The following is a 55140-nucleotide window of genomic DNA, read 5'->3' as shown; positions in this document are numbered from 1 at the left end:
GGGCGACGATCGCGATGCCGCCGAGCACGAGCGGCAGGGCGAACAGCATGTACAGCGACGGGGCGGTCCAGCCGCGGTCGATCAGGACGCCCGCGAGGATGGGCGAGATGATCGCACCGATGCGGCCGAGGCTCACGGCCCACCCGACTCCGGTCGTGCGGGCCTCCGCGGGGTAGCACTCCGGCGCGAGTGTGAACAGACCGGTGGCGCAGGCCTGGATCAGCGCGCCGACCGCGAGCGCCAGCGTCAGCGTGAGTGCGAAGCTGCCGAATGCGAGTCCCATGGTGAGGAACGCCGCTGCGGCGCCGGCGAACGAGATGATCGTCAGCAGGCGGTTCTTGATGAAGATGGCGAAGACCCCGAACAGGAGTGCCGCCGCCGCTCCGCCGAGATTCAGCAGGATGCCGGCGCTGATGCCCTGCGCCGCGGAGCCGCCGGCCTGCTCGAGCAGGCGCGGGGTCCAGCCGTTCGCGAAGTAGAAGGCCGCCATCATCACGAAGAAGGCGAAGCCGAGCAGGGCGGAGCGTACGCCGTTCCGCCCTGTGAAGATCGCCGTCCTGATCGCGTTCTTCGGGCGTTCCCTGACGGCCGGCAGCTCGGTGATCGGGGCGAGGTTCATCCGCTTCAGAGTGCGGTTGATCGTCTCGACGGCGTTCTTCGGACGCTTCGACACGAGGAAGTCGATCGACTCGGGCAGGGCGAACAGCACCAGCACGAACGCCACGATCGTGAGGGCGGCTCCCACCAGGAAGCTCGCGCGCCAGCCGAGGGTCGACAGCACGATCGCGGCGACGAAGCCTCCGACCACGCCGCCGATCGGGAGGCCGGCGGTGCCGATCGCGATCATGGTGGCGCGCCGTCGCCGGGAGGAGAACTCCGAGATGACCACGGGAAGACCGGCCACGAGCCCGCCGACGCCGATGCCGGTGACGAACCGGGCGACCGCCAGCTGCGGCATGCTGATCGTCGCCGCCGAGATGGCCATCGACGCGATGATGATCCCGAGTCCGATCAGCGTCATCGGCCGACGGCCGATCCGATCGGCGAGAGGCGCGAGGAACGCCGACCCGAGAACCAGGCCGACGCCGACGCTGCTGAGCAGGATGCCGATCTGGGCTCCGTTGAGCGACCACTCCGCCGCGACGGACGAGGCGGAGAACGCCATCAGCAGGAGGTCGTAGCCCTCGATGAGGACGATGAGGAGGCAGATGGAGATGACGAGCATCTGATATCTGCTCAGAGGTGCGCTGTCTATCGACTCGCGTATCGACATGCGGGGCCTTTCCGTCGAGGCCGGCCTCATTGCCGGCGCACTGCGGCCACCCTCCACCGAGCCCACGCGCCGGCATAGTGCGCTTTCATTCAATGGCGCGCAGAGGCCGACGGTTTCAATGAGTGGGATTCAGCCCACCATCGCTGACCGCAGGTCCTGCAGGATCCGATCATCACGTTGGCCTTCGGCCGCGATCGGTCGTGAACGGATCAGTGGCGCTGACCACCGCATCCATGAGCCCCAGGACGCGCATCACGCGGAGGGCGATCTCCAGCCGGGATCGGTGTGGACGTGCCCTCATTTCAGATTAAGGACACTTGATCTAAATGGCTTTTAGATCAACGAAGCTTGTCGTTATGTGAATCACAACTGCGGATCGAGCATCTCCAGCGCGGCATCCATCTCCTCGGCCATGTGCGCGTACCCATCATCATTCGGATGCTGGCCGTCAGACGCCATCCAGCTGTCGTCGGACCCCGCGTAGTGGCCGTCGAGCCAGTGGCTCGCCCCGGGGATCCAGTCGGCGTCGATCTCGGCGGCGGCCGCCTCCACCCAGCCGATGATCGTCTCCAGCGATTCCGGACGCGTGTCGGTGTACCAGAACGGCTCGACCACGATGATCCGCGCCTCGGGCAGCGCGTCGCGGATACGGGTGAGGTCTGCGGTGATCGTCTCGCGGATGAGGTCGGCGCTTCGGTCGTAGCTGAAGTTGTCGTTCAGGCCCATGGTGACGAAGACGATGTCGGGCTGCGAATCGATGACCAGCTCGGGGAGATCGTCTTCACCGAAGTCCGAGCGGTGGTTGACGAACCCCAGTCCGTTCACGCTCGGGTTGAACTCGCTCCACCCGCGCTCGGCGCTGATGACCGTCGACCAGCGCAGTGACGGGTCGCTCGCCCCGGTGCCGAGCGTGTAGGAGTCGCCGTAGAACGCGACGACCGGCCCGCTGGCAGGCGTCGGAGACACGTCGGGCACGGGCGCGGCGCTGCACGCGGTGAGGCCCAGGGCGAGGGCGACGACGGACGCGAGCGATCGGAGACGGCGCATGCGTCTTGTTCGTCGCCGATCGCCCGGCGGATGGGATCGGCGTCAGTACAGCCAGCGACGCCCGCGCACCCAGGACAGCGACTGCCACCACGCACCGAGGCCCAGCGCGGATCCGGCGCCGATCGCAGCCAGCATCCAGCCCATCAGGACGTACAGGAGGTGCTCGTCGACGATCGGGTTGTTCGAGAGCGGCAGCATGCTGAGGTAGATGCCGCCCATCACGAAGGTGCCGCCGAGGGCCGCGAGACGCAGGCCGATCCCCGAGATGAACGCCGCCCCCACGGCGCCGAGGCCGAGCATGAACAGCACGTCGACGACCGGATTGCCCGCGAGGGCCTGGAACATGCCCGACAGTGCGCCCTCGGTGTGGCTGAGGTAGCCGGCGCTCGGCGACTGGCCCGCCAGCACCGAACCCTCGGGCGGTGTCGCGACGCCGAAGCCGAAGAGCTTGTCGACGAACGCCCACAGGTAGACGAAGCCGAGGGCGATGCGGGTGAGGGCGATGAACACGCGGGCAGCGGGAGCGTCGAGGGCGGAACGTGCGGGTGCGGTGCGGGTGATCTCCGTGCGTGTGGACATGATTTCCTCCGGTGTGGGTGTGTTCTCGGTGTGTGGCGGTCAGTGGTCGGTGGCGGCGAGGAGCCGACCGGAGGCCGCGGCGGACAGCTCGATCCGGGTGATTTCGTCGGCCGGCGTGGCTGTGGTGGCGGAGAGGCCCGCGGTGCGCGACGTGCCGTCGCCGGCCCACGTCGCCACGACCGTGCGGATGCCGTCGGCGTCGACGACGGCGAGCTCATAGTCGTGCCCGAGCGGGATCCCCGGCGGGTACGAGCAGGACCAGTCGAGGCGCGTGCTCCCGCGCAGGGTCGTGATCGACAGGTCGGCCTGCACGCCGCTGTCCGCCACCGGCTTCAGGCGCAGCGACTCGGTCGCGGTGACCGTGCTGCCCACGTGCATCGTGACGGCGTAGCCGGCGGCCCCGCCGAGGAGCATCAGGCCCAGCGCGACTGCGGCGACCCGCGTCCTGCGCGTCCGCTTCCGGCGGTGCACGCGTTCGGCGCGTGCCGTGCGTGCACGGGAAGCGGATGCCGCGGCATCCGCTTCACTCGCCACCGGAGGCGTCGCCCGCACGGCGGGCGACGGGACAGCGGCGAGCATGCCGGGAAGAGGCGCCAGCTGGTTCACCGACTGCCGGCACGACCGGCATCCGGACAGGTGACGGTCGAACTCGTGGCGATCGCTCACGCTGAGAGCTCCGAGCACGTAGGCCGCGTCCCATTCGGTGTACTCGTCGGGGATCATGAGACGACGCCTCTCTCCTGCAGGGCGACGCGCAGGGCGCGCATGCCGTAGTGCAGGCGCGACTTGACGGTGCCGGTGGGGATGCCGAATTCGGTGGCGAGCTGCGCGACGCTCCTGCCGCCGTGGTACGCGCCGCTGATGACGGCCTTCTGGTCGGCGGGCAGCGTGGAGAGCGCTTCGGCGATGATCCAGCGCTCGAACAGCCGGTCGGTGTCGTCGTCGTGCGCGGACTCCGGCAGCGTCTCCACCACGATCTCGCGGCGTCTCCTGGCGCTGCGCAGATCGTCGATGACCATGTTGCGCGCCACCTTGCACAGCCACGCCCGCACCACCGGCTCGGGTCTGGTCAGGATCTCGGCGTGCTGCCAAGCCCGCAGCAGCGTCTCCTGCACCACGTCATCCGCCAGGGCGGCGTCGTAGGGGAGCGAGATCACGAAGCCTCGCAGCATGCCGGAATAACGGTCGTGAGCGTTCCGCAGCAACCGATCGGTATCCGTCGGTGCTCCGAAATCCGTCATCGGCGCGCGCGCACCCCCACCGGCTCTGCCACGTCTCCCCCGTTCCGAAGGCGCCGAGACGCACCCTCCGAGGAAGAGACGATACGGGCGGGCGAATGGTTCAGACGGATTGTGACTCAGCGAGGGAGACGAGCGGCCGCGCGTGCCGCAGCGGCTCAGTCAGACGTCGACGTCGGTTCGACGGCGATGACCTTCGCCAGCCACGGGCAGTACGTGTCGCTCGTGAGGGTGCGGTCTTCCACATACTCCGGAAGCCCGTCGCACACCTCCGTGGTGAAGTCGGCGAACTCGAGCGTGGCGGGGTCGATGTGCCAGGACCAGGGCTCATTGACCGACGGGTCGCCGCGGACGATGCGCCCGACCGGGATGTTCGCCACCTCCTCGCCGGCGAGAAGACGCTCGGCATGCTCGACGAGTTCCGGGGTGATGAGCTCGATCTTGAAGCGCTGGCCTTCGATCTCGAACGTCGCGACACTCGGCACGTTCGCCGGCGCGCTCGCACAGCCCGAGACGACCACCAGGAGACTCGCGGCGAGACCGGCGCTGAGAGCGATGCGCCGCGAGGACATCGATGTCATGGGATGACACTACCCACGAACGAGACGGATGAAAGGGGCCGGAGAGAAAAGTTCAGACCTTTTCGTGACGAATCGGCGGGTGCACGCGTCTTACCTGTGAGCGAGTCGATCGCTCCCGGCAGGAGCCCACGGGGGCTCATCGTCGGCCCACAGATCGAGATAGGACCCGTCATGGCAAACCAGGACCAGAAGACCCCCGCCACCCCCGCCGACAAGGAGCTCGCTCAGACCGCGACCGCTCCGAAGCCGGCAGCCTCCGCCTCTCGCGTGGACCGCTCCTCGAGCTTCTCGACGTCGCGGATCCCTGCGGACGCGGATGCCGCGGGCAAGACGGTCATCGCCGACGGCGTGGTCGCCAAGGTCGCCGGTATCGCCGCTCGTGAGGTCGCCGGCGTCTACGCCCTCGGAGGCGGCGGAGCACGTGCCTTCGGCGCGATCCGCGACGTGATCAACGCGACCGACCTCTCGCAGGGCGTCAAGGTCGAGGTCGGCGAGACCCAGGCCGCCGCAGAGCTGACCATCGTCGTCGAGTATCCCGCTCCGATCCAGGAGGTCGCGAACAATGTGCGCGCCGCCGTCGCCGGTGCGATCACCCGTCTCGTCGGCCTCGAGGTCGTCGAGGTCAACGTCGAGGTCAACGACGTGCACGTGCCCGGCACCGACAACCAGGAGAACGAGGAGTCGCGAGTCTCATGACCCCCACCACCACCGGCGCCCTGATCGGCGCCCTCCTCGCTCTCGCGGCGCTGCTGTTCGGGTTCTGGGGGTTCCTCCTCATGGCCCTGTTCGCCGGCATCGGCGCGATCGTCGGCCGGATCGTCTCCGGCAAGATCGACGTTCGCGGTCTCGCCGACGCCTTCACAGGGCGGCGCACCTCCTGATGCGCGTCGACCAGCACCTCGCCGCCGGTGGCGGCCCCACGGGGGTCGCCACCGGAGGGGACGCCGTCCCGGGCCGCATCGACGTGAGAGAGCGCGTGTACCGCACGGTCACCGAGCAGGCGTCCGCAACCCTGATCGGTGTGCCCCGCGGTGACGTGAAGGTCGATGTCGCGGAACACCCCGGAGGCATCGCCGTCCGCATCGCGACGCCGCTTCCCGTCCCCGATCTCGACGACACCGCCGCGATCGCCCAGAGCATGCCGGTCCTCGACCGGGCGCGCCAGCTGCAGGAGCAGTTGCAGCAGAGTCTCTCCCGCATCCTCGGCCGAGACGTGACGCGTATCAACCTCACCATCACCGGCGCCACCATCCCTGAAAGGAGACGAGTGCGATGAGCACCCCGGTTCTGCGTCGCGTCGTCCGACGCGAGACGCACTCGCCGCGCACCGTCGCGACCTTCGTCGCGGTCATCCTGCTGATCCTGGCGCTCGCCTACATCGGGCTGGAGATCGTGCTGAACCTCGCGGCTCAGCCGGCGCTCCTCCTCGGTCCCGCCGCGGCAGGCGGATGGCTGGTCGGCCTCCCCACCGCGCAGCCGGCAGGGCTCGTCATCGCGGGCAGCGTCGTCCTCGCCATCATCGGCGTGGTCTTCGTGGTTCTCGCGATCACTCCCGGCCGCTTGTCGAAGCACACCCTCGAGGCCGGAGACCGTGCGGTCGTCGTCGACAACGGCGTGATCGCGAGCGCTCTCGCCCAGCATGTGTCCGATCAGACGGGTCTCGCCCGCGAGAACATCACTGTCGGCGTGGGCCACCGCACTGTCGACGTGACCGTGCGTCCCGGCGCCGGCATCCCGCTCGACAAGAGCATGGTGCAGTCGGCCGCCGAACTCGAGCTGCAGACGTACCGGTTGACCCGGAGCGTGCGCACGCGGGTTCGGATCGACCGCCCCGACGAGAAGGAAGACGAGCTGTGAACAACACGAATCGTGCGTTGAACCGCACCCTGCTGCTCATCATCGGGCTGCTGTTCCTCGGTCTCGGCGCCATCGGCATCGCCATCATGAGCTGGCCCACCGCGACCGACGTCTGGACGTCGGGCGGAGAGGGTGCCCGCACCTGGCTCGACCAGACGATCGCGGCCACCGCGATCGCGGGCGGCAACCTGTCGTGGATCGGCGTCGGCGCCGTCGCCGCGATCGTCATCGTCATCGTGCTGCTCATCCTGGCGCTCACGAGCGTCGCGGGTCGTCGCTCGAAGACGGTGCTCCGTTCGTCGGGTGCGCAGAACCCGCTCGGCCGTGTCACCGTCACCGAGTCGTTCGTCTCGGATGCCGTGAAGAACTCGCTGGCGACGCGAGACGAGATCCTGTCGTCGAGCGTCACGGCCAACGACATCAAGAGCCGGCCGGTGCTGCACGTCGCCGTCACACCGCGGCAGAACACCGACCCTCGGGAGCTGGTCGAACATGTCGATCGTCTCCTCACGAACCTCGCCGCCCTGACCGGGAGCGAGACCGAGACCTACGTCTCGATCCACACCGGTCTGCGTGCGCGTCTCGCGCACGACCAGCGCCGGCTCGTCTGAGCCGCGTCCGCCGCACCCACTCGGAAAGCAGCCATCATGCAGAACAAGATCCTCCTCATCGGCGCCATCGCCTTCGTCGCCTACATCCTGGGCAGCCGGGCGGCGACCGTGCAGATCGACAAAGGCGAGTCGGTGCGGCACCAGCTCGTGCGGATGTGGAACGACCCCAAGGCCAAGAAGGAGCGGCAGAAGAAGGCCGAGAAGGCTGCCAAGGCCGCGCGGAAGGCGCTCGAGAAAGCGCGTCGCTGACCGGCATCCGCCCATCCCAGACTTATCGCCGGTCGCTGCGCGGCACGTCGATAAGGCGTCGGGGGTCATCCCGACGTCATGATCACCACCAAGGAAAGGAGCTCCCCATGGGACTCGATGACAAGATCAAGAACGCCGCTCAGGACATCGCCGGCAAGGCGAAGGAAGCGATCGGCAACGTGACCGACAACGACAAGCTCGTCGCCGAGGGCAAGGCCGACCAGGCCAAGTCCGACGTGAAGCAGGCCGGCGAGAACGTCAAGGACGCCTTCAAGAAGTAATCACAGGCGACCCGGAATGCGGGTGGACGGGGGAGACCCCGCCCACCCCGCATTCTCCTGTCGCGGCCCTCGTTCTCTCAGCGGGTCACGTACGACAGCCCGTCGATCCGCAGCACGTCTCCCGACGTCTTGACGATGCGGATCGTGTGCTCGCCCTTGCGCAGGTCGCCGCTCGTGAACAGCTCCTGACGGGTGAGTCGCGCGTCGCCGTGTAGATCGATCGTGTCGACCAGCTCATCGTCGATGTAGATCTCGGCCGTGCCCTGATCGGGTGCGATCGCACCCGTGAGCGTGACCTTCGACCCGGTGAAGTCGAGCGAGACCGACGCGCCGTCCGCGGCCGTCCAGTGCACGTCGTCGCGCAGGTCGCCGCGGAACCGGAACTCCAGCGCCGTGTCGCCGTCGGCGAATGAACCGATCAGGGCGGCACCTATGGCCACCTCGCGCCCATCCACCGTGTAGTCGGTTCCCGCCACCAGCGCGGTGCCGTCCCGGAAGACGCCGACGAGCTCGCCCGGGTCGCGTCCGAGCGTGACCACGGCATCTGCCGGGTCCGATCGGTCGAACGCCACGTGGTCGACATCGAGCACGCCCTCCTGGATGACGTCGAGCTTGTCGAGGAGCATGAACTGGCCCGACTTCTTCACCACCCTCAGGTTGTGACTGCCGTTCGGCAGATCGCGCACGCTGTACACGACCTGCTGTACCCCGCGACCGTCGGCCAGGAACGTGTCGACCGTGTCGACGAGCTGTCCGTCGAGATAGACATCCGCCTCGCCCTGCGAGGAGTGGGTCTCGGTCACCCAGTCGATGCCGGTGCCGACGAACGAGTACTCGAACGACGATCCGTCCGCCTCGCTGTACTGCACGTCGTCCTGGTAGTCGCCCATGCCGCGGCCGGCGCTCCGACTCCAGGTGCCGCCGTACACGATGCCCGGGCCGTCGTTGTTGACGCTGACCACGTTCGAGGCGCCGGTCTCTGGCGCCTCGCCGCCCTGCGCCGAGTCGAAGACCGACACCGTCAGCGCCTGCGACCGTGCCGGAACCTCGTAGCCGCCGTTGCGGCTCCAGTCGCCGTCGTAGCGCAGGCGCGCGTCGTCGTCGTTCAGCGTGATCGTGCTCTTCTTCGCGGGCGTGAAGGTGAACAGGCGCGTGCCGTGGACCGGCACGTCCTCGGCGACGAACTCGCCGGTCGTGCTGCCGAGGTTCTTCTTGCGCCACAGGTCGCGGATCTTCGCGGAGCCGTCGATGCCGATGTCGGCGAACGGCACGGTGATGTCGGCATCCGTGCGTCCGAGGTTGAACACGGCCACCGTCACGGACCCGTCGGAGTTCACCGCGTACCAGGTCTGCCGCGGCGTCGCCGTCGAGACCGGATGCGCGGGCCGCCCCGCCTGGTTCACCGCGATGACCTCTTTGTTGGTCAGCAGCTCGAGGCCGTATTCGTCGAGGTTCGTCATGTCGTTGCCGATGTACATCGGCGCCGCTCCCACGGCCCAGAACGTCGCCGCGGTGCGCCGCTCGTCCTTGGTCAAGCCGTCCATCGTGCCGTTGCCGACGTTGAGCGAGTCGAAGTCGTTCCACCCCGTGCCGGGGCCGGCGTGACGCCACCAGTCGGCGGCTTTCGGGAACAGCCGTGAGATGTTGTCCCAGGTCGTGAGCGCCTCGTTCTCGCAGTAGCACTCCACATCCCAGTCGACGCGCCAGCCGTTCGCGTACTCCTTCCAGAAGTCGGCGTAGCGGATGTCGAGAGCCCAGGAGAGCTCGAACCAGATGTTGTTGCGCTCGAGCGCCTGCGACCATGCCGCGACATCGTCACGGGCGTCGATCGACAGGTCGCCGATACCGGATCCCGGCGTGACGCTGTCGAACTTCACGAAGTCGATGCCCCATTCGCCGAGCATGTCGGCGATCGAGTCGATGTACGCCTGGCCGCAGGGGGTCGAGAAGTCGATGCGGTGACCGATGCCCCAGTAGTCGGCCTGCTGGAGGGGACGTTTGACGACGTCGCCGGTGGTGCATTCGGGTGCTCCGGCGATCGGCAGCTCCGCCTCGTACACCTCGGCCGAGATGCCCGGGATGAAGTACAGCCCGATCTTCTGGCCGTTGGCGTGCACGTGGTCGATGACGGACTGCAGCCCATCGGGATAGAGCGTCGTGCTCGGCACCGGGCGACCGTTCCCGTCGACGCCTCCGTTCCAGCCCGCGTCGATGTTGATGTACTCGTAGCCGAACTTCTGCAGCTTCTCGTGCATGGCGTCGGACTGCGCGAGGATCTGGTCGGCGCTGATCCAGGCCTGGCCGTTGCCGGCGTAGACCTGCATGCTGTAGCTGCTCCAGCCCATGTACGGGCGGGAGCCCAGTGGCTCGTCCGGCTTCGCGGTGGCGGCGACCGTCGTCGCCGCGGATGCCGCGGGCGGGACGGATGCCGATGTCTCGGCAGCCGAGGTCTCGGCGGCCTGAGCCGTGGCGGTTCCCATGCCGAGCGCCAGTGCGGCGGCGGCCAGCACGGCCGGCCATCGCAGCCTCGCGGTCGGTCGATCGTTGTGGATCATGTCTTCCTCTCATGGCGGTTCGACGGTGAACCCCGCGCGTCTTCACGCGGTCCCCAGAAGGTTCGGCAGGCGACTGCTCCGTCCAGCATCGGATCGGCCGCCAATTACTTGACACCGGTAAATAATCACGATTAGTCTCGTATTGCAAGCAGCCATCTCGTCAAGGAAGACCATGCCGCGTCCCCATCCTGAGACCCGTCCTCGCCCCGCAGGAACGCTGCGTCTGGCGTGGAATCCGCCCGCATCGAACTGGAACGAGGCCACCCCGTTGGGCAACGGCCGCATCGGCGCGATGCTGTTCGGCGGAGCGTCAGGACGCTATGCGCTCAACGACGCGACCGTCTGGTCGGGCACCCCCGACGGGCCCGCTGACGCCCTGCGCGACGTGCTCGCCGCGGGGGCAGGGCCCGAGCGCCTCGCCCGCGTCCGCGCCGCTCTGGACGAAGGGCGCACCCGCGAGGCCGAGGACCTGCTGATGGCCTTCGAAGGCCCGTACTCGCAGGAGTTCCTGCCGCTCGCCGACCTCGACGTGCGCATCGAGGATGCCGTGGCGGTCGCCCCCGCCCGGGTGCTCGACCTCGACGAGGCGGCGGTCACCGAGAACCTCACGATCCCCGGCGGCACGGTCGTCCGGCGATCCTGGGTCTCGGCGCCCGCCCGGGCCCTGATCATCGAGATCACGGCGGATGCGGAGTTCACGGCATCCGTCTCCCTTCGCACGCCCCTGCATGACGCGGGGTCGACCGTGCTGCCCGACCTCACCGGGATGACCCTCGACGTCGTGGCACCGATCGACGGCGCCCCGCTGCACGAGGAGGCGGTCGAATCGCCCCTGACCTACGCCGGCGACGACTCCGAGGCGTTCGACGCCTTCGCGGCCGTCGCCGTCGGCTGGAACACCGATGGACTCGCGGAGCGGACGCCCGACGGCGTGACGTTCCGCGGAGCCCGCCGGCTGCTGATCGCCCTCTCCACATCGTCCCGCGCCGCGTCGTGGTGGGCCGGCGAAGACGAGGAGGGGCGGATCGCCTCGCGTGAGACGATCCGGAACCACGCCAGGGAACAGGCGGATGCCGCGGTCCACCGCGACGCATCGACCTTGTTCGAGGAGCATGCGGCCGATCGTCGGCGCGCGACTCCGGCGAGGTTCGCGATCGGCGGCCGGCGGGAAGGCACGTGGGATGTCGACCGCGACATCCTGCACGGATCCGACCTGGCGCTGAAGGCGACGGTGATCGCCGAGTTCGGCGCCTACCTGCTCGCGTCGTGCTCGCGGAGCGGAGGGCCGGCGGCGAACCTGCAGGGCATCTGGAACGACGAGCTGCAGCCCGCCTGGTCGTCGAACTACACGATCAACATCAACACCGAGATGAACTACTGGGCCGCTCCCGTGCTCGGCATGGACGATGCGTTCGAGCCGCTGCTCGGCATGGTCGAGAAGCTCGCGCGCAATGGCACCGACGTCGCCCGTGACCTGTACGGCGCGCGCGGCTGGGTCGGCCACCACAACTCCGACCTGTGGGGCTGGGCGCTCCCGGTCGGCGGCGGCCACGGCGCTCCGAGCTGGGCGATCTGGATGATGGGTGGCGTGTGGCTCACGCACAGCCTGTGGGATGCGTACGAGTTCGGCGGCGACCGCGATCTGCTGCGCACCCGCATCTGGCCGCTCCTGCGCGGGGCCGCCGAGTTCGGTCTCGACTGGCTCGTGCCGGATGCCGAGGGTCGGCTGCGCACCTCGCCCTCGACCTCTCCGGAGAACTCCTTCTTCGCCGCCGACGGCGAAGGGACGGCGATCGGCCTGACGTCGGCATCCGATCTCCTGCTCCTGCAGAGCCTCTTCGAGCGCGCGCGGACGGCGATCGACGTGTTGCAGGTCGACGACGACGCGCTGCGTGCCGAGCTCGACGAGGCACTCGCGCACCTCGCCCCGCTGATCATCCGCGCCGACGGACGCATCGGCGAATGGTCGGCCGATGTCGTCGAGGTCGAGCCTCTCCATCGGCACATGACGCCGCTGATCGGCATCCATCCGCTCGACGTGACCACGCGCGAGCGCACTCCCGAGCTCTTCGACGCCGGCATCCGTCTGCTCGACGCCCGCGGGCCCGGGGCCATGGGCTGGTCGTGGGCGTGGAAGGTCGCGCTGCGTGCACGGATGGGCGACGGCGAGACCGCCGCCTCGCTGCTGGACGAGGCCTTCACGGCCTTCGACGGCGATGCCATGCGGCATGGCCCGGTCGACGGCTCGGAGTGGGGTGGGCTGCTGCCGAACCTGTTCAGCACGCATCCGCCGTTCCAGATCGACGCGAACCTCGGGTTCCCGGCCTCGATAGCCGAGCTGCTGGTGCAGAGTCACGGCGGAGTCGTGCGGCTGCTGCCCGCGCTCCCGTCGGACTGGCGCGAGGGCGATGTGCAGGGACTCCGCGCACGCACCGGTCTCGAGGTCGACCTCGCCTGGAGCGACGGACGGCTGCGCGAGGCGCAGGTGCGCAACCGGCTCGACGAGGACCGCGACGTGGTGATCGAGCACGACGGCGTCCGGCTGTCGGTGACAATCTCCGCGGGAGCGGTGTTCGACGTGCCCGTGCGCGACCTCGCCGACACCGTGGTGGGAGGATCAGCGGATGCGCGGTGAGACAGCCACGGTCGACATGCCGACCACCCAGACCGAGCCGAGCGACTTCGATGCGTTCTGGGCCGAGACGCTCGCCGAGACCCGGCGCTTTCCCCTCGACGTCACGATCGAGCCCCGCGAGACCCGACTCACGGTCATCGACGTCTACGAGGTGACGTTCCGCGGCTTCGGCGGCACGCGCATCCGCGCGTGGCTCCGGATGCCGCGCGACGCGACCGAACCGCTGCCGGGACTCGTGCAGTTCTTCGGCTACGGCAACGGACGCGGGCACGCGCTGCGCGACCTCCGCTGGGCCGCCGCCGGCTACGCCCACCTCGTGGTGGATGCGCGAGGCCAGGGGCACGGCGACACCGACGACGACCACCCCGAGGGCGGCCCCTCGGCCGGCGGCTTCCTCACCCGAGGACTGCGCTCGCCGCGGGAGTACTACTACCGGCGGGTCTACGCCGACGCCGTGCGTGCGGTCGAGGCGCTGCGATCGCTGGATGCCGTCGACGCCGCCCGTGTCGGCGTCGTCGGAGCGAGCCAGGGCGGCGGCATCGCCCTCGCGATCGCGGGCCTGGTACCCGATCTCGCGGTGGCGATCATCCAGGCGCCCTTCCTCTGCGAACTGAACCGGGCGGCCGACCTCAGCGCCGAGGAGCCGTACGCGCTCCTCACGCAGTACTTCGCCGACCGCCGACTCGACACCGCGGCAGCGCTCGACACGCTGCGGTACTTCGACGGCGTCAACCACGCGAAGCGCGCGACGGCCCCCGCGATCCTCAGCACCGGTCTGCGCGACGGCATCACGCCCCCGGCATCCGTCCTTCCGGCGTTCACCGCGTACGGCGGCGAGAAGCAGATCGTGCTCTGGCCGTACAACGGCCACGAGGCCGGCGGCGACCTCGACGAGGAGAACGCGCTGGAGTTCGCAGCGACGCACCTGGCACCGGCCGCCTCGCCTTCCGCGCGGCGGGCCTGAGGATTCGCTACCGTAGCCGATAACGACTGAGGACTTCGATGGACCACGACACCGCCGCACGCACCTCCCTGATCCGTTCCGCTTCGGATGCCGGGTCGAAGGTGTTCGCGACGATCCTCACGCGCAGTCCCATCAGTCGCATCGACATCGCGCGGCACACCGGACTCTCGCAGGCCGCCGTGACCAAGGCCGTCTCGCCGCTCGTCGCCGCGGGCCTCGTCGACGCGCCCCCGGCCGCGCACCGGGACGGCAACCCCGGGCGACCGGTCGCTCCCGTCTCGATCGTGTCCGAGGCGATGATCATGCTCGGCGTGAAGGTCAACGTCGACGAGATCATCGCGGTCGCCACCGACCTCGGCACCGCCGTGCTCGCGGTCGAGCGCCGGCTGCTTCCGCAGCACGATCCGGATGCCGTCCTCGAGGCCATCGTCGATGTCGTCGGCGTGCTCGAGGCCGCCCTCGGCGACCGCTCCACCGCGATCGCCGGTCTCGGCGTCTCGGTCTCCGGCGACGTCGACACGCAGGCGGGGGTCGTGCGGGAATCGGCGATCATGGGCTGGCGCGACGAGCCGTTCGGCGCGCGCCTGCAGGAGCGGCTCGGCAGGCCCGTGACCCTCGAGAACGACGTGCACGCGCTGACCGTCGGCGAGCACTGGTTCGGGGTGGGGCTCGGCACCGCATCGTTCGCGATCGTCACGATCGGCCGCGGCATCGGCAGCGGACTGCATCTGAACGGCCAGGTCGTCACGGGTGCTTACGGCGTCGCCGGCGAGATCGGCCACCTGCCGCTCGCCGACCCGCAGCGGATCTGCCCGTGCGGACGCCAGGGCTGTGTCGAAGCCGTCGCCTCGACCGCCGCGATCGAGGCGACCGTGTCGGCCGCGCACGGGCGGGAGATCGCGATCGACGAGGCCGTGCGTCTCGCGCACAGTGGCGATCGGGCCGCCGAGGACGCGTTCCAGGAGGCCTCGGCCATCATCGGCACGGCCATCGCGACCCTCGTCAACCTCACGGGGCCTGAGCTCGTCATCATCGGCGGCGAGGGCGTCTCGAACTTCGACCTCTACGACGCCACGCTGCGCAGCGCCTTCGAGGCGCATGCCTTCGGGGCTGCCGCGCGCTGCCGCATCGTCGTGCGCCCGCACACCTTCGAGGACTGGGCCCGCGGCGCCGCGGCGGCCGCGATCCAGTCCCTCGTGCGCTGAGTCTTCGCGCGCGGCATCCGACCCCGCTCCCGCATCCGCCCCCGGCACGCAGAACTGCCCGGCGGGATCATCCCGCCGGGCAGTCACCGCTCTCGTGATCAGAGCGCGTCGTACAGGGCCTGCTCCAGCTCCAGGTAGCGCTCGACGCCGAGACCGTTCAGGTCGTCGATGTACGCCTGCCAGGCTCCGTCGTCGTTGATGTCGCGCTGCCCGGTGGCGAACTCCGCCTGCGCCTGCGTGATGTAGGTCGCGATGTTCGTCTGGAGCTCGGCGATCTCCGCCGAGGTGTCCGGGTCGGGCCACAGCCTGCCGTCGGGGAACAGGAGGTCCTCGTCGGGCGCGAAGGGCTCGTACAGCTGCGACGCCTCGAGCAGACGGCGCTCGTAGCCGTCGGGCGAGTAGACGTCCTCGGGTACGACCTGCGAGTTGCGGTACTCGAGCGAGTCCCAGTACTGACCCATCGAGCGCCACGAGGCGTTGGACGTCTCGTCGTAGGTGAGCGGCTTGAAGGTCGGTTCCAGCTCGGGGTCGAGGGCGATGTCGCCGTCCTCGGCCGGGACCCAGGCGTCGCCTTCCGGCCCCATCGCGCCGAGTCGGTCGCCCTCGTCGGTCACCAGGTAGTCGATGAGCTTGATCGCCTTGATGCGCTCGTCCTCGGTCGACTTGTTCGTGAGGGCGAACATGCCGAGCGGGCTGACCTGATCCCGGTAGGTGGCGAACTGCGTGCCGTCGGGGCCCTTGACCGGCGCGACCGCGTCGTAGTGCTTGTCGCGTCCGTCGGGCGAGTCCGCCGTGACGATCTCGTACGGGTGCAGCACGGCGGCGGCGCCGAGGATCTCGGCATCCGCGTTGTCGCCGAGCGCGCGCAGCGCGTCGCCGTTCTGCGTGAAGGATGCCGTGTCGATCAGCCCCTCCTCGGCGAGCGACGCGATGTACTGCAGTCCCGCGCGCCAGCCGTCGGACGTCGCCGACAGCTCGACCTTGCCGTCGTCCATCACCATGGGCGGCGGGCTCGACGGGCTGCCGTACGGCGCGTAGGTGAACGCGTTCATGAGGTAGTTGATCACCGGTTCGGATGCCGAGGCGCTGAGCGCGACCTCGTCGGCCTGGCCGTTGCCGTTCGGGTCGTCGTTCTTGAACGCTCGCAGCACCTCACGGAGCTCTTCCGTGGTCGTCGGCGCCTCGAGGCCGAGGTTGTCGAGCCAGGTGGTGTTCATCCACAGCTTCGACGGGTAGGTGCAGTGGAAGCACTCGGTGAACTGCGTGATCGCGTAGATGTGCCCGTCGGGGGCGGTGACCGACTGCTCCCAATCGGGCTTCTCCTCGAAGCGCTTCTTGAGGTTCGGCGCGTACTCGTCGATGAGGTCCTCGAGCGGCACGAGCACGCCCTGCTGCCCGTACTTGAGCACCTCGCTGCGCGAGAAGGCGTCGACCCACGGCACGAGGAAGTACGCGTCCGGGTAGTCGCCGCTCGCGAGCGAGACCTGTCGCTTCTCGCCTGCGACGCTGCCGTCGTAGGTCGTGGTCTGCCAGTCGAAGTCGATGTCGAACTTCTTCTCGACCAGCTGGGTGAACGCGTTGTCCTTGAGCGAACCGTTGTCGCCCTGCGGACCGAACGCGACCAGCTGGCCGTTGTCGTCACTCGGCGACGTGCACGCGGCCAGTGCCGCCGTCGCCAGGGCCAGCACGCCTGCGGCGGCCACCCCTCTGATGATGCTGTGTCTCATTGCCGGAATCTCCTTTGCCCGGTTAATGGGTGATGTGGTGGGTCTGTGGGGGTCAGCCCTTGACGGCGCCGACCATGATGCCCTTGTTGAAGTACTTCGCGACGAACGGGTACGCGACGAGCATCGGGATGGTCGCGATCACGACCGTGGAGTAACGGAGCAGGTCGGCCAGCTCGCGCCGGCGGAGCTGCTCGGCGACATCACCGCCGCCGCCTGCATCGTTCAGGATGAGCAGGCCGCGCAGCACGAGCTGCAGCGGCTGCAGGTCGGCATCGCGCAGGTAGAGCAGGGCGTCGAAGTAGGAGTTCCACTGCATGATCGCGTACATGAGCGCGATCACGGCGATGAGCGGCTTCGCGAGCGGCAGCACCACGGTCCAGAGGATGCGCAGTTCGCTCGCGCCGTCGAGCTGGGCGGCCTCGTAGACCTCGTCGGGCACCGCCGAGCGGAAGTACACGATCGCGATGATGACCTGCCAGACGCCGATCGCGTTGGGCAGCAGCATCGACCAGCGGGTGTCGAGCAGTCCGAGGGACTGCACGACCAGGTACATGGGGATGACGCCGCCGCTGAACAGCATCGTGAAGACGACGCCGCCGGTGATGACCTTGCGTCCGACGAGCTGCATGCGCGACAGCGGATAGGCGATCGCGACGGTGCCGAGCACGCTGATCGCGGTGCCGACCACGGTGTAGAAGATCGAGTTGCCGAAGCCGCGGAGGATCGCGGGGTTGCGGAGCGCTTCCTCGTAGCCGCGGAAGGTGAAGTCGACCGGCCAGAACAGCACACGGCCGGACGACACGGCCTGCGGGCTCGACAGGGAGCTGGCCACGATGTTCAGCAGGGGCAGCAGCACGACCAACAGGAAGACCGAGAGCAGGATGTAGGCCGCGACGATGAAGACGCGATCGGCTCTGGTCTCCTTGACCTTCACGCCGCGCGTGAGCGGGTCGCGCCGACGACGTGGCTTCTTGTTCTTCGCGACGACGATCTCCTCGGTGAGGAGCGCCTCGGTGTTGATCGTGGTCACCACAGTCCGTTTCCCGTCACTCGCTTGGAGACGCCGTTGACGACCAGCAGCAGCACGAGGCTGATCAGGGCGTTGAAGAGCCCGATCGTCGCTCCCAGACTGAAGTTCGCGTTCAGGATGCCGGTCTTGTAGACGTACGTCGGGATGATCTCGGATGTCGAGAGGTTGAGGGCGTTCTGCAGCAGGAAGGCCTTCTCGAACCCGATCGCCATGATGTTGCCGACACCCAGGATGAGGATGATGGTCGCGGTCGGGAGGAGGGCGGGGATGTCGACGTTCCAGATCTTCTGCAGGCGGGTCGCCCCGTCGATCTTGGCGGCCTCGTACAGGGAGGTGTCGACCGAGGCGAGGGCGGCGAGGTAGATGACCGCCGAGTAGCCGGTGGTGGTCCAGATATCGGTCGCGACGTAGATGTGGCGGAAGAAGTCGGCGTCGGCGAGCAGGTCGACCTGGCCCGCCCCGAAGAAGCTGAGGGTGCGGCCGAGGAGCCCGACTCTGGGCGAGAGCAGCAGGATCGTCATCGACACGACCACGACGGTCGAGATGAAGTAGGGCGCGTAGGTGACGAGCTGCACCGTGCGGGTGAAGAAGCGCAGCCGCACCTCGTTGAGGGCCAGCGCGAGGATGATCGGCAGCGGGAAGCTCGCGATCAGCGTGTAGCCCGCCAGCAGGAAGGTGTTGCCGACGAGCCGCGGGAAGACCGGGTTGCGGAACAGGTTGGCGAAGTTGTCGAAGCCGACCCAAGGGCTGCCCCAGACGCCGTCGATCGGGTTGTAGTTCTTGAACGCGATCACCGCGTTGGCCATCGGCACGTAGCGGAAGATGATGAACCAGATGATCGGGATCAGCAGCAGCAGATACAGCTGCCAGTAGCGGCGCAGGCTCCGGACGAAGCGGGAGCGCCGTCGGGGAGCCGGGGCCGGCGTCTCCGCCGTCTCGGCGGAGAGGTCATGCTCGACACTGAGCGTCATGGCTACCTCTCGGGTGGATTACTTTACATCGTAATATAACTCTGCCTGGGGCCGAGCGCAACCCATTCCGGCGAGGCTCAGGCCCCGACGGCCTGGAGGTGCAGCAGCATCCCCTGGCTGGGGTTGAGCACGGGCAGCGGGAGCCCCTGCTCCAGGACGGCGCCGGTGCAGATGAGGTCGTCATCGGCCTGCAGCCATGCCGGATCGTCGACCTCGTGCCGACTCGCGGCGCCCACCTCCTCTCGCACCCGCACGCGGTAGAGCGTGCGCGGATCGAGTCCGGGGATCGGCACGCGCGCCGTGTGGGCCATGCCGTTCGTCGCGGTGCGCACCCAGGCGAAGATCGCCTCGCGGCGATCGTGCGCAACCACGCCGTGCAGGATCGTGCCGTCGTCGACCGCGTCGGCGCGCACCGTGACGCCGGTGTGGATCAGGCCGCGCACCTCCTTGTAGAGAGCGGCCCAGGCGGCGATCGCGCGGCGCTCCTCGGGGTCGGCCTCGTCGATGTCCCACTCGATGCCGGCGTGGCCGAAGAGCGCCGTGACCGCGCGGAACGAGAACGACGCGTGCCGGTGCGTGGTGTGCGACTCGGTGGGGCCGACGTGCGAGCCGATGAGCTCGGGCGGCAGCAGGGTCTGCGTCCAGCGCTGGATGCTCTGCCGCTCGATGGGGTCGTTGCAGTCCGAGGCCCAGACGCGATCGGTGCGCGCCAGGATGCCGAGGTCCACACGGCCGCCGCCGCTCGCGCAGGACTCGATCTCGAGCTGCGGATGGCGACGACGGATCTCGTCGAGCACGCGGTACACGCCGAGCGTGTGCTCCCGCACGCGACGGTCGCCGTGCGCGCCCAGCGCCGCGTGCAGGTCGCGGTTGTGGTCCCACTTCACGAAGTCGACCGCGGAGTCGGCGATGACCTCGTCGAGGCGTTCGATCACATAGGACGCGACGTCGTCGCGGGAGAAGTCGAGCACGAACTGATGGCGCGACTCCAGCAGTCGCGATTCGCCCAGGAGCCAGTCCGGATGCGCACGCGCGAGGTCGGAGTCGGGGTTCACCATCTCGGGCTCGAACCAGAGGCCGAACTGCATGCCCAGCTCGTGGACCCGGTCGGACAGCGGCCGCAGACCGCTCGGCCAGACGTCGCCGTCGACGAACCAGTCGCCGAGTCCGGCGTGATCGTCGCGGCGGGCGCGGAACCAGCCGTCGTCGAGCACGAACCGCTCCACGCCGAGCTCGGCGGCGGAGGCGGCGAGGGCCGAGAGCTTCTCGAGGTCGTGGTCGAAGTACACGGCCTCCCAGGTGTTCAGCAGCAGCGGACGGGGCGACCGGGGATGGTCCGCACGCGAGCGGATGAAGGTGTGCAGTCGCGCGGTCACGCCGTCGATCCCCTCGTCGCTCCAGACGAACAGCACCTCGGGCGCCCGGTAGGTGTCACCGGGCTGAAGGCGCACCTCGCCGGCATCGACGAGCTCGCCGGAGCCGAGCACCGAGCGGTGCACGCCCGCACCCTCGGGGAGCCGCTCCACCAGAGTCTCCTGGTTGCCGCTCCACGCCAGGTGCGCCGCCCAGATCTCGCCCGAGCGGAACCGGAAACCCGAGGTGCCGGCCATGGTGAGCATCGATGCGTCATGACCGGGACGGCCGCGGCGCGACGAGCGCAGCCAGGTGCCGTCGTGAATGGTCGATCGCTGGGGAAGCCGCTCGTTCGTCCAGCGGCCCGAGAAGTCGAGCACCTCTTCGGCGCGGGCGGGCAGGGGGAGGAGTGCGCGGGCGGCGCGGATGTCGATCGCCCGGTCGGCCGTGGCGTTGCGGATCTCGATCGCGGCGTGGAGGATGCCGGCCGCGTCCAGTTCGTAGGCGAAGACGGCGTCGGCGAGTGAGGCCGCATCGCGGAGGGTGAAGCGCACGCGTGCCACCTCGGCATCCGTGTCGATCAGCGTGAAGCCGTCGACGACGGCATCCGCGGCATCCGCCTCGATCGCGGGAGTTCCCGACCACCCGTGCGCGCGACCGGCGGCGATCGAGAACGAGCGCGGGATGTCGATCGAGGCGTTCATCACGGCGGGGGCCGCGGTGGCGAGCAGGCCGGCGACGTCGGCGTCGTCGAGCGCCCGACCCCAGTGCACGAGTGCCGGCGCGCCGAAGGCGTCGGCCGCGAACACCACGCTGACGCCTCCGCGGCGGAGGTGTGCGAGCGGAGGCTTCCCGAGCGACGCGACGCGGGGGAGGCTGATACTTGACGTCATGAATTAATCATCCGGGTTCGCCGGACGCACCGCAACCCGCAGCGGGTCAGCGGTCGGACTGATCCTCGCCCCGACGCGCGAGGATGGGGCCGAGGCGGTGATACGAGTTCTCGATGTGACGGCGCATCGCCGATGCGGCGGCATCCGGATCGCGACGGCGGAGCGCGTCGAGGATCTGCTCGTGCTCGTTGACGGTGTCGTCTTCGAAATCGTGACGGAAGTTCAGCCGGTACAGGTGCATGTGCGACCGCAGCCGGACGATCGCCTCCGAGAGCAGCGGGCTGAGAGCCCGGTCGGCGATGAGGTGATGGAAGCGCAGATCTTCCTCGATGAAGCGCCGGTAGTTCTGGAAGTTCTCGTCGTCATCGGGGGCGGATGCCGTGCGCATCTGCCCGACCGAGTCGGACAGTTCCGCGGCGGTGGCGTCGTCGAGGTTCGCCGATGCCCGCCTCGCGGCCTCCGGCTCGAGGAGCTCGCGCATGTCGTAGAGGTCGCGCAGGCCGGCGGCATCGAGCAGAGGAGCGGCCACGTAGCCCTTCAGTGCGCGCTTCGCGACCAGTCCTTCCGACTCCAGCCGGGTGAGAGCCTCGCGCACGGGCGTCGGCGACACGTCGAGATCGCGGGCCACCGCGTCGATGTTCACGCGTGCGCCCGGCTCGATCACCCGGTCCATGAGGAGTCCGAGGACGGCGTCGTACACGTCGTCGACGAGGGCGCGTCGCGCGGGGAGCGCCCGGGGGCTGCGATCCACGTCGTCGCTGAACATGAGTCTCATCGTACGGGTAGCTCTTCGCTCGCCCGGGCGCGGACAGGGCGAAATCCGACGAGTCCCCGCTCCGCCAGCTCATCCCAGACGGCATCGGGAACCGACCGGGCCGCGAGCATGCTGTTGCGTGTCACCTGCTCCGCGCTCGCCCCGCCCGTCACCACGGCGGCCACGGCGGGGTGGGTGAGGGGGAACTGCACCGCGAGCTCGGGGAGGGTGCGCCCGTGACGGCGGGCGACCGCGGAGATCGACCGCGCCCGCTCGACGACCGCACTGCCGGCCGGGCCGTAGTCGAACGTCGCGTCCGCACCGGGGTCGTCCGTCGCGAGGATGCCGGAGTTGAAGACCGCCGCGGCGAGGACCGACACGTCGCGCTCGATCGCGAGCGGCAGCAGATCGTCGGCGGCGGACTGGTCGAGGAGCGTCCACCGCCCGGCGACCATCATGACGTCGGAATCGGTCTCGGCGATGAAGCGCGCGAGCATCGCGCTCTGATTCATGCCGGCACCGAAGGAGGTGATCACGCCCTGGTCGCTCAGCTCGCTCAGCGCGGGAAACGCGCCGTCGAGCGCCTCGCGCTCGTATTCGTCAGGATCGTGCACGAGCACGAGGTCGATGCGGTCCAGGCCGAGACGCTCGAGAGAGGCCTCGATCGATCGCAGCACCCCGTCGCGCGAGTAGTCGCGCACACGCCGGTGGTCGGCCGGCACGGCGAAGAGGTTCTCGGCGTCGGTGCGACCCGCGGCATCCTGTGGCACGAGCAGTCGGCCGACCTTCGTCGACACGACGTACTCGTCGCGCGGCAGCGCGCGCAGGCTCTCGCCGAGTCGGCGTTCCGCCAGGCCCAGTCCGTAGTGCGGGGCGACGTCGAAATAGCGGATGCCGCCGCTCCAGGCTGCGGGGACGATCTCCGGCCAGGCGTCGTCGGCCAGCGCCTCATACAGATTCCCCAGCGATGCGGCGCCGTAGCCGACGGGAGGAGCGGTCAGGCCGCCGCGTCCGATGCGCACCGGAGCGGATGCCGTCATCCGACGCTCAGCCGCTCGAGGGCGTCGTCGTCCCAGGCGATGCCGAGGCCCGGCGCCGAGGGAGCCCAGCCGCGCCCGTCCTCGATGCGCAGTTCGTCGGTCGTCACGGCGCGCAGCTGCGGGATGTGCTCGAGGTAGAGCGCGTTCGGGATCGCGCAGACGAGTGAGACATGCAGCTCCATGAGGAAGTGCGGGGCGACCGGCACGTTGAAGGATTCGGCGAGGTGCGCGATCTTGAGCCAGGGCGTGATCCCGCCGACGCGGGCCACATCGGGCTGCACGATCGACGCCGCCCCGCGCTGCAGGTGCTCGCGGAAGTGGCCGAGCGAGTACATGCTCTCGCCGACCGCGATCGGCACCGAGGTCGAGCGCGCCAGCAGGCGGTGCCCCTCGACGTCCTCCGCGGGGAGGGGCTCCTCGAACCAGAACACGTCGACCTGCTCGAAGAGCCGAGCACGACGCACCGCCTCCGAGACGGTGAACGACTGGTTCGCGTCGACCATGATGTCCATGCCGGGGCCGACCGCCTCCCGCACGGCGCGGAGCCGGTCGAGATCCTCATGGCCGCGCGGCATCCCGACCTTGATCTTCACCCCGCCCATGCCGCGGTCCTTCGCCTCGACGGCCTGCGCGACGAGCTGATCGGTCGTGAAGTGCAGCCAGCCGCCCTCGGTGTCGTACATCGGCACGGAGGGCGAGGCGCCGCCGGCGGCGACCCACAGCGGCAGACCTGCGCGACGGGTTCGCGCATCCCACACGGCTGTGTCGACCGCGGCGAGGGCGAGCGCCGTGATCGGCCCGACCGTCGTGGCGCGTGTGACGCCGAAGAGCGCACGCCACACCGCCTCGGGCCGCTCGACGTCGAGGCCGATCAGGGTCGGCAGCAGGGTCTCGCGCAGCAGGCTCAGCACCGCCCCGCCGCCCGTCCCGATCGTGTAGCTGTATCCGACGCCGTCCGACCCGTCGGCGGTGCGCAGGCGCACGAAGATCGTCTCCTGCTTGACGAAGGACTGCAGCGCGTCCGTCCGCGGCATCTCGACCGGGAGGTCGCACAGCCGGGCGGTCGCGTCGACGATCCGGCTCCCGAGGGTGAGCGCCTCCGCGCCGTCGAGAGTGAGCTGTCGTGTGTTCATCATCGTCCTCCGAGTCCGCCCAGGGTGACCCCTTTGATCAGTTGCCTCTGCAGCAGCAGCACGAGGATCAGTGAGGGGATGACGGCGAGAGTGGACGCCGCCATCAACAGCGACCACTGCGTGCCGAACTGTCCTGTGAACATCCCGAGTCCGAGGGGCACGGTCGCCATCTCCTGCGTGTTGATGATGATCAGGGGCCAGAGATACGAGTTCCAGTAGCCGATGAACGAGAACACGGCGAGCACGCTGAGCGGCGCGATCAGCTGGGGCATGAGCACCGACCACAGGGTGCGCAGACGCGAGGCGCCGTCGATCAGGGCGGCCTCCTCGTACTCGATCGGGATCGTCAGGAAGAACTGCCGCATGAGGAACGTGCCGAACGCGGTGAACGCGAACGGGATGATCAGGGCGCCGTAGCTGTCGTTCCAGCCCCAGCTGTTGATCATGATGAACAGCGGCACCACCAGCACCTCCTGCGGCAGCACGAGCGTCAGCACGAACAGCAGGAACAGCTTGTCGCGGAACCGGAAGCGCAGCCGCGAGAAGGCGTAGGCCGACAGCACCGCGACCACGACCGAGAGCGCGGCTCCGGCGATCGCGACGAAGAGCCCGTTGAGGATGAAGCGCCCGAAGGGCACGACCGTCCAGGCCTCGACGAAGTTCGCCCAGCGGATCTCGGAGCCGAAGATCTGCGGTGTGGCCGTGAAGACCTCGTCCTCGGGTTTCAGCGCGGTGAGGAACATCCAGATGAACGGGAACGCGAAGATCAGCGCGACGATCGCGATCCCGGCGGTGTTCAGCCAGACCTTCACGGATGCCCGGCGCTGATGCGCTCGCCGGGGCAGACTCACTCGGACGTCACTCATAGTTCACCCACTTGCGCTGGCCGACGAACTGCAGGGCCGTGATGAGCATCACGACGAGGAACAGGATCCACGCGAGCGCGGAGGCGTAGCCGAGCCGGTCGAAGACGAACCCGTTGCGGTAGAGGTAGAGCACGAACGTGTTGGTGCTCTCGCCCGGTCCGCCCTGCGTGAGGAACAGGGGCTGCACGAACACCTGGAAGGCGCCGATCATCGTCATCGTCGAGCAGAAGAAGAGCGACGGCGACAGCAGCGGCAGGATGATGAACCGCAGACGCTGCCATGCCGAGGTGCCGTCGATGCGGGAGGCCTCGAGGAGCTCCTTCGGGATGGCGCTGAGGCCGGCCGACAGCACGATGACGTTGTAGCCGAACGACTGCCAGACCGACATCGCGATCACGGACGGGAGTGCCCACGCCGAATCCGAGAGCCAGTTGGGCCCGTCGATGCCGACGGTCGCGAGCATCGAGTTGACGAGCCCGTCCTGCGAGAGCAGCAGCCGCCAGACGAGAGCGTTGGCGACCATCGGCGTGATGACCGGGAGGAAGAAGATCACCCGCCACGCCCCGGCCGCCTTCATCCGCGTGTTGAGCCACAGGGAGATGACGAGCGCGACGAAGAGGTTCAGCGCCGTGTAGACGACCGCGAAGATCACCGTGTTCCCGAGCACCGTGTAGAACGTCGGGTCGCGGAACAGCTTGAGGTAGTTCTCGATGCCGATGAAGTCCGGGCTGCCGAACAGCTTCCAGTCGAAGAGGCTGATGAAGGCCGATCCGAACAGCGGCGTCAGGATGAAGAGGACGAAGCCGATCATCCCGGGGGCGAGGAACGCCACCGCGATCCAGCCCTGACCTCGGCGGCGGGGCAGTCGCGGAACCCGCGGGGCGGGGGCGCCGGTCGGCACCCCCACCCCGCCGGGCAGCGCAGAGGAGGCCGCGGCCTCTCTCCGTTCGCTCATGATCGCCATCCGCTCAGCCCTGCACCGAGTTCTGGATCGTCTCCATGATCTCCTCGGCGGTCAGCTCACCCCGGTAGCCCTGCACGCCGTACTGCGTCATCAGGGTCTCGACCTGGTTCCAGGTCGGGGTGGTGCGCTGCGGGGTCGCGTTCGAGAGCAGTGCCTCGACGACCTCGGAGGCGCCTTCCGTCTTGCCCTCGGCCCAGGCGGGCAGGGCTTCGATGCGCGCGGGCACGATGCCACGGGCCTCGGCCTGCTTCTCCTGCACGGAGAGCGAGGTGAGTGCGGTGATCGCGGCGAAGGCCTCGTCGGGGCGCTCGCAGTTCGCGGCGATGCCGAAACCGGAGCCCGCGGTCATGGCCGCCGCCTCGCCGCTGGTCGACGGCACGATCGTGACGCCGAGCGTGAAGTCGGCCGTCTCGGCGAAGCTGCCGTACATCCACGGTCCTTCGATGAGCATCGGCACCGCGCCGCTCGTGAAGGCCTGCTGCGAGACCTCGGAGCCGTCGGCGGCCTCGGGTGCCTTCGCGACGCCTTCGACCGAGACCAGGTCGAAGAAGCTCTGCATCTGCTCGACGAAGTCGGGGTTGGTCAGATCGAGTTCGCCGTCTTCGGTGACCGCGGGAACGCCGTCGGCCAGCGACCAGGCGTTGGGGATGAAGATGCCGGGTGCGAGGGCGAGCCCCTTGTTCTCGCCGTCGGTGAGGGCCTTCGCGTCGGCGATGAACTGGTCGCGGGTGTACTCGGCGCCCGGCAGCTCGAGACCGGCGGCCTGGAAAGCCTCCACGTTGTAGAACAGCACGATCGGCTCGGCGTCGTAGGGGATCGCCCGGATCGTGCCCTCGACGGTCATGCCGCTGAGCATCGAGGCGTCGATGTTGTCGACGTCGAAGCCGCTCTTCTCGATCAGCTCGTCGAGCGGCATGAGCAGATCGCCGAGCTCCTGTGCACGGGCGGCCTGCGTGGTGAGCAGGCACGGCGGGTTGGAGCCGGAGAGCCGGGTCTTGACCTTGGTCCAGTAGTCGTTGAAGCTCGGTCCTTCGACGCTGATGTCGAGGTCGGCGTCTTCGGCCTGTGCGCCGGAGATGAAGTCGGCCCATTGGGCCTGATCGCCTTCGCTCGCGGCCCAGGTGTAGAGCACGAGGGGTCCGCCGGCTTCGCCGCCGCCGCCCGAGGCGCCGGCGCAGCCGGCAAGCGTGAGGGCGGTGAGACCGGCGGCGCCGGTGAGGATGAGGCGCTTCGCGCGCCGCTTCGAGACTGCATTCATACTGACTGCCTCCTTCGTTGGATGCTGCTTTCGATGCGTGGGTGTGGGGGTACTGCTCGGGTGAGTGCTGCTCGGGTCAGTCGTCGGAGAAGTCGATGGCGATCACGTCGACCAGGGCGCCGCTGGGCGCGGGGGCGACGATGCGCAGCTCGCCGGACTCGTCTCCGGCCGTGGACGCTTCATGCACTTCGAAGCTCGCGTCGTGCTGCAGCTCGAGATCGTCGGCGAGGCGGTGCACGCGGGTGATCCGACGCACGGGAAGTCCGCGCACGATGATCTCATCGACGGGAAGCGCGGTGAGATGCAGGTAGAGGCGCCCTTCGCGAGCGGTGCTGGGGCCGTGGAAGTCGATGCCCTGCGTGGGCTCGACGCCGAGCACGGACTCGCCGTGGTCCTGCATCCATTCGGCGAACTCCTGCAGGCGCTCGTTCTCGATGTCCGGCAGCGTGCCGTCGGGACCGGGGCCGACGTTGAGCAGGAGGTTGCCGCCGCGCGCCACCACGTCGATGAGCGTCACGAGCAGCGAGCGCGCCGACTTCTCGTTGTCCGGTCCCTTGCGCCAGGCCCAGTGGTCGCCGATGGTCAGGCACAGCTCCCAGGGGCCGGTGGGCACGGTGAGCGGGAAGCCCTGCTCGGGAGTGCGGTAGTCGCCCTGGCCGGGCAGGCGATCGTTGATCACGACGTCCGGCTGCAGCTCCTTGATGAGGCGGCGCAGCCCCGGTGCGGTCCACTCGGCGGCCGAGCGCTCCCAGTCGCCGTCGAACCAGAGCAGGTCGATCGTGCCGTAGTTCGTCAGCAGCTCGGTGAGCTGTGCGCGCACGTACTCGAGGTACCGGTTCCATTCCTCGGCGCTCGAGCGGCGGTGGCGGTCGGTGGCGTCGGGGGTGTCGGCGAACTCGGGGAGGCCGGCGGCCGGCCAGTGCTCGAGCTTGTAGGGCAGATCCTCGTCGCGGAACGCAGGGTAGTCGGGGTGGTTCCAGTCGGGAAGGCTGTAGTAGATGCCGACCTTCATCCCCTCGGCGCGCACCGCGTCGACGAACTCACGCGTGATGTCGCGGCCGAACGGTCCGTGCTCGACGCCGAAGTCGGACTCCGCCGTGAAGAACATGTTGTACCCGGCGTGGTGGCGGGCGGTGAAGACGACGTAGGTCGCGCCGGCTGCCTTGACGCGGCGGGCCAGGTCGACCGCATCCCACGCCGTGGGATCGAACGTCGGAGCCGTCGCCTGGTAGCCGGCGACCGTGACCGCGTCGTCCACGGCATCCACTCCGGGAATGATCGAGCGGCCGACCAGCGGCCAGGAGATCTCGATACCCTGCTGCGATGCCTGGTCCCAGTGCACGAAGATGCCGAAGCCCGCGCCGCTGAACCACTCACCGCCGGGGATGCGCTCGGTCGTGCGGAGGAAACCTGCGTCCGTCATGGAACTCTCTCCTTCGAGGTTCGGATTTCCTATAGGATACGTGATAGATGATCCGATCCACAAGGGTGTGAAGGAAGGGGCTGATGATGGCCATGTTCAAGCCGGATGCCGTGCGGCCCGAGGCGTATCGAGAGTTCGAGCGGCCGCTCCCCGAGTGGTTCCGAGGGGCGGCGCTCGGGATCTTCGTGCACTGGGGCCCGTACTCGGTGCCCGCATGGGCGGAGCCCACGGGTGAGCTCGGAGCCGTGCCGCGCGAGCAGTGGTACGCGCACAATCCCTATGCCGAGTGGTACGCGAACACCATCCGCATCGAGGGTTCGCCCGCGCGTGAGCATCAGCAGAAGGCGCACGGCGGCGCGCCCTACGACGACTTCCTGGATCAGTGGAAGGCCGAGGACTTCGACCCCGACGAGGTGCTCGCCGTGGTCGCCGCGACGGGGGCCGGGTACTTCATCCCGACCACGAAACATCATGACGGCGTGACCCTCTGGGATGCACCCGCCACCGACGGTCGCAACACCGTCGCGCGCGGTCCGCAGCGCGACCTGATCGGCGCCTTCGCCGACGCGACCAGGGCGGCCGGGCTCCGCTTCGGCGTCTACTACTCCGGCGGGCTCGACTGGCACTTCTCCGACCTGCCGCCCATCGAGCACGACGACGACCCCGCTCCCGATGATCCGGCCTACGCGGAGTACGCGCACGACCACGTGATCGATCTCATCGACCGCTATCGACCCGACATCCTGTGGGGCGACATCCGCTGGCCGGCCGCGGGGATCGAGCCCGGGCCGAAGAGCCTCGCCCACGCCTTCCGCACCTTCTACGACGCGGCGCCCGACGGTGTCGTCAACGACCGGTGGGGCGAATCCCACTGGGATTTCCGCACCAGCGAATACGTGCACGGCACGGCCGTCGAGGTCGGCGAGGCCTGGGAGAACTGTCGGGGCATCGGGCTGTCGTTCGGACACAACCGCAACGAGACGAGCGCGCAGCTGCTCTCCGCCGACGATGCCGTGCGTCTGCTCGTCGACGTCGTCTCGCGCGGCGGCAACCTGCTGCTGAACATCGGCCTCGAAGCATCCGGCCGCATCCCCGATCTGCAACGGCAGACGCTGGAGGGGATCGGCGACTGGAACAGCCGATACGGACACGCCGTGTTCGGCGCGCACCCCGAAGAGCGGCTGCGGCCGTCGGACGAGCCCTGGCTGCGGTGGACCCGCTCCGGCGACGAGATCCATGCGGTGATCGATCAGCGCGGAAGCGTTCGGCTGCCCGATCCGGAGGGCGTGCTCGACGAGGCGACCGCGCGGATCGGCGACGCACGAGTCACTGCGTCGCGCGCGGACGGTGCCATCCTGGTGGAGACGGCGGATGCCGCGACGCCGGTCGCGATCTCCTTCCGCCCCCGCAACTGACGAAAGGCTCTGCATGCGCATCGCTCTGCACTCCGAGATCCGCGACGGCGCGATCGACGACTATCGCTCGCACCACGCCCGCATCCCCGACGCCCTGGCTGCGACGTTCGCCCGCATCGGCATCCGCGACTGGACGATCTGGCGCTCGGGGCACCGCCTCTTCCACCTGGTCGAGTGCGAGGACTGGGATGCTGCGCTCGCGGCTCTGGCCGATGATCCCGCCGACCACGCGTGGCAGGCCGAGATCGGGCCGTTCGTCGAGCTCTTCCGCGACGCCGACGGCGCCGAGGGGTTCGTGCCCCTCGAGGAGGTGTGGGACCTTCGGGGACAGGTCGACGGCTGACGGTGATCTGAAGGTCTGGCATCGCATCGCCGTCCTCCACTATCTTGTGGCCATGACCGACGCTCGCACAGGGGTCGAACCCCGCTGGCACGTTCTCGGCTCGCTTCCGTTCGCGGCCGCCGCACTCGTTCTCGTGAACGGGCTCTACATCTTCCTCGTCGCCCTGGGCAACATCACGGACTACGGCACGAACTTCGATTTCGTGCAGCACGTCCTCGCCATGGACACCACCAACTTCGGTCAGGACGCCGGCAAGGGCCTCGATCCCGACGTGATGTGGCGTGCGATCACAGATCCCGTGATCTGGAACATCGCCTACATCGGCGTCATCGTCTGGGAGTCGGCCAGCGCCATCGTCCTGATCGTCGCGGTCGTGTTCTTCGTCCGCGGATTCTTCGGCCACGGATTCCATGCCGCCCGGGTGTGGTCGTCGGTCGGACTGGTCATGATCATCCTGCTGTTCGTCGGCGGCTTCATCTCCATCGGAGGGGAGTGGTTCCAGATGTGGCGCTCCACTGCCTGGAACGGTCTCGATCCCGCGTTCCGGAACTCCGTCATCGCCGCCATCGGACTGGTGCTGATCCATCTCCCGTCACCGCGGTGGGAGAGAAGGGCTCAGATCGAGGTCTGACGTCAGTCGAGGTCCTCGGCGGTGAGCGAGCCCATCGGGTCTTCCGTCGCGGGGTCGGCGAGAGGATCGAGCTGGGGGCCGCCGATCGGATTCGACGACCACTCCAACAGCTTCCAGGAGCCGTCGTCCTCGCGTTCCACCAGTGCACTGCCGGTGTTGTGCAGCTCGATGTCGGAGCTGAACAGGTCGCCCATGTTGTGGCACCGCCCGCCCACCCAGACGCGGATCGCGGCGCCGTGGCTGACGATGACGGGATGCGGGCCGCCCGACGTCAGAGCCCGCTCGACCGCGCCGTCGAACCGCTCGAAGAACTCGTGGCCGTTCTCGGCTCCCGGCATCCGCACGTCGAGGTCGCCGCTCGCCCATGCCCACGCGACCTCGATGTAGCGCGTGAAGGAGGCGAAGCCCGCTGCCATCTCGTCATCGCCGGCGTCGATCTCCCGCACGCCGGGATCGATCACGGGCGTCAGGCCGCGTTCCTCCGCGAGCGGTGCAGCGGTCAAAGAGGTGCGCACGAGGTTCGAGACCGTGATGCTGCTGATCTCGCGATCCTTCAGCGCTCCGGGGATCGCGTGCGCCTGCCGGCGCCCGAGCTCGGTGAGTCCGGGGCCCGGAGCCCCGGTGTCGAGTAGTCCGAGGACGTTCGACGGTGTCTGAGCGTGACGGATCAGGAGCAGACGCATGCCTCCATCCTAGAAACCTGCGGTGACATCCAGCGGTATGCGGACTCCGGCGAGCTCCTCGAGCTGCTCCCACACGCTCGCCGCGGTCTCGGTGGGCGGGGTGAAGGTGCGGGCGAGGGGTTCGATCTTCACGGGCAACCCGCGCAGTCGCCCGGCGGGCGAGTAGTAGTCGCCGCTCTGCGCGTCGGGATCGGTGAGTGCGCGGACGGCTGACCATGCCGCCGTGTCCTTGCCCTGCGCCCACGGCGTGTACGGATTGCGCTGGTAAGGCGTCGACCGATCACGGATGCCGGCCCGCTGCGGCGTCTTGGCGTCGACCCCCACACCCGGGCGCACGACGAGGGAGGCGACGGGAAGTTCGCGTTCGAGCAACCGTCGGTGAAGCTCGAAGGCGAAGACCTCGGTCACGGTCTTCGCCTTCGTGTAGGCGGCGATCGAGACACGGGGGGTCGCACGGACATCATCGACGCCGACGCGGAACTGCTGGACGAAGCCGGTCGACGTGTGCACGATCCGGCTCGCCGATCCGTTCGCCTGGCCGTTCGCCACGAGAGACGGCAGGATGTCGGCGATCAGGCGCACGTTCGCGACCACGTGCGTGCCGAGGATCAGCGGGATGCCGTCGACCGTCGCGGCGTTGCCTCCGGTCATCGCTCCGCCGTTGAGCAGGATGCCGTCGACACGGGGAAGGGTGCGGAGTTCCTCGGCCGCGCGCGTCACGGAGTCGAGTGAGGCGAGGTCGATCGCGACCGTCTGCACGACGGCTCCGGGAATCCGCTCGAGGATCGATGCTCTCGCGAGCTGCATCTTCGGCTCCGAGCGCGACGCGAGCACGACCTCGGCGCCGGCCGCGGCGACCTGTTCCGCGGCGAAGTACCCGATGCCCGCGGTGGATCCGGTGATGACGATCGTGCGGCCCGTCTGGTCGGGCAGGTGTGCGGGGTCCCAGTTCATTTCATGCCTCTGCTCTCAAGCGGATGATCTATCCGTTTCGAACGATAGCACAAGTGGATGAACTATCCACTTCGCTGCTACGATGGACGGATGGCACAGATTCGAGCGGATGCGGCCCGCAGCCGTGCACGGATCCTCGAGATCGCGCGGGCGCACGATGCCGGCACGCTGCGGCTGAACGACGTCGCTCGGGACGCGGGCGTCGGAGTCGGTACGGTCTATCGGCACTTCCCGACCGTCCATGCCCTGGTGGAGGCGCTGTCTTCCGAAACCCTCGAGCGCATGTCCGTGATCGCTCGCACCGCCGCGCAGCATTCCGATCCGGGTCAGGCTCTCTCCGAGTTCCTCGGCGCCGCACTGGCGCTGCAACTCCAGGACGGCGGACTGCAGGCGGTGCTGCTCTCTCCCGATGACGAGGACGAGGCGGTGCGCGCGATGAAGATCGAGATCTTCGCCGCCTTCGACGGTGTGCTGCAGCGCGCCCGCGACGCGGGCCTGGTGCGCGCCGACCTGACGATCTCGCAGATCGAGCACCTGATCTGCGGCGTCGAGCACGCGGTGCGCATCGGTGCCCCCGAAGACCGGGAACTCTTCCTCGAGATCCTGCTGGCCGGCATCCGTCCGCGCTGACGCGAACGATCCTGTGGAGGGACTGACGGGAATCGAACCCGCGCTATCTGCTTGGGAAGCAGAAGTTCTGCCATTGAACTACAGTCCCGAACCCGCATCCGAGGAACGGGTGATCGCAAGCCTACCCGCAGGCCGCTCGAAGGCCAAAGCCCGGGCGACGCGAGCCGATACCGCCCGACTAGGCTGAACCCGTGCTTCTCAGCGATCGCGACATCAGGGCAGAACTCGCATCGGGCCGCGTCGGCCTGGAACCGCACGAGCCGGAGATGATCCAGCCGTCGAGCATCGACGTGCGCCTCGACCGGTACTTCCGACTGTTCGACAATCACAAGTACCCGTTCATCGATCCCGCCGAGGATCAGCCCGAGCTCACGCGTCTCATCGAGGTGAAGCCGGACGAGCCGTTCATCCTGCATCCGGGCGAGTTCGCGCTCGGAGCGACGTATGAGCAGGTCACTCTTCCCGACGATGTCGCCGCGCGCCTCGAGGGAAAGTCCTCGCTCGGCCGCCTCGGCCTCATCACGCACTCGACCGCGGGATTCATCGACCCGGGATTCACCGGCCACGTGACCCTCGAGCTCGCGAATGTCGCGACCTTGCCGATCAAGCTCTGGCCCGGGATGAAGATCGGACAGCTCTGCTTCTTCCGGCTCACCTCGCCGGCCGAGAACCCGTACGGCTCCGGCCCCTACGGCAACAGGTATCAGGGGCAGCGGGGACCGACGGCATCCCGCTCCTTCCAGAATTTCCATCGCACGGATGTCGGCGTGACCGACATCGGAGCAGTAGGGGGCTGACATGAGTGACGGCAGCGGCACGACTCCGGACGAACCCGTGATCCCGCCCGCGGATGCCGTCATCCCGCCGCCTCCGCCGGAGATCCCGATCCCCGAGGGACTGCTCACCCCGCCGCCGTCGGAGATCCCCGTGCCGGATGCGGTGATCCCGCCGCCTCCGCCTGAGGCGCGACTCCGTTCCGCGGACCGTCCGCGCCCCGCGATCCTCGACGGCGACCAGCCCGCCGCCGTTGCCGACGACTGGTCCAAGCCATCCGTCGCGCCCGAGGTTCCGACGTCGGGCGGCTACCGCGGACTGACCATCGCGATCTTCGCGTTCCTGCTCCTGCTGCTCTTCGGTGCGGTCGTGGTGGGCATCTATCTGCTGAGCTCCGGCGCGTTCCCGTTCCCGGTTTCCGACGCTGCGGCCGTGCCGTTCGCGATCACGCCGCTGTTCTGACGTCGGCCTTCGAACCGGGCTCCCTCTTCGCCGGGCGACTTCTCGGGGTGTCCGTGCCGAGCGCGTCGACAGCCGCGAGCCCGCCGGTCACCATCGCGACGACCGCGTCGAGCGTGGCATCCGCCGACAGCACGGTCGTGTGGCCGAAGCCGTCGGTGCGCAGCAGCCGCGAACGCTCGCCGTGGGTGGCGTGCAGGCGCAGCGAGTCGGCATCCGGCATCCGGCGATCGCCGCGATCATGCACGACCAGCAGCGATGTACCGGCGGGGAGCGGATGCTGCGCCGCATCGGACAGCGCTCCGGTCGTGGTCTCCTCCGCACCGAACCGTCGGCGGAACCGGGCCTTCATGTGCTCGGTCGTCGCGCGGTCGAGCCGGAACTCGCGCACGAACTCGTCGATGAACGCGTCGGGACCCGCCCCGCCGGCGATCGCGATCAGGGTCGGCGTCGGCACGCTCGATCGCGCGGCCGCCAGTGCGGCGAGGGCGCCGAAGGAGTGCCCGACGATCGCCGCGAACGGTCCGTGGATGGTCTGAAGCTCCTCCGCCAGGGCGACCCAGTCGCGCACGTCGGTGCGGCGGCCCTTCGATGCGCCGTGCGCGGGCGCGTCGAACGTGACCACGCGGAAACCCTCGAACACGAGCTCTCGCACGAGTGGCGCGAACTGCGAGGCCCGACCGCGCCAGCCGTGCAGCAGCAGCACGGTACGCGGGCCCGCGCCCCACTCATAGCCGACGACCTCGATGCCGCGCACGGTGAGGCGACGGTGTCGAGCCTCGCTGTGGGTGGTGGCATCCCAGTCGCGCACCTGCATCCGGGGGCCGGCCGCGAAGAAGACCCGGAGCGCGAGCGCACCGGCGAGGGCGGGTGAGACCGCAGCGGTGGTGCGGATGCCGCGGGCGATGAGCGTGGGCAGGGACGACATGATTTCTCCTTCGCCGAAACAATACGAACGATCATACGTATAGTAGGCGAACGATCGTTCGTATACTAGAGGGATGTCGGATAACGCAGTGCTGGACGGCCGGAGGGCCCGTGGCGATGCCTCGCGCCGCGTGGTGCTCGAGAGCGCGACCGACCTGGCGTCGGTCGACGGACTCGACGGGCTGACCATCGGGCGACTCTCCGAGGCGTCCGGCTACAGCAAGAGCAGCATCGCGACGCTCTTCCAGAGCAAGGAGGGGCTGCAGCTCGCGACCGTGGCGGCTGCCCGCGAGATCTTCGTGGCGCAGATCATCGGACCGGCTCGCTCCGAGCCTCGCGGTGTGCGTCGACTCGCCGCGCTGATGCGCAACGGTCTCATCTACTCGCGCGACCGTGTGTTCAGCGGAGGGTGCTTCTTCGCCGCGACCGCGGCCGATGTCGACTCGAAGCCCGGCCCGGTGAGCGATGCCGTGCGCGCGGGACTGTCGGACTGGTACAGCTATGTGGCCATGCAGATCCGCTACGCGGTCGACGCGGGCGAGATCGAGGTCGACGACATCGAAGTGCTCGCCTTCGAGCTGATCGCCCTCGATGACCAGGCCAACTCCCGCTCCCTGCTCATGCGCGACGAGCGCCCGTATGTCCTGGCCGCCGCCGCCATGCGCGGACGTCTGCGCGCCGCCGGTGCCGATGAGGAAGCGCTCGCCCTGCTCGAACTATGACGAAACGCCCCACCCGACAGTGCGTCGGATGAGGCGTCTCGATTTCGTGCGACAGGCAGGTCAGGCGTCGCGACCCCGGCTGTAGCCGGCGTCGAAGCCGCGCTCGTACGCGTTCTGCACGAACCGTGCAGCGCGGTGCGGGCCGTGACCGCGGCGACCGTGGTCTTCACGCTCGCCGTGCTCGCCATCGCGGAAGCCCGGGTGGCCGTGGCGGCCGTGTCCGCGCTCGCCGTGGCGGCACTCGTCCTCGCGACGGTCGGCGTCAGGGCCGAAGCCGTGGCCCGGGCCGAAGCCCGGACCGAAGCCGCGACCCGGGCCGAAGCCGGGGCCGAAGCCGCGACCGAACGGACGGCCGAAGCGACCGGGGAAGCCGCGGCCCTCGCCGCGTCCGCCGAAGCCGTGACGGCGTCCGCGGGGGAGAGGGGTCTCCTCGTCCCAGCCGAACGCGCGCGCGATCTTCTCGAGCGAGGCGAGGGTGGTGGCCATCTCCTCCTCGGAGACGGCGCCGTCGACCTTCGCACGGATGCCGTCGACGATGGCGCCGAGGCGCTCCTTCGCCGCGCGGCCCTCGTCGGTGAGCGTCCAGCCGTCGCCCTCGGCGACGATCCAGCCGCGCTCGACGAGGCTCCGTACCTTGTGTCCGTGCAGCTTGGGGCCGTTCAGCGGACGATGAGCCGGGGCGGTTCCGTCGATGACGTTGAGGATCCGCCAGTCGCGGCGGCTCGCCTGCTCGGCCTCGAAGGCCGCGGCGAACTCGGCCGCCATCAGGCGGTCGGCAGCCTTCAGCCAGAAGCCGAAGGGGCGGGAACTGTTCTGGGGGTTCTGTGTATCGGTGTTCATGGGTAGTCCTTAGATGTCAGTGTGCATGTGCTTGTCACATGTCATGTATATGTAGTGTGACATGGAATACGGATCCATGTCAAGTCGCATGTAAAATCGGATCGTGACCACCGAACCGAACGACCCCGCCGAAGCCATCGCCCAGGCCCTCTCCCGGCTACGCGGACGTCGCCTCGGCGGCGCCCCCGGCGGCCGTGGTCACGCCGGTCCCCACGGCTGGCCCGGCGGACCTTCCGGCGATCACGGCGACCACGGACCCTTCGGTCGCCGCGGCCACCCCGGCATGCCGCCGTGGATGGCCGACCCCTCGGGACGCATGGCCGGCCCCGCCCGAATGCGGATGCTGGAGGCTCTCGCCGCGGCATCCGCTCCGCTCAGCGTGAGCGCTCTCGGCGAGGCGATCGGCGTCGATCAGCCCCGCGCATCACGGCTCGTGCAGCAGGGGGTCGAGCGGGGGTTCGTGCGTCGCGAGGCCGATCCCGACGACGCCCGCCGCACACGCATCGCGCTCACCGACGAGGGCCGGCGGATCGCCCGCGGCATGCGCGGCGAGCGGCGAGAGATGCTGACCGGAGCGCTCGCCGCCTTCACCGACGAGGAGCGCACCGAGCTCGCGCGGCTGCTGAACAAGCTCGCCGACAACTGGCAGCGCTGACCCGCCGACTCACCCGGCGGTGAACTCCAGCGACGGCTCATCGTCGACCGAGAGCGACAGCACGACGGTCTCGACCGCCTCGTGCGCCTCGATCCGCTTCTCGACATCGCGCAGCCGGCGGGCGACGTCATGCTCGAGCGCGTCGCCGGCGAGGTCGACCTCCGCGACGATGAACAGCCGGTTCGGTCCGACGTACTCGATGTGCAGGTAGGTGACGCGTTCGATCTGCGCCAGTCCGAGGAGAGCCGTGCCGACGCGGGCCCGCAGCTTCGGCGCCGCCGTCGTGCCCACGAGGAACTCGATGTTCCGGCGGATGAGGATGATCGCGACCACCGCGAGCAGGATGCCGACGAGGATGGATCCCACGGCATCCCACGCGGCGACGCCGGTCACCTGATGCAGGAGGATCGCGCCACCGGCGATCACGAGGCCGATGAGGGCTGCGGCATCCTCGAAGAACACGGCACGGAGGGTGGTGTCGCTCGTCTCCAGCACGAAGTCCCAGGTCGACGACCCGCGCTCCTTCGCCAGGCGCCGCGACTTCACCATCGCCTGCGTGAACGACGCGCCTTCCAGCACGAAGGCGATGCCGAGCACGATGTACGCGACGACCGGGCTCTCGACCGGCCCCGTCTCGGACAGCTCCTGGATGCCGTGCATGATCGACACGATCGCCCCGGCGGTGAAGATGCCGAACGCCGCGATGAGCGACCATACGAACGCGTTGCGTCCGTAGCCGAGCGGATGCCGGGCGTCCTTGGTGCGCGCGCCGCGGCGGTCGGCGATGAGCAGGAAGATCTCGTTGCCGGCATCCGCCCACGAGTGCGCCGCCTCGGCGACCATCGACGCCGACGACGTGATGACGGCGGCGATCGTCTTGGCGATCGCGACCAGGATGTTGGCGAGGAAGGCGATGATCACGGTCACGCGGTCAGGCTACTCCCGTCAGCGCGGCGCCTTCACCGGGAGCAGCAGCAGGAACCCGGCGATGAGGACGAGCACGATGCCGAGGATGCCGAACGCCGTCTGGCTCGTCGCCACGATGAGGATCGTCCACGCGCCCGAGGCGATCCAGCTCGCCGCACGACCGGTCGTGGCGTAGAGGCCGAAGATCTCGCCCTCACGGCCGGCCGGGGTGACGCGGGCGAGGAACGAGCGCGCCGCCGCCTGGGCCGGACCGACGAAGGCGCAGAGGATGAGGCCGCCGATCCAGAACACCATCGCCCCGCCGTCGCGCAGGAAGAACACCGCGAGACCCGCGACGACCATCGACCCGATCGAGGCGAGGATGATCCGCTTCGGTCCGAGGCGGTCGTCGAGGCGGCCCGCGAGGATCGTCGAGACGCCGGCGATGAGGTTCGCGGCGATGCCGAAGATGATGATCTCCTGGGTCTCGAAGTCGAAGACCGCCGTGCCGATGATGGCACCGAACGCGAAGACCCCGCCGAGACCGTCGCGGAAGACGGCGCTCGAGAGCAGATACCAGAACGTCGGACGGGTCTCGGGGTCGCGGTAGAGCCCGGCGACGTCCTTCACGAGCAGGGCGTACGACCGGAAGAAGCCGACCTTGCGCTCGGGGCGGCCGAGCGACGGCTCCGGCACGTTCAGGAAGATCGGGATGCTGAAGATGATCGTCCACACCGCGCATCCGACCGCGATCAGGCGGTAGGCGAGGCCGTTGTCTGTCGACATCCCGAACCAGTCGAACGTGTCGAGCACGACCACGATGACGAGGGCGAGGATGCCGCCGATGTAGCCGAAGCCCCAGCCGAGACCGGAGATGCGGCCGACGTTCTTCGGATTCGCGATGCCGATGAGCATCGCGTTGGAGTTCACCGCCGCGATCTCGCCGAACACGGATCCGGCCGAGATGAGTGCGACGCCGAGCCAGAACAGGCTGGGGGTCGGCTCGACGAACCACAGCCCGAGCATGCAGAACACCAGGGCTCCGGTGCCGATCCCGAGCCAGAGCTTCTGCCGCCCGGCGGCATCCGCCTGCTGGCCGAGCACCGGTGCGAGCAGCAGGATGCCGAAGGCGGCGATCGTCGAACCCAGCCCCAGCCCGGAGGCGAGATCGGCCTCGGCGGCCCGGCGCACCGGGTCGGACGAGTCGAGCGAGGCGATGTCGGCAGGGAGGAATCCCTCGCCGACGAGATACAGCGCCGTGAACACGAACGTGAGGATCACGGTGTTGAAGGGCTGCGTCGCCCAGTCCCACAGCGCCCAGGAGTACACCTGCTTCTTCGGCGCGGGTGTCTCGCCGCGAAGGTCCAGGCCGATCACGCCGACGGCTCCGCTGTTCGCGGCGGCAGGGGGCTCGGGTGTGACCGGGCGAGGTTCGGGTTCGCTCATGCTCGAAGTCTGGCGCTGCCCGGTGAACGGGCGGTGACGGCGCGCCGCGACGGTGCTCTCGCCTCACTCCGTGCGCAGCGGCCTCAGCGTGCGGGCGTAGTCCTCCTTGAGCACGGCCAGGTGCAGCCAGGCCTCGATGCGCGTGACGCCGGGGAGGGCGCGCAGGCGCTCGAGGCTCGCGTACAGCGCCCCGGCCGACGGCTCGACGAGCGTGGCCACCGCATCGAACCGGCCGAGCGTGCGCGCCGCGAAGTCGACGCCTCGCCCGCGCCGCAGCTCGTCGATCACCGCTTCGTCGTCGTCGCCGAGGATCATGCCGACACCCATCGACAGCTGCCGATGAGCCAGGCCCCGCGCCTCGACGGCGCTGATCTTGATGACCCCGCCGTCGATGAGACGCTGCACGCGGGTGGCGACGGCCGAGGGCGAGAGCCGCACCTCTTCACCGAGCGCGCGGAAGCTGCGCCGGCCGTCGGCCTGCAATTGCTCGATCAGCGCCTCGTCGATCGCGTCGAGCGTCACGCCGCCGTGGTACTCCGAGACGAAGAAGCCCTTGATCACCGTCGAGTAGATGATCGTGCTGATGTCGAGCACGCCCGTGATGGCGCGGATCTGCGCCAGCAGGTCGTGCAGCTCCGACATCGAGCCGACACGGATCTCGGTGACGACGTCATGCGAGCCGCCGACCGCAGAGACCAGCACCGTCTCGCTCATGTCCCGCAGGTGCTCGGCGACGAGCTCGACGGCGCCGTCGGTGCGGATCGAGACGTGGGCGAGCACGTGCTGCCCGAGGAACACCGGGTCGACGGCGGCGACCACCCGCACCGTGCGGTCGTCGAGCATCGCCTTCAGCCGGGCGGCGACGGCGGCCCGCGACTGACCGAGACGGACGGACAGGGAGCGGATGCTGGCGCGACCGTCCTCCTGCAGGGCACGGATCAGTTCGGCGTCGAAATCCATGTCATCCGTCCGATTCGTCACTTTCCCGGGAACGCTCGCGTGAGCGAACACATCTTCAGCATACGAACTACTGAGACCGGCGGGAAGACGACATCTGCACCGGTATCCGCTCACTACTCCAGTGAATGACTCTTCCCGCTGGAGTTCTGCCCTTGTCTCCGGCTCGGCGCGGTCGTAGCATCCTCCGGTACCCGACATCTTCCGCAAAGGAGCGGCACACCCATGACTTCCTCCACCACCGCAGGCACGCACAGCCGGGCGCGACGCGCCGGCTTCGCCGCCTTCGTCGGCACCACCATCGAGTGGTACGACTTCTACGTCTACGCGACGGCGGCCGCCCTCGTCTTCGGTCCGCTGTTCTTCCCGAGCGGCGACCGGCTCGCCGAGACGGCCGCGGCGTTCGCGACCTTCGCCGTCGCGTTCCTCGTCCGACCCCTCGGCGGCATCATCTTCGGCCACATCGGCGACAAGCTCGGCCGGCGCACCTCGCTCGTGATCACGCTGCTGATGATGGGCGCCGCTACGGTGCTCGTGGGCTGCCTGCCCACGTACGAGAACGTCGGCATCCTGGCCCCGATCCTCCTGATCCTGCTCCGCGCGATCCAGGGCCTCGCGGTCGGCGGCGAGTGGGGCGGCGCGGTGCTCATGAGCGTCGAGCACGCCCCCGAGAAGTCGAAGACCTTCTACGGCGGCTTCACGCAGCTCGGCAACCCGGCCGGCGCCCTGCTGGCCTCCGGGATCTTCGCGGTCATGACCCGCATGGGCGACGACTTCATCATCAACGGCGGCTGGCGCATCCCGTTCCTGCTGTCGATCGTGCTGGTCGGTGTCGGCTTCTGGGTCCGTTACCGCGTCGAGGAGACTCCGGTCTTCGAGTCGAAGGTCGAGGGCCGCAAGCAGTCCATGCCGCTCGCCTACGCTCTGCGCACGAACTGGAAGCCGATCCTGCTCGGCATCGGCATCCTGCCGATCTCGACGGGCGGCTACTACCTCGCCACGACCTTCGCCACCTTCTACGCCACCAACGAGCCGATCCTGATCAGCGAGCAGGTGATCCTGGATGCCATGACGATCGCCTCCTTCGTGGAGTTCGTCGTGACGCTCCCGATCGCCTGGTTGGGCGACAAGTGGGGCCGGAAGAACATCATGTACATCGGTCTGATCACCTCGGTGCTCACCTTCGTGCCGTTCCTGCTGATCATGCCCGGCCGAGTCGAACCGTTGATCTTCCTGTTCGCCTCCCTGGTGCGCATCGCGATGAGTGCGACCTACGCTCCGATCGCCGCGCTCCTCGCGCAGATGTTCCGCCCGCAGGCCCGGTACACCTCCCTCGCGCTGGCCTACGGTGTCGGCGCCGCACTCTGGGCCGGCTTCTCTCCCTGGTTCGCGACGCAGCTCATCGCCTGGACCGGCAGCATCTGGGCGGTCATCGCGATGTTCATCGGCATGGCCGTGATCGCCGGCATCTGCACGAAGCTCGCGCCCCAGCACTCGGACGAAGCGCCGGTCACGGCCTCCTTCACCGCCCGCACCGACACGACGGCGAACCGGCTGCCCTGATCGGCGCCGCATCCTTCACCGCCCGCACCGACACGACCGCGAACAGGCTCCCATGAGAAAGCTCACTCCCTTCGACCGCTCGGCTCAGACGACGCCGCGACTCCTCACGGCGCGGGCGATCCACACGGCGGATGCCGGGGCCACCACGGCCGCGGCGATGCTCACCGATCGCGGGCGGATCCTCGCGATCGGCAGCATCGACGAGTGCGAGGCCGCCGCGGACCGCGCCGGCCTCGCACCCGAACGGGTCGATCTCGGTGACGCGGTGATCGTCCCCGGCTTCGTCGACGCCCATGCTCACCCGTTGATGTACGGGCAGCTGATGACCTGGGTCGACTGCGGGCCCGAGAAGGCCGGCAGCATCCCCGAGATCGTCGCGCTGCTGCAGGCGGCCGCCGCCGAGACTCCCGAGGGGCGTCCAGTCCGCGGCTACGGCTACGAGCAGCGGAACCTCGCCGAGAAGCGGCATCCCACCCGCTTCGAACTCGACGAGGTCGCGACCGATCGCGAGGTGTACCTGATGAACGCGTCAGGCCACGGCGGCGTCGTCAACTCGCACACTCTCGCGGTGAACGGCGTCGACCGCGACACCCCGAACCCCGACGGCGGCGAGTTCTTCCGCGATGCCGACGGCGAGCTGACGGGTGAGCTGTCGGATGCCGCGTGCAACATCCTCACCGGCGTGCACGGGGTGAAGATCGGCCACCACGGCCCGAACTTCCACCTCGCCGACGAGCCCGAGGAGCACCTCCGCCAGCTGGATGCCGCGACCCAGCGCTTCCTCGCCGGCGGCGTCACCTCGATCGGCGACGCCCAGGTCACGCGCCGCGAGTTCGACATGTATCTGCGTCTCGCCGAGGCCGGGCGCCTCGAGCTGCGCGTGTCGATGTACCTGCTCTCGCATCTGCTCGACGAGGCGCTCGAGATGGGACTCGTCGGCCAGTTCGGCAACGCCCACCTCAGCTTCGCCGGCATCAAGCTCTACGCCGACGGCACGCTCGGCGGCTGGACCGCGTACTTCCCCGACGGCTACGTGGGCGACCCGTGCCGCACCGGCCAGCTGTACCACGAGCCCGCCGAGTACACCGCGCTGATCAGCAAGGCCCACGCCGCCGGCCTCCAGACCGCGACGCACGCCCAGTCGCCGACCGCGATCGAGATGGTCGTCTCTGCGATCGAGGCCGCGCTCGCCGAACGTCCGGATGCCGACGCCCGGCACCGCATCGAGCACTGCGGCCTGCCGACGCCCGAGCAGATCGAGCGGATGGCGGTCTCCGGCATCCGTCCGGTGAATCAGACGCAGCACTACTTCAACTGGGGCGAGGGCGTGGAGGAGGCCATCGGCACCCCGGGCGAGCGCTTCAACCCGCTCGGCGAGTTCGAGCGAGCGGGCGTGCCGTTCACGATCTCGTCGGATGCTCCGGTCGCCGAGCCCATCCCGCTCGAGGCCATCCAGACCGCCGTCACCCGCGTCACGCGCCGCGGGCACAAGCTCGGGCCCGACGATCTGCGGGTGTCCGCGCTCGCCGCGCTCCGCGCCCACACGATCGAGGGTGCGATCTCGATCGGACGCGAAGACGACCTCGGCTCGCTCGAAGTGGGCAAGTACGCCGACTTCGCCGTGCTCTCGGATGACCCGCTGGCCGTCGCGGGCGAAGACATCGCCGCCATCACCGTGCGTGAGACGTGGGTCGACGGAGAGCGGCGCCACCGTGCCTGACTCTGCGGAGGCCTACGCCGACACCGCGGGCCGGGCGGTGCTCGAGACCATCCGCGCCTATGGGGTGACCGCGATCTTCGGCATCCCCGGCACGCACAACCTCGAGCTGTACCGGCCGCTCGCCGACCTCGGCATCCGCGCGGTGACGAACCGCCACGAGCAGGGATCCGGCTACGGTGCCGACGGGTGGGCGCAGCAGACCGGGTTGCCGGGTGTCGTGATCACGACCTCCGGACCGGGACTGCAGAACGCCATGAGCGCGATCGGCACGGCGTTCTGCGAGTCGCGTCCGCTGCTCGTGCTGTCGCCCGGCGTGCCCCTCGGCGCGGAGTTCGCCGACGTCGGCACCCTGCACGAGACGAAGGATGCCACGGCCATGGTCGGCGCGATCGCCGAGTGGTCGCGTCGCGTGCAGTCGGCTGCTGAAGCCGTCGAGGCCGTGCACGATGCCTTCACCCTCTTCCGAACCGGTCGCCCGCGGCCTGTGCACATCGAGATCCCCCTCGATGTTCTCGAAGCCGCAGCCCACGTCCCCCTCGCGGATCGGAAAGCGCGCCCCGCGCCCGATCCTGCCGCGGGCGACCCCTCCTCTGTGGCGGATGCCGCGCGCCTGCTGGCATCCGCCCGCACCCCGGTGATCGTCGCCGGCGGGGGAGCGACGGATGCCGCCGCCGAGGTCACCGCGCTCGCCGACCGCCTGGGTGCCCCGGTGCTGACGACGCTCAACGGCAAGGGCGTCGTCGACGAGGGGCACCCGCTCTCGCTCGGATCGAACCTCCGGCTCGCAGCGGCCCGTGCCGTCGCCGAAGACGCCGACGTGCTGCTGGTGATCGGGTCGAAGCTCGGCGAGGCCGAGCTGTGGGCTCCCCGGCTGGAGGCGCGCGGCGCCGTCGTGCGCGTCGACATCTCCGCGGCGCAGCTCGACAAGAACCTCGGCGCGACGGTCGGGCTCGCGGGCGACGCGGCGGCGGTCGGTGCCGCGCTGCTCGCGGCGCTCCCGTCGGAGCCGCGACCCGCCCCTGACTTGTCGGCCGTCCGTGCGGCGATAGACGCCGAGATGCGCGAGACTGCGCCGGATGCCGTCGCCCTCGCCGAGATCATCGTCGAGGCCCTGCCCGACGACGCGATCGTGGCCGGCGACTCCTCGCAGATCGTCTACATGGCGCTGGGAAGCGTGCTGCAGGCGCAGCATCCGCACTCCCTGCTCTACACGCCCACCTACGCGACGCTCGGCTACGGCTTGCCCGCCGCGATCGGGGCGCGCGTCGCGCAGGCCGAGCGCCCGGTCGTCACCGTGATCGGCGACGGCGCGCTGATGTTCTGCGTGAACGAGCTCGTGACCGCGGTCGAGCAGCGGCTCGACGTCACGATCATCTGCGTCGACAACGGCGGCTATGCCGAGATCCGGCAGAACGAGGTCGATCGCGGAATGACCCCGATCGGCGTCGACCTCGTGCAGCCCGACTGGGCGACCCTCGCCGCGGCGTTCGGTGCGACCGGACGCCGGGTCGATCGCCGCGACGACATCGCGTCGAGCATCCGCGAGGCGATCGCCGAGGGCGGCGTGCAGCTCGTCCACATCCCCACCGGAAGACAGGACTGACCATGACCGACAACATCGGCCCCATCGACGCCTCCGTGAACCCCCGGTATTCCGGGATCGCGACCTTCGCCCGCCTGCCTCGGATCGAGGATGTGCCGCGCGCCGACATCGCCGTCGTCGGCATCCCGTTCGACTCGGGTGTGAGCTACCGCCCGGGCACGCGCTTCGGGCCGTCGCACGTGCGCGAGTCGTCGCGCCTGCTGCGCCCGTACAACCCCGCGCAGGATGTCTCGCCCTTCGCGATCGCGCAGGTGGTGGATGCCGGTGACATCCCGGTGAACCCCTTCGACCTCGCCGCCGCGGTGAGCGAGGTCGAGACCGCCGCGATCGCCCTCGGCGAGCAGGTGCAGCGCATCGTCACCATCGGCGGCGACCACACGGTCGCGCTGCCGCTGCTGCGGGCCGTCGCGGCCAAGCACGGCCCGGTCGCGGTGCTGCACTTCGACGCGCACCTCGACACGTGGGACACCTACTTCGGCGCCCCGATCACGCACGGCACGCCCTTCCGCCGGGCGAGCGAGGAAGGCCTGATCGACCTCAGCGCGAGCTGCCATGTCGGCACCCGCGGGCCCCTGTACTCGAAGCAGGACCTCGAGGACGACGAGCGCCTCGGCTTCTCGATCGTGTCGAGCGAGTACATCGAGGAGCACGGCGTCGAGGCCGCGATCGCGCGGATCCTGCAGCGCATCGGCGACAAGCCGCTGTACGTCTCGATCGACATCGACGTGCTCGACCCCGCACACGCCCCCGGCACCGGCACGCCCGAGGCCGGCGGTCTGACGAGCCGCGAGCTGCTGCGCATCCTGCGGGCCCTCGGCGCGCAGAACATCGTCGGCGCCGACGTCGTCGAGGTCTCGCCGGCCTACGACCACGCGCAGATCACCGGCATCGCCGCGAGCCACGTCTTGTACGAGCTCGTGAGCCTGCTGGCCTCGCAGGTCGCGCGGCCCTAGCCCCCGGCATCCGTCGACCGGAGCGGCGGCCGGCGGCATCAACTGCGACCGGAACACGTCCTCAGGCGTACGACGCGGCCAACAGCTCGGCGAAGAGCTCCTCCGGGTCGCATTCCACGCGCCGCCGGATGAACCAGTCGCAGATGTTGACGCAGTCGCGGTGCAGCAGATCCAGCCCCTGCGGATTCGCGATGATGTCGACGATCTGCGGCAGGTCGATCACCCGCACCCGGCCCTCGTGCACCAGCAGGTTGTACGCCGACAGGTCTCCGTGGGCGAAGCCGGCGGCAGCGAACACCCGCATGATCTCGACCACCTGGTCGTAGAAGCCGGCGAGCTCGACACGGTCGCTGCGCACCTGGGCGAGCCGGGGAGCAGCCGTGCCGTGCGCGTCGCCGAGGAACTCCATCAGCAGCTCGGTGCCGTTGACCTGCACGGGGTACGGCACGGGCGCGCCCAGCGCCCACATACGGCAGAGCGCCTCGAACTCGGCGAACGACCATTGGGCGGCCGCGACCTCCCGCCCGTGGCTGGACTTCCGGGCGAGGGCGCGCGCATCGCGTGTGTTCCGCGTGGTGCGACCCTCGGTGTAGACGGCCGAGCGGTGGAAGCTGCGATGCTCGGCCGAGCGATAGCGCTTCGCCGCGAGCAGCACGTGTTGCGCAGGGTCGCCGGGCACGGCGCGCTCCAGCAGGAACACGTCGGCCTCCTTACCCGTCTTGAGGATGCCGAACTCGGTGTCGAGAGCGCCGGCGGAGGTCACGACCCAGTCGGGCCAGGGCTCCGGCCCGCGTTCGGTGGGGGTGACGGCCGGCCACGTGGACCAGCGCTGGTTCTCGCCGGGTTCGACGTCGGCGAAGAAGAGTTCTGTTTCGAGAGGATCAGACAAGATGTGGCTCCGGAAGAGGAGGCCACACCAGGGATCAGGAGCGGGTGGCCTCGAAGGGAAGGTGGTCGGCGGAGAGCGCGACAGAGACGGTGTTCATGTCCTCAGCTCCTCCCGCTCGGGCCTTCCGGGCTCGTCCCGGTGCGTCGATGAGCCTAGGCCGTCCTCATCCGGCTTGTCCAGACCCGGGCGCCGTGCCTTCAGTCGAGCTTCTCGGGCGGCGTCAGCCGCACGAGCACCCCGTCGCCTTCGCCGCCGATCGCCACCACCCAGGAGTCGCCGGTCCAGACGGCGGCGTTCGCGCCGCACAGGAAGGGGAGCGGATGCTGCGCCTCGCCGTCGCTCAGCGAGAGTGCGTCCGTGCGGAACACCTCGGCCTTGGCGCAGCTCTCGCGCCGGGCGATCGCCTCTCTCGCCTCGGACGATCCGCCCACGGTCACGCCCCGGATCTTTGACTCCTCGGGCTCGCCGCCCCACCAGAGCGCGGTGCCGTCCGGACGGACCCACGGCGACGCGAGGATGGTCGGCCGCCTGTTCGTGCGCGCTCAGCTCGGCGCCCTCGGCATCCAGCACGATCCGCGCCGATGGCGTCGCCAGGTAGATGCGTCCCTCGGCGTCGACATCGAGGTCTACCGGCGGAACGCCGGGGAACGCGTCGGGGGCGTCCTGCAGCGAGAGCGGTGCGGTGTACAGCAGGGTCCTCGCACCGTCGTCGAGATCGACCCGCAGCAGCTGGTAGTCCAGATATCCGGTGGATCGGGGCTGATACCGCACGACGATCGCATCGCCGTCGTGCACGGCGATATCGCCGAACGCGAAGTCGCCGAAGTCGTCGTTGCTGACCGCCGGCTCGCGGGGCAGGTCACGCACCGTCATCGTCGTCGTGTCGATCACCGACAGCACCGGCGCGCGCTCGTTCCGGGTCACGACGAGCTCCGTACCAGACAAGGCAGCTATGGCGCCGCCACCCGCGAGCAGGCGGTCGTCTTCGCTGCGCGGCATCGCCAGGGTCTCTCCGTCGACGCCGACATGCAGCAGCGTCTCGCCCGATCGTGCCCAGAATCCGCCCGACCCGTCGGCCGCCAGTCCCTGCATCCCGAACGCGAAGTCGGTGCGTCCGATAGCGCTCTGGAAGGGGATCGGCTCCAGCGTCCAGTCGTCCGGGCCGACCTGCGGAGCGCAGCCGGCGACGAGAGCGCCGACTGCGACGAGACCGAACAGGCGCAGCATCCGCCCGCCCCTCGTGCCCGATCGCATGCCTCCCACTCTGGATGCGGCAGATGGGAGAAACCGGTGAGCCCCGGACGAATGGTCGGATGCCGCGGACGACCGGTCGGGCGACGGCATCCGATCTCGACCAGAGTGGAACCATGACGACGACAGCGCCCATCCCGACGACAGCCTCCTCGCGCAGCGAGCGGATGCCGTACGCCGCCCTCATCGTCATGATGCTGATGAGCTTCCTGCTGGTGACGGCCGAGTTCCTTCCGAACGGCGTTCTCACCGAGATGGCGGAGTCACTCCGCATCACGCCCGGACAGGCGGGCCAGACCGTCACGGTCACCGCGTTCGTCGGGCTCCTGGTCGCGCCGACGATCGGCCTCATCTTCCCGCGTCTCGACCGACGGTCGCTGCTGGTGTGGATGGCGCTCGCCGCGGCGGTGTCGAACCTCGTCGTCGCGATCTCGCCCAACCTCATCATCGTGCTGCTCGCCCGGTTCCTGCTGGGCGCCGCGATCAGCGCGTTCTGGTCGATGTCGATCACGGTCGCCGCGCGCATCGCCGGCCCCGAACGCCTCGGCCGCGCCGTCATGTTCACGGCCGCGGGCGCCTCGTTCGCCACAGCGGCCGGCGTGCCGATCGGTGTGATGCTGAGCGAGCTCATCGACTGGCGTGCGGTCTTCGCGCTGGCCGGCGTCGTCACCGGGCTGCTCGCGATCCTCCTGCGCACGCTGCTGCCATCGGTGCCGGCCGAGCGGGCGTCGAGTCTTCGGCTGCTGGTCGACACGGTGCGCCGCCCGGGCATCAGCCTCGGCATGATCGGGCACGTGCTGGTCGTGCTCGGCCACTTCCTCGCCTACACGTACGTGCGGCTCGCGCTCGAGCGCATCCCCGACGTCGACGCCTCGACCATCGTCGTGCTGCTCGCGCTGTTCGGGGCCGGCGGCCTGATCGGCAACCTCGTCATCGGACTCGTGATCGACCGCTCGTTCGCGTTCTTCGCCGTGTTCGCCCCGCTCGCGATCGCCGTCTCGGTGGCGTCGATGATCCTGCTCTCGGGCTCGATCGTCGGCATCGGGATCGTCGTGTTCGTGTGGGGCTTCTTCTTCGCCTCCTGGCTGATCGTCGCGAACACCTGGGTCGGGCACCGGATGCCGGATCGCCTCGAAGCCGGCGGCAGCCTCGTCGTCGTCGGCTTCCAGGCGGCGATCATGATCGCCGCGGGCGTCGGCGGCTTCCTCGTCGACACGCTGAGCGTCGAGCTGGTTTACACCGTCGGAGCGGCGATCCTGCTCGTCGGCGCCGTGCTCTTCGGGGCGTCGAACCGCATCAAGGCCTGACGCTGCGGCCTGAGCCCGTGCCGGGGTTCAGGCCGGGACCGGCGTGCGGTTCGCCATCCGCCACGACGACGGGGTCATGCCCGTGCGACGGCGGAATGCCCGGCTGAAGCCCTCGTCCGAGGAGTAGCCCAGCTCGCGAGAGACCTCGGAGACCGCGCGCCCGGCCTCGAGCATCCGCTTCGCCGCATCGATGCGCACCTCGGTGACGTAGTCGGCGGGGGAGCGGCCGATCGCGTTGCGGAACCGTTCCGCGAAGGTCGACCGCGACATCGCGCTCACGCCGGCGAGACGCTCGACGGTCCAGTCGCGGCCCGGCTCCTCGTGGATCGCGTCGACGACGCGGTCCAGGAACGGGTCGTTCGCCGGCGACGGCCAGCCCTGGGGTGCGCAGCCGTTGGCGGCCCAGGCGCGGATGACCGACAGCAGCACGGTCGTGGCCATCATCCGGCAGATCACGGGATCGCCCTGACGGACGCAGGACGCCGGGTCGACCAGCCCCATGTTCTCGGCGAGTGCCGCAGCGGCCGGCTCCAGGGCGTCGAAGCCGGTCACGGTGATGAACTCGGGCAGCACCGCGCGCAGCGTCGAGGCGGCATCCGCCAGCTCGAGGTCCATGACCATCAGACTCGCGTCGTCTTCGGCTTCGAGCGCGAACGGCGAACCGCCGAGAAGGAGGAACGCGTCGCCCGCGACGAGACGGTCGCGGCGGCCCTGCGGGTCGATCGTGAGTCGGCGCGAGCCGGGGTCGACGTCGAGGCGGCATCCCTCGCTCAGCGGCGGATGCCCGTGCACACTGCCTTCGGCGACGTAGACGAGCGTGATGGTGTCGTGGGGGATCGGCAGGAGGGTGCCGGTCGGGAGAGACAGGCGCCGGGCCACGCCGAGGCGCAGATCCACCGTGCTGAGCACCTGCGAGAGCGCGTCCGCGTCCACTGCCACCATGCATTCGCCAACGCCCTCGCGGGGTCGGGTATTCCGGTGCGCCCGGATACGCTGGAAGGACGCCACCCGAGGAGTTCCGTGTTCCGTACCCCCGACCGCCTGTTCCGAGTCCTCGCGATCGCGGAGGCGATCACCTGGACGATCCTGATCGCCGCGATCATCGCACGGGCCGTGGGTGCGCCCGGAGTCGTGGTCACGGTGGGCGGCGGCATCCACGGTTTCGTGTTCCTCGCCTACGCGGCGACCGCGGTGCTGGTCGCGCTCAACCAGCGCTGGCATGTCGGTGTCGGCATCCTCGCGGTCGCCAGCGCGATCGTCCCCTACGCGACGATCCCCACAGAGATCTGGCTGCACCGCACCGGCCGGCTCGACGGCGCATGGCGTCTCGAGGCGACCGACGATCCTCGCGATCTCCGCTGGTACGACCGGCTGATGCGCTGGTTCCTGCGCCGGCCTCTCGTGCTCGCGCTCCTGCTCGCCGTCGGCATCGTCGCGCTCTACGTCATCCTGCTGCTGGTCGGGCCTCCCGGCGGCAAGTGAGCTCCGTCGCAGGGCTCAGGGCGTGACGACGACCGCGTTCGCCTCGTTGACGAGCGCCATCGTGTCGGCGGCGTCCGCGCCCGTGCAGTCCACGATCACGTAGAGCCCGACGCCGGTCTGCGTGAAGGCGCGCGCCGCCATCAGCCAGGTGCGGTCGCCGTCCTCACCGATGACCTGACGGTTCTCGACGCCGCCACCGTGGCCGCCGACCTGGTAGCTGAACTCGCCGGTGTCCGCGACGGCGGTGATGTCGGCGGTCGTCGTGTTCAGGAGCACGCCGAGGATCGCATCGGAAGAGGCGCTGTCGTCGCCTGCCACGACCGGAACATCCGCGATGCGGCCCTGCCAGAACCGGGCTGTGCACGTGTCGTCGATCGTGCCGTAGGTCCACCCGCCGTTGCCGTCGTCGGGGGTGACCGTCTTCCAGCCGTCATCCGTCAGAAAACCGTCCCCCCATTCGATGGATGACGAGCTCGTGAGGTCGAGGCCTTCGGCGAAGGTGAGCGTCGTACCGCCGGTCGGCTCATCGGACCGTTCCTCTGAGGGCTCGGGCTCGCCGGACGACACGCTCTCCGACGGCTGAGCGGTCGGGATCTGTGCGAACAGGCACCCGCTGAGCGGCAGCACGGTAAGTGCCAGAGCGACGGCCGCGGCGAGACGGAACGGCGGGGAGACCTGCGAGGTGCGCATCATGGCGGTCAGCCTAGCTCCGGGCCCGGCAGTGCGGGATGGGCAGCCCTGCTCAACTCCTCGCGCGAAACGACTCAGCTCGGTGCGCCGATATATCGGAGCATGACGCTCTGTGTCGGGCGGGGTCGCGGGCGTACGAAACGATTCACTAGCGTGCAAACGCGGCCACTCCGGCCGGATCGCTTTCCCCGTACCCCCGAGGACCCCTCATGCACACTTCCCGAGCACGGCGCGCCGGCGCGCTCATCATCACGGCGGGCCTGGCCTTCGGCCTCAGCGCCTGCGCCATCTCCGACGGAACCGGCTCCGGAGGCGGCGACGACGACAAGACGCTGACCTTCTGGAGCTACTACCAGGGCACGCAGGCCGACTGGCTGCAGGCCCAGGCCGACGAGTTCGAGAAGAACAACCCGGGCGTGAAGATCGACATCGTCGAGACCGTCGGCGACCAGCAGGACCAGAAGCTCCTGGCCTCGGTCGCGACCGGCGACACCCCCGACCTGTTCATCAACAACATCGTCGTCGACTACCCGACGCTGGTCGCGGGCGGCGTGACGGCCGACCTCACGGAGTATTGGGACGGCTTCGCCGACAAGGACCAGTTCGGAGAATCCGCGGCCTGGTCGACCGATGACAAGGTCTACAACCTGCTCCCGTTCACGAACCTGATCGGGCTGTACTACAACCAGGACATCCTCTCGGCCGTCGGCATCGACACCCCGCCGACCACTCTCGACGAGCTGCAGGCCGACCTCGAGACCGTGAAGGCCGACGGGAAGTTCCAGGGCATCGCGCTCTCCGGCGCACCGACCGTCGAGGGTGCATGGCTGTTCGCTCCCGAACTGCTGGGCCTCGGCATCGACTACTGCAACTTCGAGGGCCCCGAGGTGGAGGCTGCATTCGACCGCGCCGAGACCTGGGCCAAGGCCGGCTACACGCCGCAGGCCACCGCGACCTGGGATCAGAACGACTCCTGGCAGCAGTTCGCCACCGGCGAGTACGCGTTCGGCATCAACGGCAACTGGCAGCTGGGCAATGCCGAAGAGGCGACGTTCGAGTACGGCACGACGCAGTACCCGGCGCCGGAGGGTGGCACGAGCGTCGTCTACCCGGGCGGTGAGGGCTTCGGCATCGGAGCGACCTCCGACAAGAAGGACCTCGCCTGGAAGTTCCTCGAAGAGGCCGTGCTGACCCCGGAGGCGGGCGAGTCGATCTTCACGATCGCGGGCTCCATCCCGGTGCGCGCCGATGTCGCCGAGCTCCCCGCCATCAAGGACAACGTCGCCGTGCAGCCGTTCGTCGCCGCCGCGCAGACCTCCGGCTCGTGGCCGAAGAACGAGAACACCGCCAACATCCAGAAGGCGCTGGGCGAGGCCGTCTCGAGCGTCCTCTCCGGGCAGAGCTCGGCGGCGGATGCCAGCGCTGCGGCGATCGCCGACATCAAGGCCGCGATCGAGGACGGCGGCGGCACCTGCTCGTGAGCTCCACCGTCCCAGCCGTGAATGCGGGGCGCCCGACCGGGCGTCCCGCATTCGCGCGCGCTCTCGCTCGCACCCCGATCTGGTTCCTGGTCCCTGCGATCGGGCTGCTTGCGGGCTTCGCCGTGTATCCGCTGATCGTGCTCATCCGGATGTCGCTCAGCGATGTCGGGCCGAGCAACATCGTCGGCGCCTGGCCGTTCATCGGCCTCGAGAACTTCGTCACCGTGCTCTCCGACGACGAGATCTGGCTCGCCCTGGCGCGCACGATCGGCGTCGCGGTGGTGCTGCTGGCATCCAACTTCGTCTTCGGATTCATCGGCGCCTCCATCCTCTCGGTCGGCGGACGCATCACCGAGACCGTGCTCGCCGTGATGGTCTTCGTCTGGGCTCTGCCCCCGATCGTCTCCGGCAGCGCGTTCAAATTCCTGCTCAACGACACGGGCCCGATCAACAGCGCGCTGGAAGCCCTCGGCATCCCTCCCGTCGCCTGGCTGAGCTCTCCCGATCTCGCCCTCTGGTCGGTGACGGCGATCATCGCCTGGGCCGCGCTGCCGTTCTCGGTGCTCGTGATCCGCGGCGCCCTGCTTGCCGTGCCGCACGACCTCCTCGAGGCGGCCGCGCTGGACGGTGCCGGGTACTGGCGCACGCAGCTGAGGATCGTGCTGCCGCAGCTGCGACCGACGCTCGGCATCCTCGCCATCCTCACCGTGCTCTATGCATTCAAGAGCTTCGACTTCTTCTACGTCACGACCAAGGGCGGCCCGGGCACCACGACGAACACGCTCCCGGTCCTCGCCTACAACACCGCGTTCTCCGGGTTCGAGATGAGCACCGGCGCGACCATCGCGCTCGTGTCGATGCTCGCGGTGGCGATCTTCGCCGTCCCGTACATCCGCGCCGTCCGTCGGGAGGAGCAGCCATGATCAGCCGCCGCCTCCGCACCACGTTCCGCATCGTCGCGATCGTGCTCGGCCTCGTCTACCTGCTGCCGCTGCTGTGGATCGTGCTGACCTCGTTCAAGACGAAGCAGCAGGTGCTGACCGACCCCAACGGCATCATCTTCACGCCCACGTTCGACACCTACGCGAACGTGATCGGCGACGGGGTCGGGGCGATCCTCACGTCGCTGCAGATCGCCGTGAGCGTCACCGTGATCGCCCTGCTCATCGCCGTTCCGGCCGCCGCGGCTCTCGCCCGCCGCGTCTCGCGGGGATGGAACCGCGTCATCACGGTGTTCCTCGCCGCTCTGCTCGTGCTGCAGATGGTGCCGCAGCCGATGACGGTCATCCCGCTGTACAGCGTGCTCGCCTCGTGGAAGCTGCTCGGAAGCCTCGGCGGACTCATCGTCGCCGACATCGCCCTGCTGCTGCCG

General features: G+C 69.2%; 56 protein-coding genes and 1 tRNA gene (2 of these 57 running past the window's edge). 27 read left to right on the top strand and 30 right to left on the bottom strand.

Annotation, left to right across the window (positions count from 1 at the left end):
* From LC452_RS04720 to LC452_RS04695, 6 genes are all read right to left on the bottom strand, one after another.
* A protein-coding gene (locus LC452_RS04720) for an MFS transporter (protein ID WP_223622873.1) crosses the window boundary here: on the bottom strand, positions 1–1225 show its 5' portion. The gene continues 86 nt to the left of window position 1, outside the view; the window shows 1225 of its 1311 coding nt (coding positions 1–1225); its start codon is at positions 1223–1225; its stop codon lies off the left edge, out of view.
* A 411-nt stretch (positions 1226–1636) separates the two neighbouring features.
* Positions 1637–2320 carry an SGNH/GDSL hydrolase family protein gene (locus LC452_RS04715; protein WP_223622872.1) on the bottom strand — a complete coding sequence of 228 codons (684 nt, stop codon included), beginning with the start codon at positions 2318–2320 and terminating at the stop codon, positions 1637–1639.
* A 42-nt stretch (positions 2321–2362) separates the two neighbouring features.
* Positions 2363–2899 (bottom strand): hypothetical protein, encoded by a 537-nt coding sequence (locus LC452_RS04710; RefSeq protein ID WP_223622871.1) that lies wholly within the window; start codon positions 2897–2899, stop codon positions 2363–2365.
* Between the two features lie 39 nt (positions 2900–2938).
* Complete coding sequence (locus LC452_RS04705) at positions 2939–3622, bottom strand: zf-HC2 domain-containing protein (protein ID WP_223622870.1); 684 nt, start codon at positions 3620–3622, stop codon at positions 2939–2941.
* Positions 3619–4140, bottom strand: coding sequence for a sigma-70 family RNA polymerase sigma factor (locus tag LC452_RS04700; protein ID WP_223622869.1), 522 nt, complete (start codon positions 4138–4140; stop codon positions 3619–3621). The genes LC452_RS04705 and LC452_RS04700 overlap by 4 nt, the downstream gene beginning before the upstream one ends.
* A 155-nt stretch (positions 4141–4295) precedes the next feature.
* The gene (locus LC452_RS04695) at positions 4296–4718 is read right to left on the bottom strand and encodes a hypothetical protein (protein WP_223622868.1); all 423 of its coding nucleotides are present in this window, start codon (positions 4716–4718) and stop codon (positions 4296–4298) included.
* Between the two features lie 171 nt (positions 4719–4889).
* Between LC452_RS04695 and LC452_RS04690 the strand changes: the two genes are divergently transcribed.
* From LC452_RS04690 to LC452_RS04660, 7 genes are all read left to right on the top strand, one after another.
* Complete coding sequence (locus tag LC452_RS04690; protein ID WP_223622867.1) at positions 4890–5414, top strand: Asp23/Gls24 family envelope stress response protein; 525 nt, start codon at positions 4890–4892, stop codon at positions 5412–5414.
* Positions 5411–5599: a DUF2273 domain-containing protein gene (locus LC452_RS04685; protein WP_223622866.1), complete on the top strand. Its 189-nt coding sequence runs from the start codon at positions 5411–5413 to the stop codon at positions 5597–5599. The genes LC452_RS04690 and LC452_RS04685 overlap by 4 nt, the downstream gene beginning before the upstream one ends.
* On the top strand, positions 5599–5994 hold the full coding sequence (locus tag LC452_RS04680; RefSeq protein ID WP_223622865.1) for a hypothetical protein: 396 nt from the start codon (positions 5599–5601) through the stop codon (positions 5992–5994). Before LC452_RS04685 ends, LC452_RS04680 begins: the two co-directional genes overlap by 1 nt.
* Complete coding sequence (locus LC452_RS04675; RefSeq protein WP_223622864.1) at positions 5991–6575, top strand: DUF6286 domain-containing protein; 585 nt, start codon at positions 5991–5993, stop codon at positions 6573–6575. Before LC452_RS04680 ends, LC452_RS04675 begins: the two co-directional genes overlap by 4 nt.
* The gene (locus LC452_RS04670) at positions 6572–7186 is read left to right on the top strand and encodes a hypothetical protein (RefSeq protein WP_223622863.1); all 615 of its coding nucleotides are present in this window, start codon (positions 6572–6574) and stop codon (positions 7184–7186) included. The genes LC452_RS04675 and LC452_RS04670 overlap by 4 nt, the downstream gene beginning before the upstream one ends.
* 36 nt (positions 7187–7222) lie before the next feature.
* Positions 7223–7435, top strand: a complete 213-nt coding sequence (locus tag LC452_RS04665; RefSeq protein WP_223622862.1) for a hypothetical protein — start codon at positions 7223–7225, stop codon at positions 7433–7435.
* A gap of 107 nt (positions 7436–7542) precedes the next feature.
* Positions 7543–7716: a CsbD family protein gene (locus tag LC452_RS04660; RefSeq protein WP_136054733.1), complete on the top strand. Its 174-nt coding sequence runs from the start codon at positions 7543–7545 to the stop codon at positions 7714–7716.
* 77 nt (positions 7717–7793) lie between these two features.
* On the opposite strand, the gene LC452_RS04655 is transcribed toward LC452_RS04660, so the two are convergent.
* Positions 7794–10271: a X2-like carbohydrate binding domain-containing protein gene (locus LC452_RS04655; RefSeq protein WP_223622861.1), complete on the bottom strand. Its 2478-nt coding sequence runs from the start codon at positions 10269–10271 to the stop codon at positions 7794–7796.
* A gap of 172 nt (positions 10272–10443) precedes the next feature.
* Here LC452_RS04655 and LC452_RS04650 point away from each other — a divergent pair, with 172 nt between their 5' ends.
* The 3 genes from LC452_RS04650 to LC452_RS04640 are packed head-to-tail and all read left to right on the top strand — an operon-like array spanning position 10444 to position 15075.
* Positions 10444–12906, top strand: a complete 2463-nt coding sequence (locus LC452_RS04650; RefSeq protein ID WP_223622860.1) for a glycoside hydrolase N-terminal domain-containing protein — start codon at positions 10444–10446, stop codon at positions 12904–12906.
* Entirely contained in the window at positions 12896–13870 is a 975-nt protein-coding gene (locus tag LC452_RS04645; RefSeq protein WP_223622859.1) for an acetylxylan esterase, read from the top strand. The genes LC452_RS04650 and LC452_RS04645 overlap by 11 nt, the downstream gene beginning before the upstream one ends.
* A 38-nt stretch (positions 13871–13908) precedes the next feature.
* Positions 13909–15075 carry an ROK family transcriptional regulator gene (locus tag LC452_RS04640; protein WP_223622858.1) on the top strand — a complete coding sequence of 389 codons (1167 nt, stop codon included), beginning with the start codon at positions 13909–13911 and terminating at the stop codon, positions 15073–15075.
* A gap of 98 nt (positions 15076–15173) precedes the next feature.
* Here the strand turns inward: LC452_RS04640 and LC452_RS04635 are convergent, their stop codons facing one another.
* The 11 genes from LC452_RS04635 to LC452_RS04585 form a co-directional block, all read right to left on the bottom strand.
* Complete coding sequence (locus LC452_RS04635; RefSeq protein ID WP_223622857.1) at positions 15174–16802, bottom strand: extracellular solute-binding protein; 1629 nt, start codon at positions 16800–16802, stop codon at positions 15174–15176.
* 52 nt (positions 16803–16854) lie between these two features.
* Positions 16855–17832 (bottom strand): carbohydrate ABC transporter permease, encoded by a 978-nt coding sequence (locus LC452_RS04630; protein ID WP_223622856.1) that lies wholly within the window; start codon positions 17830–17832, stop codon positions 16855–16857.
* Positions 17829–18803 carry a sugar ABC transporter permease gene (locus tag LC452_RS04625; RefSeq protein ID WP_223622855.1) on the bottom strand — a complete coding sequence of 325 codons (975 nt, stop codon included), beginning with the start codon at positions 18801–18803 and terminating at the stop codon, positions 17829–17831. The genes LC452_RS04630 and LC452_RS04625 overlap by 4 nt, the downstream gene beginning before the upstream one ends.
* A gap of 77 nt (positions 18804–18880) precedes the next feature.
* Complete coding sequence (locus LC452_RS04620; RefSeq protein WP_223622854.1) at positions 18881–21049, bottom strand: alpha-galactosidase; 2169 nt, start codon at positions 21047–21049, stop codon at positions 18881–18883.
* Positions 21050–21095: 46 nt separating this feature from the next.
* On the bottom strand, positions 21096–21815 hold the full coding sequence (locus tag LC452_RS04615; RefSeq protein WP_223622853.1) for a GntR family transcriptional regulator: 720 nt from the start codon (positions 21813–21815) through the stop codon (positions 21096–21098).
* 5 nt (positions 21816–21820) lie between these two features.
* The gene (locus LC452_RS04610) at positions 21821–22843 is read right to left on the bottom strand and encodes an aldo/keto reductase (protein WP_223622852.1); all 1023 of its coding nucleotides are present in this window, start codon (positions 22841–22843) and stop codon (positions 21821–21823) included.
* Positions 22840–23979, bottom strand: coding sequence for a mandelate racemase/muconate lactonizing enzyme family protein (locus tag LC452_RS04605; RefSeq protein ID WP_223622851.1), 1140 nt, complete (start codon positions 23977–23979; stop codon positions 22840–22842). Before LC452_RS04605 ends, LC452_RS04610 begins: the two co-directional genes overlap by 4 nt.
* Positions 23976–24842, bottom strand: coding sequence for a carbohydrate ABC transporter permease (locus LC452_RS04600; protein ID WP_223622850.1), 867 nt, complete (start codon positions 24840–24842; stop codon positions 23976–23978). The genes LC452_RS04605 and LC452_RS04600 overlap by 4 nt, the downstream gene beginning before the upstream one ends.
* Positions 24835–25797 carry a carbohydrate ABC transporter permease gene (locus tag LC452_RS04595; RefSeq protein ID WP_223622849.1) on the bottom strand — a complete coding sequence of 321 codons (963 nt, stop codon included), beginning with the start codon at positions 25795–25797 and terminating at the stop codon, positions 24835–24837. The genes LC452_RS04600 and LC452_RS04595 overlap by 8 nt, the downstream gene beginning before the upstream one ends.
* A 13-nt stretch (positions 25798–25810) precedes the next feature.
* Entirely contained in the window at positions 25811–27064 is a 1254-nt protein-coding gene (locus tag LC452_RS04590; protein WP_223622848.1) for an ABC transporter substrate-binding protein, read from the bottom strand.
* 76 nt (positions 27065–27140) lie between these two features.
* A complete protein-coding gene (locus LC452_RS04585; RefSeq protein ID WP_223622847.1) occupies positions 27141–28487 on the bottom strand; it encodes an alpha-L-fucosidase in 1347 nt (448 codons plus the stop codon).
* A gap of 86 nt (positions 28488–28573) precedes the next feature.
* Here LC452_RS04585 and LC452_RS04580 point away from each other — a divergent pair, with 86 nt between their 5' ends.
* Genes LC452_RS04580 through LC452_RS04570 form a run of 3 tightly spaced genes read left to right on the top strand, consistent with a single transcriptional unit; the run spans position 28574 to position 30876 of the window.
* Positions 28574–29902: an alpha-L-fucosidase gene (locus LC452_RS04580; RefSeq protein WP_223622846.1), complete on the top strand. Its 1329-nt coding sequence runs from the start codon at positions 28574–28576 to the stop codon at positions 29900–29902.
* 13 nt (positions 29903–29915) lie between these two features.
* On the top strand, positions 29916–30245 hold the full coding sequence (locus LC452_RS04575; RefSeq protein ID WP_223622845.1) for an L-rhamnose mutarotase: 330 nt from the start codon (positions 29916–29918) through the stop codon (positions 30243–30245).
* Between the two features lie 52 nt (positions 30246–30297).
* Positions 30298–30876 carry a DUF2165 domain-containing protein gene (locus LC452_RS04570; RefSeq protein WP_223622844.1) on the top strand — a complete coding sequence of 193 codons (579 nt, stop codon included), beginning with the start codon at positions 30298–30300 and terminating at the stop codon, positions 30874–30876.
* A 2-nt stretch (positions 30877–30878) separates the two neighbouring features.
* Here LC452_RS04570 and LC452_RS04565 read toward each other — a convergent pair whose 3' ends face one another.
* Complete coding sequence (locus LC452_RS04565) at positions 30879–31559, bottom strand: histidine phosphatase family protein (RefSeq protein WP_223622843.1); 681 nt, start codon at positions 31557–31559, stop codon at positions 30879–30881.
* 9 nt (positions 31560–31568) lie between these two features.
* A complete protein-coding gene (locus LC452_RS04560) occupies positions 31569–32513 on the bottom strand; it encodes an SDR family NAD(P)-dependent oxidoreductase (RefSeq protein WP_223622842.1) in 945 nt (314 codons plus the stop codon).
* Positions 32514–32603: 90 nt separating this feature from the next.
* On the opposite strand from LC452_RS04560, the gene LC452_RS04555 reads away from it, so the two are divergent.
* The gene (locus tag LC452_RS04555) at positions 32604–33143 is read left to right on the top strand and encodes a TetR/AcrR family transcriptional regulator (RefSeq protein WP_223622841.1); all 540 of its coding nucleotides are present in this window, start codon (positions 32604–32606) and stop codon (positions 33141–33143) included.
* Positions 33144–33157: 14 nt separating this feature from the next.
* Here the strand turns inward: LC452_RS04555 and LC452_RS04550 are convergent.
* Positions 33158–33231: transfer RNA gene (locus LC452_RS04550), tRNA-Gly, on the bottom strand.
* Between the two features lie 103 nt (positions 33232–33334).
* Between LC452_RS04550 and dcd the strand changes: the two genes are divergently transcribed.
* On the top strand, positions 33335–33940 hold the full coding sequence (dcd, locus tag LC452_RS04545; RefSeq protein WP_223622840.1) for a dCTP deaminase: 606 nt from the start codon (positions 33335–33337) through the stop codon (positions 33938–33940).
* A gap of 1 nt (position 33941) precedes the next feature.
* A complete protein-coding gene (locus LC452_RS04540; RefSeq protein ID WP_223622839.1) occupies positions 33942–34379 on the top strand; it encodes a hypothetical protein in 438 nt (145 codons plus the stop codon).
* On the opposite strand, the gene LC452_RS04535 is transcribed toward LC452_RS04540, so the two are convergent.
* On the bottom strand, positions 34363–35304 hold the full coding sequence (locus LC452_RS04535; protein WP_223622838.1) for an alpha/beta fold hydrolase: 942 nt from the start codon (positions 35302–35304) through the stop codon (positions 34363–34365). The two genes, LC452_RS04540 and LC452_RS04535, sit on opposite strands and share 17 nt — an antisense overlap.
* 73 nt (positions 35305–35377) lie before the next feature.
* On the opposite strand from LC452_RS04535, the gene LC452_RS04530 reads away from it, so the two are divergent.
* The gene (locus tag LC452_RS04530; RefSeq protein WP_223622837.1) at positions 35378–36025 is read left to right on the top strand and encodes a TetR/AcrR family transcriptional regulator; all 648 of its coding nucleotides are present in this window, start codon (positions 35378–35380) and stop codon (positions 36023–36025) included.
* A 60-nt stretch (positions 36026–36085) separates the two neighbouring features.
* Here LC452_RS04530 and LC452_RS04525 read toward each other — a convergent pair whose 3' ends face one another.
* A complete protein-coding gene (locus LC452_RS04525) occupies positions 36086–36865 on the bottom strand; it encodes a hypothetical protein (RefSeq protein ID WP_223622836.1) in 780 nt (259 codons plus the stop codon).
* A 103-nt stretch (positions 36866–36968) separates the two neighbouring features.
* Between LC452_RS04525 and LC452_RS22035 the strand changes: the two genes are divergently transcribed.
* Positions 36969–37520 carry a MarR family winged helix-turn-helix transcriptional regulator gene (locus tag LC452_RS22035; protein WP_223622835.1) on the top strand — a complete coding sequence of 184 codons (552 nt, stop codon included), beginning with the start codon at positions 36969–36971 and terminating at the stop codon, positions 37518–37520.
* A gap of 9 nt (positions 37521–37529) precedes the next feature.
* Here LC452_RS22035 and LC452_RS04515 read toward each other — a convergent pair whose 3' ends face one another.
* The 3 genes from LC452_RS04515 to LC452_RS04505 form a co-directional block, all read right to left on the bottom strand.
* The gene (locus LC452_RS04515) at positions 37530–38447 is read right to left on the bottom strand and encodes a cation diffusion facilitator family transporter (protein ID WP_223622834.1); all 918 of its coding nucleotides are present in this window, start codon (positions 38445–38447) and stop codon (positions 37530–37532) included.
* A gap of 18 nt (positions 38448–38465) precedes the next feature.
* Positions 38466–39872, bottom strand: coding sequence for an MFS transporter (locus LC452_RS04510; protein WP_223622833.1), 1407 nt, complete (start codon positions 39870–39872; stop codon positions 38466–38468).
* A gap of 63 nt (positions 39873–39935) precedes the next feature.
* The gene (locus LC452_RS04505; RefSeq protein WP_223622832.1) at positions 39936–40832 is read right to left on the bottom strand and encodes an Lrp/AsnC family transcriptional regulator; all 897 of its coding nucleotides are present in this window, start codon (positions 40830–40832) and stop codon (positions 39936–39938) included.
* A gap of 222 nt (positions 40833–41054) precedes the next feature.
* Between LC452_RS04505 and LC452_RS04500 the strand changes: the two genes are divergently transcribed.
* Genes LC452_RS04500 through speB form a run of 4 tightly spaced genes read left to right on the top strand, consistent with a single transcriptional unit; the run spans position 41055 to position 46668 of the window.
* On the top strand, positions 41055–42392 hold the full coding sequence (locus LC452_RS04500) for an MFS transporter (protein ID WP_223622831.1): 1338 nt from the start codon (positions 41055–41057) through the stop codon (positions 42390–42392).
* A 52-nt stretch (positions 42393–42444) separates the two neighbouring features.
* Positions 42445–44112, top strand: coding sequence for an amidohydrolase (locus LC452_RS04495; RefSeq protein WP_223622830.1), 1668 nt, complete (start codon positions 42445–42447; stop codon positions 44110–44112).
* On the top strand, positions 44024–45715 hold the full coding sequence (locus LC452_RS04490; protein WP_263293780.1) for a thiamine pyrophosphate-binding protein: 1692 nt from the start codon (positions 44024–44026) through the stop codon (positions 45713–45715). The genes LC452_RS04495 and LC452_RS04490 overlap by 89 nt, the downstream gene beginning before the upstream one ends.
* Positions 45716–45717: 2 nt before the next feature.
* Positions 45718–46668 carry an agmatinase gene (speB, locus tag LC452_RS04485; protein ID WP_223622828.1) on the top strand — a complete coding sequence of 317 codons (951 nt, stop codon included), beginning with the start codon at positions 45718–45720 and terminating at the stop codon, positions 46666–46668.
* Positions 46669–46729: 61 nt separating this feature from the next.
* Here speB and LC452_RS04480 read toward each other — a convergent pair whose 3' ends face one another.
* Entirely contained in the window at positions 46730–47557 is an 828-nt protein-coding gene (locus tag LC452_RS04480; RefSeq protein WP_223622827.1) for a serine protein kinase RIO, read from the bottom strand.
* Between the two features lie 93 nt (positions 47558–47650).
* Positions 47651–48811: a hypothetical protein gene (locus LC452_RS04475; protein ID WP_223622826.1), complete on the bottom strand. Its 1161-nt coding sequence runs from the start codon at positions 48809–48811 to the stop codon at positions 47651–47653.
* A 113-nt stretch (positions 48812–48924) separates the two neighbouring features.
* Here LC452_RS04475 and LC452_RS04470 point away from each other — a divergent pair, with 113 nt between their 5' ends.
* Entirely contained in the window at positions 48925–50115 is a 1191-nt protein-coding gene (locus tag LC452_RS04470; RefSeq protein WP_223622825.1) for an MFS transporter, read from the top strand.
* A gap of 27 nt (positions 50116–50142) precedes the next feature.
* Here the strand turns inward: LC452_RS04470 and LC452_RS04465 are convergent, their stop codons facing one another.
* Positions 50143–51057: a helix-turn-helix domain-containing protein gene (locus LC452_RS04465; protein ID WP_223622824.1), complete on the bottom strand. Its 915-nt coding sequence runs from the start codon at positions 51055–51057 to the stop codon at positions 50143–50145.
* Positions 51058–51135: 78 nt separating this feature from the next.
* Between LC452_RS04465 and LC452_RS04460 the strand changes: the two genes are divergently transcribed.
* Entirely contained in the window at positions 51136–51597 is a 462-nt protein-coding gene (locus LC452_RS04460; protein ID WP_223622823.1) for a DUF3817 domain-containing protein, read from the top strand.
* A gap of 15 nt (positions 51598–51612) precedes the next feature.
* Here the strand turns inward: LC452_RS04460 and LC452_RS04455 are convergent, their stop codons facing one another.
* On the bottom strand, positions 51613–52290 hold the full coding sequence (locus LC452_RS04455) for a hypothetical protein (protein WP_223622822.1): 678 nt from the start codon (positions 52288–52290) through the stop codon (positions 51613–51615).
* 206 nt (positions 52291–52496) lie between these two features.
* Between LC452_RS04455 and LC452_RS04450 the strand changes: the two genes are divergently transcribed.
* The 3 genes in view from LC452_RS04450 to LC452_RS04440 are tightly spaced (at most 17 nt apart) and all read left to right on the top strand, a layout consistent with a single transcriptional unit that may run on beyond the window.
* Complete coding sequence (locus LC452_RS04450; RefSeq protein ID WP_223622821.1) at positions 52497–53768, top strand: ABC transporter substrate-binding protein; 1272 nt, start codon at positions 52497–52499, stop codon at positions 53766–53768.
* A 17-nt stretch (positions 53769–53785) separates the two neighbouring features.
* Complete coding sequence (locus LC452_RS04445) at positions 53786–54691, top strand: carbohydrate ABC transporter permease (RefSeq protein ID WP_223622820.1); 906 nt, start codon at positions 53786–53788, stop codon at positions 54689–54691.
* A protein-coding gene (locus LC452_RS04440) for a carbohydrate ABC transporter permease (protein WP_223622819.1) crosses the window boundary here: on the top strand, positions 54688–55140 show its 5' portion. The gene runs 375 nt beyond the window's last position; only the first 453 of its 828 coding nucleotides appear in the window; its start codon is at positions 54688–54690; the stop codon falls past the right edge of the window. The genes LC452_RS04445 and LC452_RS04440 overlap by 4 nt, the downstream gene beginning before the upstream one ends.

The organism is Microbacterium sp. EST19A, from assembly GCF_019969685.1.
Classification (GTDB): Bacteria; Actinomycetota; Actinomycetes; order Actinomycetales; family Microbacteriaceae; genus Microbacterium.
The sequence above is the reverse complement of the archived record's forward strand: the minus strand, read 5'-3'. Positions and strand labels throughout refer to the sequence as shown.

Excerpts from the sequence above, each read along its gene's own strand:
- LC452_RS04615 (WP_223622853.1), bottom strand. The coding sequence starts at position 21,815 with ATGTTCAGCGACGACGTGGATCGCAGCCCCCGGGCGCTCCCCGCGCGA.
- LC452_RS04595 (WP_223622849.1), bottom strand. The coding sequence starts at position 25,797 with ATGAGCGAACGGAGAGAGGCCGCGGCCTCCTCTGCGCTGCCCGGCGGG.
- LC452_RS04605 (WP_223622851.1), bottom strand. The coding sequence starts at position 23,979 with ATGATGAACACACGACAGCTCACTCTCGACGGCGCGGAGGCGCTCACC.
- LC452_RS04665 (WP_223622862.1), top strand. The coding sequence starts at position 7,223 with ATGCAGAACAAGATCCTCCTCATCGGCGCCATCGCCTTCGTCGCCTAC.
- LC452_RS04575 (WP_223622845.1), top strand. The coding sequence starts at position 29,916 with ATGCGCATCGCTCTGCACTCCGAGATCCGCGACGGCGCGATCGACGAC.
- LC452_RS04570 (WP_223622844.1), top strand. The coding sequence starts at position 30,298 with ATGACCGACGCTCGCACAGGGGTCGAACCCCGCTGGCACGTTCTCGGC.
- LC452_RS04635 (WP_223622857.1), bottom strand. The coding sequence starts at position 16,802 with ATGAGACACAGCATCATCAGAGGGGTGGCCGCCGCAGGCGTGCTGGCC.
- LC452_RS04500 (WP_223622831.1), top strand. The coding sequence starts at position 41,055 with ATGACTTCCTCCACCACCGCAGGCACGCACAGCCGGGCGCGACGCGCC.
- speB (WP_223622828.1), top strand. The coding sequence starts at position 45,718 with ATGACCGACAACATCGGCCCCATCGACGCCTCCGTGAACCCCCGGTAT.
- LC452_RS04610 (WP_223622852.1), bottom strand. The coding sequence starts at position 22,843 with ATGACGGCATCCGCTCCGGTGCGCATCGGACGCGGCGGCCTGACCGCT.
- LC452_RS04450 (WP_223622821.1), top strand. The coding sequence starts at position 52,497 with ATGCACACTTCCCGAGCACGGCGCGCCGGCGCGCTCATCATCACGGCG.
- LC452_RS04580 (WP_223622846.1), top strand. The coding sequence starts at position 28,574 with ATGGCCATGTTCAAGCCGGATGCCGTGCGGCCCGAGGCGTATCGAGAG.
- LC452_RS04455 (WP_223622822.1), bottom strand. The coding sequence starts at position 52,290 with ATGATGCGCACCTCGCAGGTCTCCCCGCCGTTCCGTCTCGCCGCGGCC.
- LC452_RS04620 (WP_223622854.1), bottom strand. The coding sequence starts at position 21,049 with ATGACGTCAAGTATCAGCCTCCCCCGCGTCGCGTCGCTCGGGAAGCCT.
- LC452_RS04685 (WP_223622866.1), top strand. The coding sequence starts at position 5,411 with ATGACCCCCACCACCACCGGCGCCCTGATCGGCGCCCTCCTCGCTCTC.
- LC452_RS04650 (WP_223622860.1), top strand. The coding sequence starts at position 10,444 with ATGCCGCGTCCCCATCCTGAGACCCGTCCTCGCCCCGCAGGAACGCTG.
- LC452_RS04675 (WP_223622864.1), top strand. The coding sequence starts at position 5,991 with ATGAGCACCCCGGTTCTGCGTCGCGTCGTCCGACGCGAGACGCACTCG.
- LC452_RS04465 (WP_223622824.1), bottom strand. The coding sequence starts at position 51,057 with ATGGTGGCAGTGGACGCGGACGCGCTCTCGCAGGTGCTCAGCACGGTG.
- LC452_RS04705 (WP_223622870.1), bottom strand. The coding sequence starts at position 3,622 with ATGATCCCCGACGAGTACACCGAATGGGACGCGGCCTACGTGCTCGGA.
- LC452_RS04505 (WP_223622832.1), bottom strand. The coding sequence starts at position 40,832 with ATGGATTTCGACGCCGAACTGATCCGTGCCCTGCAGGAGGACGGTCGC.
- LC452_RS04525 (WP_223622836.1), bottom strand. The coding sequence starts at position 36,865 with ATGAACACCGATACACAGAACCCCCAGAACAGTTCCCGCCCCTTCGGC.
- LC452_RS04710 (WP_223622871.1), bottom strand. The coding sequence starts at position 2,899 with ATGTCCACACGCACGGAGATCACCCGCACCGCACCCGCACGTTCCGCC.
- LC452_RS04475 (WP_223622826.1), bottom strand. The coding sequence starts at position 48,811 with ATGCGATCGGGCACGAGGGGCGGGCGGATGCTGCGCCTGTTCGGTCTC.
- LC452_RS04490 (WP_263293780.1), top strand. The coding sequence starts at position 44,024 with ATGACCCGCTGGCCGTCGCGGGCGAAGACATCGCCGCCATCACCGTGC.
- LC452_RS04590 (WP_223622848.1), bottom strand. The coding sequence starts at position 27,064 with ATGAATGCAGTCTCGAAGCGGCGCGCGAAGCGCCTCATCCTCACCGGC.
- LC452_RS04600 (WP_223622850.1), bottom strand. The coding sequence starts at position 24,842 with ATGAGTGACGTCCGAGTGAGTCTGCCCCGGCGAGCGCATCAGCGCCGG.
- LC452_RS04660 (WP_136054733.1), top strand. The coding sequence starts at position 7,543 with ATGGGACTCGATGACAAGATCAAGAACGCCGCTCAGGACATCGCCGGC.
- LC452_RS04680 (WP_223622865.1), top strand. The coding sequence starts at position 5,599 with ATGCGCGTCGACCAGCACCTCGCCGCCGGTGGCGGCCCCACGGGGGTC.
- LC452_RS04700 (WP_223622869.1), bottom strand. The coding sequence starts at position 4,140 with ATGACGGATTTCGGAGCACCGACGGATACCGATCGGTTGCTGCGGAAC.
- LC452_RS04535 (WP_223622838.1), bottom strand. The coding sequence starts at position 35,304 with ATGTCGTCCCTGCCCACGCTCATCGCCCGCGGCATCCGCACCACCGCT.
- LC452_RS04585 (WP_223622847.1), bottom strand. The coding sequence starts at position 28,487 with ATGACGGACGCAGGTTTCCTCCGCACGACCGAGCGCATCCCCGGCGGT.
- LC452_RS04555 (WP_223622841.1), top strand. The coding sequence starts at position 32,604 with ATGGCACAGATTCGAGCGGATGCGGCCCGCAGCCGTGCACGGATCCTC.
- LC452_RS04645 (WP_223622859.1), top strand. The coding sequence starts at position 12,896 with ATGCGCGGTGAGACAGCCACGGTCGACATGCCGACCACCCAGACCGAG.
- LC452_RS04470 (WP_223622825.1), top strand. The coding sequence starts at position 48,925 with ATGACGACGACAGCGCCCATCCCGACGACAGCCTCCTCGCGCAGCGAG.
- LC452_RS04495 (WP_223622830.1), top strand. The coding sequence starts at position 42,445 with ATGAGAAAGCTCACTCCCTTCGACCGCTCGGCTCAGACGACGCCGCGA.
- LC452_RS04640 (WP_223622858.1), top strand. The coding sequence starts at position 13,909 with ATGGACCACGACACCGCCGCACGCACCTCCCTGATCCGTTCCGCTTCG.
- LC452_RS04695 (WP_223622868.1), bottom strand. The coding sequence starts at position 4,718 with ATGACATCGATGTCCTCGCGGCGCATCGCTCTCAGCGCCGGTCTCGCC.
- LC452_RS04540 (WP_223622839.1), top strand. The coding sequence starts at position 33,942 with ATGAGTGACGGCAGCGGCACGACTCCGGACGAACCCGTGATCCCGCCC.
- LC452_RS04625 (WP_223622855.1), bottom strand. The coding sequence starts at position 18,803 with ATGACGCTCAGTGTCGAGCATGACCTCTCCGCCGAGACGGCGGAGACG.
- LC452_RS04510 (WP_223622833.1), bottom strand. The coding sequence starts at position 39,872 with ATGAGCGAACCCGAACCTCGCCCGGTCACACCCGAGCCCCCTGCCGCC.
- LC452_RS04560 (WP_223622842.1), bottom strand. The coding sequence starts at position 32,513 with ATGAACTGGGACCCCGCACACCTGCCCGACCAGACGGGCCGCACGATC.
- LC452_RS04655 (WP_223622861.1), bottom strand. The coding sequence starts at position 10,271 with ATGATCCACAACGATCGACCGACCGCGAGGCTGCGATGGCCGGCCGTG.
- LC452_RS04690 (WP_223622867.1), top strand. The coding sequence starts at position 4,890 with ATGGCAAACCAGGACCAGAAGACCCCCGCCACCCCCGCCGACAAGGAG.
- LC452_RS04530 (WP_223622837.1), top strand. The coding sequence starts at position 35,378 with ATGTCGGATAACGCAGTGCTGGACGGCCGGAGGGCCCGTGGCGATGCC.
- LC452_RS04715 (WP_223622872.1), bottom strand. The coding sequence starts at position 2,320 with ATGCGCCGTCTCCGATCGCTCGCGTCCGTCGTCGCCCTCGCCCTGGGC.
- LC452_RS04565 (WP_223622843.1), bottom strand. The coding sequence starts at position 31,559 with ATGCGTCTGCTCCTGATCCGTCACGCTCAGACACCGTCGAACGTCCTC.